Origin of the sequence: Pantoea sp., from assembly GCF_039594315.1 — a bacterium.
In the GTDB taxonomy this organism is placed as follows: domain Bacteria; phylum Pseudomonadota; class Gammaproteobacteria; order Enterobacterales; family Enterobacteriaceae; genus Pantoea.
The window spans coordinates 1-40,532 of the sequence record NZ_JBCNNP010000040.1; the positions used below are offsets into that span (position 1 = coordinate 1).

At 55.7% G+C, this 40,532-nt stretch carries 26 protein-coding genes and 1 pseudogene; 10 read left to right on the forward strand and 17 right to left on the reverse strand.

Features of this window, described 5'->3' with window-relative positions:
* Positions 1–85: pseudogene (gene trxA / locus ABDW13_RS17990) on the reverse strand (thioredoxin); the annotation flags it as partial.
* A 117-nt stretch (positions 86–202) separates the two neighbouring features.
* On the opposite strand from trxA, the gene rhlB reads away from it, so the two are divergent.
* Together rhlB and ppx are read left to right on the forward strand one after the other, a co-directional pair.
* Positions 203–1,498, forward strand: a complete 1,296-nt coding sequence (gene rhlB, locus ABDW13_RS17995) for an ATP-dependent RNA helicase RhlB (RefSeq protein ID WP_343553931.1) — start codon at positions 203–205, stop codon at positions 1,496–1,498.
* A 7-nt stretch (positions 1,499–1,505) separates the two neighbouring features.
* The gene (gene ppx / locus ABDW13_RS18000; RefSeq protein ID WP_343553932.1) at positions 1,506–2,990 is read left to right on the forward strand and encodes an exopolyphosphatase; all 1,485 of its coding nucleotides are present in this window, start codon (positions 1,506–1,508) and stop codon (positions 2,988–2,990) included.
* A gap of 78 nt (positions 2,991–3,068) precedes the next feature.
* Here ppx and rep read toward each other — a convergent pair whose 3' ends face one another.
* Positions 3,069–5,090, reverse strand: coding sequence for a DNA helicase Rep (gene rep, locus ABDW13_RS18005; RefSeq protein WP_343553933.1), 2,022 nt, complete (start codon positions 5,088–5,090; stop codon positions 3,069–3,071).
* Positions 5,091–5,164: 74 nt separating this feature from the next.
* Between rep and ppiC the strand changes: the two genes are divergently transcribed.
* A complete protein-coding gene (ppiC, locus tag ABDW13_RS18010; protein ID WP_008105734.1) occupies positions 5,165–5,446 on the forward strand; it encodes a peptidylprolyl isomerase PpiC in 282 nt (93 codons plus the stop codon).
* Here the strand turns inward: ppiC and ABDW13_RS18015 are convergent, their stop codons facing one another.
* A complete protein-coding gene (locus ABDW13_RS18015) occupies positions 5,447–7,507 on the reverse strand; it encodes an AsmA family protein (RefSeq protein WP_343553934.1) in 2,061 nt (686 codons plus the stop codon).
* Between the two features lie 61 nt (positions 7,508–7,568).
* Entirely contained in the window at positions 7,569–8,342 is a 774-nt protein-coding gene (gene pdeH, locus ABDW13_RS18020) for a cyclic-guanylate-specific phosphodiesterase (RefSeq protein ID WP_343553935.1), read from the reverse strand.
* Between the two features lie 282 nt (positions 8,343–8,624).
* Between pdeH and ABDW13_RS18025 the strand changes: the two genes are divergently transcribed.
* On the forward strand, positions 8,625–9,557 hold the full coding sequence (locus ABDW13_RS18025; protein WP_343553936.1) for a sugar kinase: 933 nt from the start codon (positions 8,625–8,627) through the stop codon (positions 9,555–9,557).
* Between the two features lie 365 nt (positions 9,558–9,922).
* Entirely contained in the window at positions 9,923–10,795 is an 873-nt protein-coding gene (locus tag ABDW13_RS18030; protein ID WP_343553937.1) for an alpha/beta hydrolase, read from the forward strand.
* A gap of 112 nt (positions 10,796–10,907) precedes the next feature.
* On the opposite strand, the gene ABDW13_RS18035 is transcribed toward ABDW13_RS18030, so the two are convergent.
* The 6 genes from ABDW13_RS18035 to bcsE form a co-directional block, all read right to left on the reverse strand.
* Complete coding sequence (locus ABDW13_RS18035) at positions 10,908–12,422, reverse strand: pitrilysin family protein (protein WP_343553938.1); 1,515 nt, start codon at positions 12,420–12,422, stop codon at positions 10,908–10,910.
* 245 nt (positions 12,423–12,667) lie between these two features.
* Entirely contained in the window at positions 12,668–13,948 is a 1,281-nt protein-coding gene (locus tag ABDW13_RS18040; protein WP_343553939.1) for a dicarboxylate/amino acid:cation symporter, read from the reverse strand.
* A 228-nt stretch (positions 13,949–14,176) separates the two neighbouring features.
* Positions 14,177–16,189 carry a biofilm formation regulator HmsP gene (gene hmsP, locus ABDW13_RS18045; RefSeq protein ID WP_343553954.1) on the reverse strand — a complete coding sequence of 671 codons (2,013 nt, stop codon included), beginning with the start codon at positions 16,187–16,189 and terminating at the stop codon, positions 14,177–14,179.
* Between the two features lie 278 nt (positions 16,190–16,467).
* Entirely contained in the window at positions 16,468–18,102 is a 1,635-nt protein-coding gene (gene bcsG / locus ABDW13_RS18050; RefSeq protein ID WP_343553940.1) for a cellulose biosynthesis protein BcsG, read from the reverse strand.
* The gene (gene bcsF, locus ABDW13_RS18055) at positions 18,095–18,283 is read right to left on the reverse strand and encodes a cellulose biosynthesis protein BcsF (RefSeq protein ID WP_343553941.1); all 189 of its coding nucleotides are present in this window, start codon (positions 18,281–18,283) and stop codon (positions 18,095–18,097) included. Before bcsF ends, bcsG begins: the two co-directional genes overlap by 8 nt.
* Complete coding sequence (gene bcsE, locus ABDW13_RS18060; RefSeq protein ID WP_343553942.1) at positions 18,280–19,830, reverse strand: cellulose biosynthesis protein BcsE; 1,551 nt, start codon at positions 19,828–19,830, stop codon at positions 18,280–18,282. The genes bcsF and bcsE overlap by 4 nt, the downstream gene beginning before the upstream one ends.
* Positions 19,831–20,023: 193 nt before the next feature.
* Between bcsE and bcsR the strand changes: the two genes are divergently transcribed.
* Genes bcsR through bcsC form a run of 5 tightly spaced genes read left to right on the forward strand, consistent with a single transcriptional unit; the run spans position 20,024 to position 29,244 of the window.
* Positions 20,024–20,221, forward strand: coding sequence for a cellulose biosynthesis protein BcsR (bcsR, locus tag ABDW13_RS18065; protein WP_343553943.1), 198 nt, complete (start codon positions 20,024–20,026; stop codon positions 20,219–20,221).
* Positions 20,218–20,949 (forward strand): cellulose biosynthesis protein BcsQ, encoded by a 732-nt coding sequence (gene bcsQ / locus ABDW13_RS18070; protein ID WP_343553944.1) that lies wholly within the window; start codon positions 20,218–20,220, stop codon positions 20,947–20,949. Before bcsR ends, bcsQ (ABDW13_RS18070) begins: the two co-directional genes overlap by 4 nt.
* On the forward strand, positions 20,946–23,549 hold the full coding sequence (gene bcsA / locus ABDW13_RS18075; protein WP_343553945.1) for a UDP-forming cellulose synthase catalytic subunit: 2,604 nt from the start codon (positions 20,946–20,948) through the stop codon (positions 23,547–23,549). Before bcsQ (ABDW13_RS18070) ends, bcsA (ABDW13_RS18075) begins: the two co-directional genes overlap by 4 nt.
* 9 nt (positions 23,550–23,558) lie before the next feature.
* Positions 23,559–25,862 carry a cellulose biosynthesis cyclic di-GMP-binding regulatory protein BcsB gene (gene bcsB, locus ABDW13_RS18080; RefSeq protein WP_343553946.1) on the forward strand — a complete coding sequence of 768 codons (2,304 nt, stop codon included), beginning with the start codon at positions 23,559–23,561 and terminating at the stop codon, positions 25,860–25,862.
* Positions 25,855–29,244, forward strand: a complete 3,390-nt coding sequence (bcsC, locus tag ABDW13_RS18085) for a cellulose synthase complex outer membrane protein BcsC (RefSeq protein ID WP_343553947.1) — start codon at positions 25,855–25,857, stop codon at positions 29,242–29,244. Before bcsB (ABDW13_RS18080) ends, bcsC begins: the two co-directional genes overlap by 8 nt.
* A gap of 23 nt (positions 29,245–29,267) precedes the next feature.
* Here the strand turns inward: bcsC and ABDW13_RS18090 are convergent, their stop codons facing one another.
* From ABDW13_RS18090 to bcsQ (ABDW13_RS18120), 7 genes are all read right to left on the reverse strand, one after another.
* The gene (locus ABDW13_RS18090) at positions 29,268–29,561 is read right to left on the reverse strand and encodes a BrnA antitoxin family protein (RefSeq protein ID WP_343553948.1); all 294 of its coding nucleotides are present in this window, start codon (positions 29,559–29,561) and stop codon (positions 29,268–29,270) included.
* Positions 29,562–29,788: 227 nt separating this feature from the next.
* A complete protein-coding gene (locus tag ABDW13_RS18095) occupies positions 29,789–30,793 on the reverse strand; it encodes a glycosyl hydrolase family 8 (protein ID WP_343553949.1) in 1,005 nt (334 codons plus the stop codon).
* 9 nt (positions 30,794–30,802) lie between these two features.
* Entirely contained in the window at positions 30,803–31,249 is a 447-nt protein-coding gene (bcsD, locus tag ABDW13_RS18100; protein WP_343553950.1) for a cellulose biosynthesis protein BcsD, read from the reverse strand.
* Positions 31,249–35,058, reverse strand: a complete 3,810-nt coding sequence (locus ABDW13_RS18105; protein ID WP_343553951.1) for a cellulose synthase subunit BcsC-related outer membrane protein — start codon at positions 35,056–35,058, stop codon at positions 31,249–31,251. Before ABDW13_RS18105 ends, bcsD begins: the two co-directional genes overlap by 1 nt.
* A gap of 11 nt (positions 35,059–35,069) precedes the next feature.
* On the reverse strand, positions 35,070–37,571 hold the full coding sequence (gene bcsB / locus ABDW13_RS18110) for a cellulose biosynthesis cyclic di-GMP-binding regulatory protein BcsB (RefSeq protein ID WP_343553952.1): 2,502 nt from the start codon (positions 37,569–37,571) through the stop codon (positions 35,070–35,072).
* Positions 37,568–39,673 carry a UDP-forming cellulose synthase catalytic subunit gene (bcsA, locus tag ABDW13_RS18115; protein WP_343553953.1) on the reverse strand — a complete coding sequence of 702 codons (2,106 nt, stop codon included), beginning with the start codon at positions 39,671–39,673 and terminating at the stop codon, positions 37,568–37,570. Before bcsA (ABDW13_RS18115) ends, bcsB (ABDW13_RS18110) begins: the two co-directional genes overlap by 4 nt.
* 54 nt (positions 39,674–39,727) lie before the next feature.
* Positions 39,728–40,528 (reverse strand): cellulose biosynthesis protein BcsQ, encoded by an 801-nt coding sequence (gene bcsQ, locus ABDW13_RS18120; RefSeq protein WP_343553955.1) that lies wholly within the window; start codon positions 40,526–40,528, stop codon positions 39,728–39,730.
* Positions 40,529–40,532 lie beyond the last annotated feature (4 nt).

The following is a 40,532-nucleotide window of genomic DNA, read 5'->3' on the forward strand; positions in this document are numbered from 1 at the left end:
AATCTACCAGAGTGACACCGTCTGCTTTCAGTACGTCTGTGTCGAAACTGTCATCGGTCAAGTGAACGATCTTATCGCTGCTCATGTTTAACTCCAAAAGATTGCGCCTGGCGAATTGGCGGAAATGTTACCAACGTAGGATGACTTTATTTCATCGGATACGCTTTCGTAAAGCGCTAGTAAGCTGATATTCTACCACACTATGAGCAAAACACACTTAACTGAACAGAAGTTTTCCGACTTCGCCCTGCACCCTCAGGTGGTTGAAGCCCTTGATACCAAAGGCTTTTCTAACTGCACGCCTATTCAGGCGCTCGCGTTGCCATTTACGCTTTCAGGGCGTGATGTCGCGGGTCAGGCGCAAACCGGTACTGGCAAAACGATGGCGTTCCTGACGTCAACGTTTCATTATCTTCTTTCTCATCCTGCCGCTGAAGGCCGCCAGGTTAATCAGCCACGTGCGCTGATCATGGCGCCGACGCGTGAGCTCGCCGTACAAATTCATGCCGATGCTGAACCGTTAGCAAAAGTGACTGGCTTAAAGCTGGGCCTGGCTTACGGTGGCGACGGCTACGATAAACAGTTGAAAGTGTTGGCAGATGGCGTCGATATCCTGGTGGGCACCACCGGACGTTTGATCGACTATGCCAAGCAGAATCACGTCAATCTGGGCGCGATTCAGGTTGTTGTGCTGGATGAAGCCGATCGCATGTTCGATCTCGGTTTCATTAAAGACATTCGTTGGCTGTTCCGCCGCATGCCGCCGGCCACCCAACGCCTGAGTATGCTGTTCTCTGCCACCTTGTCTTACCGCGTGCGTGAACTGGCGTTTGAGCACATGAATAACGCCGAATACGTGGAAGTCGAACCGGAGCAGAAAACCGGCCACCGTATTAAAGAAGAGCTTTTCTACCCTTCGAATGAAGAGAAAATGCGCTTGCTGCAAACGCTGGTTGAAGAAGAGTGGCCAGATCGCGCCATTATCTTTGCTAATACCAAACATCGCTGTGAAGACATTTGGGGCCATTTGGCTGCCGATGGTCATCGCGTGGGTTTGTTGACTGGCGATGTGGCACAGAAAAAACGTCTGCGCATCCTTGATGATTTCACCAAAGGTGATGTTGATATCCTGGTTGCCACCGACGTCGCCGCGCGTGGTTTGCACATTCCTGCGGTAACGCACGTGTTCAACTACGATCTGCCTGACGATCGCGAAGATTACGTTCACCGTATTGGTCGTACCGGCCGCGCGGGTGCCAGCGGGCACTCCATCAGCCTGGCGTGCGAAGAGTACGCGCTGAACCTGCCAGCGATTGAAGAGTATATCGGTCACGGCATTCCGGTCAGCAAGTACAACAGCGATGCTTTGCTGGAAGAGTTGCCACCACCGAAACGTCTGCAACGCAGTCGCTCAGGAAACGGTCCACGCCGTGGCGGTAACAACAGTAACCGTCGTAGCGGTGCACCTCGCAACAGCAACCGTAAACGTCCGGGTTAAGCACACCATGCTAAGCGCATCGTCACTTTATGCTGCGATTGATCTAGGTTCTAACAGCTTTCATATGTTGGTGGTGCGCGAGGTGTCTGGCAGTATCCAGACCGTCGCGCGGATAAAGCGCAAAGTGCGTCTGGCTGCCGGTCTCGACAAAGCCAATCATCTCTCCGCAGAGGCGATGCAACGCGGCTGGCAGTGCCTGAAATTGTTCTCCGAACAGCTTCAGGATATTCCCCCTGAGCAAATCCGCGTGGTGGCAACCGCCACGCTGCGCATTGCCGAAAACGCGCAGGATTTTCTTACTACTGCTGAACAAATTCTTGGCTGCGCGGTGAATGTCATCAGCGGCGAGGAAGAAGCGCGCCTGATTTATCAAGGTGTGGCGCATACCACCGGCGGTTCCGATCAGCGTTTAGTGGTCGATATCGGCGGCGGCAGCACCGAACTGGTGACCGGCGAAGGTTCACACGCCACCACATTGTTTAGTTTGTCGATGGGTTGCGTCACCTGGCTGGAACGCTATTTCAGCGATCGTCATCTGGCTAAAGAGAATTTCGAGCAGGCCGAATTGGCCGCGCGCGAAATGATCCGTCCCGTCGCCGCGGCATTGCGTGAAAAAGGCTGGCAAATCTGCGTTGGCGCATCCGGCACCGTGCAGGCGTTGCAGGAAATCATGATGGCGCAGGGCATGGATGAGCGCATCACGCTGAGCAAGTTACAGCAGCTTAAACAGCGCGCGATTCAATGCGGCAAGCTGGAAGAGTTGGAAATTGAAGGATTGACGCTGGAGCGCGCGCTGGTTTTCCCTAGCGGCCTGTCGATTCTCATCGCCATCTTCCAGGAACTCAGCATCGAAGGCATGACGCTGGCTGGCGGCGCACTGCGCGAAGGTTTGGTGTACGGCATGCTGCATCTGCCGATTGATCGCGATATCCGCAGTCGCACGTTACAAAACGTGCAGCGCCGTTTTGCCATTGATGTTGAGCAGGCAGGACGCGTGCGCCAGTTGGCGGAGAGTTTCTTCCGTCAGGTGAGCAGCACGTGGAAGCTGGATAATCGATGTCGCGATCTGCTGTTAAGCGCCTGTTCGATTCACGAAATTGGCCTCAGCGTCGATTTCCGTCAGGCTCCGCAACACGCCGCCTACCTGATTCGCCACCTCGATCTTCCAGGCTTCACTCCCGCGCAGAAAAAGATGCTCGCCTGCTTGTTGCAGAATCAAAGCGGCAGCATTGATTTAGCCTTGCTGACGCAGCAAAACGCCGTGCCGCCGCGCATGGCCGAGCGTTTAAGCCGTTTGCTGCGTCTGGCGATTATCTTCTCCAGCCGCCGCCGCGATGACACATTGCCCGCCGTGCGTTTGCAGGCCGATGATGATGCGTTGCATTTGACCTTGCCGAGCGGCTGGCGCGAAGCGCATCCGCTGCGTTCAGAGTTGCTGGAGCAGGAAAGTCATTACCAATCATATGTGCACTGGTTGCTAACCATCTCTTAAGAGCTCATACCCCGCGCCGATCGGCCCCTTCTCCCGCTTGCGGGAGAAGGCTGGGATGAGGGAAAAACCGCACCAATCTTAACCCTTCTTCGCATTCTCCAGCATCGCTCTTAACCCCGCGACCCGCGTCTGGCTAGTTTTAGCCCGCTCTTCCGCGCTCACCACTTTTTTCTCGTGTTCCCATAGCAGGTCATCCTGCGGCAACTCCAGCAGGAAGCGACTCGGCTCTGGGCGCATCAGCTCGCCATATTGGCGGCGCTCGCGGCACAGCGTAAACGTCAGCTCGCGCTGCGCACGCGTGATACCTACGTAGGCTAAACGACGCTCTTCTTCGATATTGTTCTCATCAATGCTGCTCTGATGCGGCAACAAACCCTCTTCCATGCCGACCAAATAGACATACGGGAACTCAAGTCCTTTAGACGCATGCAGCGTCATTAACTGCACCTGATCCAGCTCCTCGTCGCTCTCACCGCGTTCCATCATGTCGCGCAACGTAAAGCGCGTCACCACTTGCGCCAGCGTCATCGGCTCGTTGAGCTCATCACCTTCCAGCATTTCGGTCATCCACTGGAACAGCAAATTGACGTTCTTCATGCGCATTTCAGCGGCTTTTGGGCTGGGCGAGGTTTCGAACAACCAACTCTCATAATCGATGCCGCGAATCAGGTCACGCACCGCATTCACCGGTTCACGCTCGGTTAGCTGGATAATCTCATTCAGCCAATGGGTAAAACGCTGCAAATGCTCTAATCCGCGCCCGCTCAGCGTTTGTTCCAGCCCCATATCAAAGCTGGCGTGATACAGGCTTTTATTACGCAGATTGGCCCATTCACCCAGTTTTTGCAGCGTTGCCGGGCCAATCTCACGACGCGGCGTATTCACAATACGCAGAAATGCGCTGTCATCTTCCTGATTGGTCAACACACGCAGATAAGCCAGTAAATCTTTGATTTCCGGACGCGAGAAGAACGAAGTGCCGCCGGAAATACGATAAGGAATACGGTTCTGCATCAGCTGCTTTTCAAACACGCGTGACTGATGATTGCCGCGATACAGAATCGCGTAATCTTTGTAGGCGGTTTTATTGATGAAGTGATGCGCAATTAACTCGCCAGCCACGCGTTCGGCTTCATGATCTTCGTTGTTGGCGCTCAGCACTTTCAGCTCGCTGCCCTGCCCCAATTCAGAGAACAGGCGCTTTTCAAACACGTGCGGATTGTTGGCAATCAGGATGTTGGCCGATTTGAGGATGCGCTGGGTTGAACGGTAATTCTGCTCCAGCTTCACCACTTCCAGCGCCGGGAAATCCTCTTTCAGCAGCACCAGATTTTGCGGTCGCGCTCCACGCCACGAGTAAATCGACTGATCGTCATCGCCTACCACGGTGAATCGCGCGCGTGCGCCGACAATCAGTTTCACCAGCTCATACTGGCTGGTGTTGGTGTCCTGATATTCATCCACCAACAGATAGCGAATACGCTGCTGCCAGCGTTCACGCACTTCCTGATTGCGTTGCAGCAGCAAGGTGGGCAACGCGATTAAATCGTCGAAATCCAGTACGTTACAGGACTTGAGATGCTGGTCATACAGCTGATAGCAGTGGGCAAAAATCTGGTCACGCTGCGATTGTGCCGCGCCAATCGCCTGTTGCGGATCAACCAGATCGTTCTTCCAGTTGGAGATGGTAGAAATCAGCTGCTGCAACTGGGTTTTATCTTCTTCCAGCCACTGCTGGGTCAGATCTTTGAGTAGCGCCAGCTGATCCTGATCGTCGAACAACGAGAAGCTGGCTTTCATGCCGAGTGCTTTGTATTCGCGTTTGATGATCTCCAACCCCAAGGTGTGGAAGGTAGAAATCATCAGGCCGCGCGCCTCTTTGCGTCCCAGCGTCTGCGCCACGCGCTCCTTCATCTCTCGCGACGCTTTATTGGTAAAGGTCACGGCGGCGATATGGCGCGCCTGATAGCCGCATTCGCGAATCAAGTGGGCGATTTTATTGGTGATGACACGGGTTTTACCGGAGCCAGCACCGGCCAGCACCAGGCAAGGTCCAGTGACAAATTCGACAGCACGTTGTTGGCCGGGGTTTAAACGCATAACAGAAATTCACTCAGTTGAATCAGATGAAGGTAGGTATAATGCGCGACGATTATACACATCGAGACTACATCATGGCGAAAACCGCGGCGGCTTTACATATCCTCGTGAAAGAGGAAGCGCAGGCAAAATCCCTGTTGGCGCAGCTTGAGAAAGGTGCGAACTTCCAGCAACTGGCAAAAAAACACTCAACCTGCCCATCCGGTCGTAACGGCGGTGATTTGGGTGAGTTCCGTAAAGGGCAAATGGTGCCAGCCTTTGATAAGGCGGTCTTCTCCTGTCCGCTGCTCCAACCTTATGGACCGGTGAAAACCGCCTTTGGTTACCACATCATCAAAGTGCTGTGGCGTAACTGATCACTTCTGGTTCTTCATCTGTTGCAGCACGTTGCTGCATTGGTTGGCTTCGTTATCGCTAGGTGACACCAGCGCCAATAATGCAGCAGCCGGTGCCACGACCGCGCCAAGCGCCAACGCAGCTGCGCCACGCGCAATCAGCGGTCCGGCTTTCACACCGGCATCCGGATTTTTGAAGGTGCCGCGCACATACAGCGGCGAACGCAACGTGATGATGCGAATGCCTTTACTCTCCGGATTGATCGACAAATCCATGCGTTCGTTAGCAAAGTTGACGTTGCCGGTCACGTTGATCACTGCATTCTCGGTATCCAGCAAGAACAGCTGCGGCGTCGCCAATCCCTGACGAATATTCAGATCGGTGGCGGCGCAGTTGATTTTCACCTCATCGTCACCGAACAGCTTGCCGACGATATAGTTACCGACATTCAAACCGGCAATTTCCATCAGGCTGCGGCTGATCAAGCCATCGTTCATCAACAATTTCAGTTCGCCATTGCTGGTGCCGAGCAGATCGGCCACAGAATTGCCGGTGCCGCTCAACGTCGCGTCACCATTAAGCTGCCCCAAACTGTTTTGCATCGCCGTGACATTCGGGAACAGCTGACGCAGACGCAATTTCCGCGCATGCAAATCCGCCTTTCCGCGCATCGGCGTGCGATTCCCTTCCAGATGAATGGTGGAATTGATGCTGCCGCCTGCCATGCCGAAGCGCAGCGGATCAAGCAGCAGATCGCCGTTCTTCAATTGCAGATGGGTATACAGATCGCTGAGCGGCAGCTTGCTGCTGTGTTCGATACGTTTGCCGCTGAACTTCACATCGGCATCCATCACGTCCCAGCTTTTGGTATCGAACTTGTCATGCGGCAACACGCGATCGGCCGGTTGCGTTGAGGCATCGCCACGCTGCGCTTTAGCTTGCTGCGTTTTCTCGCTGCCTTTACCCGAATTCACGCCAATCAGCGGCCCCAAATCGGCCATGCGTAACTGATTCGAGGAGAGTTCGCCATTCAGCGTTGGGCGCGGTTTGCCTTGCTGATAGCGCAGCGAGCCATGAATATCGCTATCACCGATGTGGCCGTTGAAGTTTTCATAGCGGAACAGCGGCCCTTTCTCGTCGGTAAAGCGCGCAATCAAATGGCCGTCAGTTTCATACGGCGGCGTATCCGGCAGCAGCACGCCGGTCAAACCATACAGATTTGCCAGCGTATCGCCGGAGAAGCGCAGACGCACATCCAGCCCGCCGAGATTCAGCGGATCTTGCAAAGTGCCATCGATGCGCACACGCGTGCTGCCATTGCGTACATCAACCTGCAACGGGAACGGCGTGGTTTTACTGCGCAGCGATAACATGCCACCAATTTTGCCGTCGCCATCCAGTTTCTGATCGTTGTAAGTGCCGCTCGCTTGCCAGCCAAAAACAAAATCACCCGCGCCTTTTTGCTGATCGTTGCCGCCAGCGACTTGCGCATACGGCACCGGCTTGCCCAGAGGATTAATGGTGACGGTGACATCGGCTTTGTTGATGGCGTCGCGGTAACGCACTTGCCCTTGATCGAATAGGATATTATCGAGACGGAATGACCATGCCGATGGCGCAGCATTGGCGTCGCTGTTCTTGCTACTTGCCAGATCGAAGGTCCAGTTGTTGTTTTTGTCGGCGGTCTGCACCAGGCGCGCATCCGGCTGTTGCATCTTAATCCACGGCAGGTAGATCTGCTGATGCAGCAACGCCAGTGGCGCAATCGTCGCTTCCACACGCTGCAAATGCACCATGGTGACATCAGGAATCGATGGCGGGTTGCCGAGCATCACATCGTCGGCATGGATCTGCGGCCACGGCACCCAACTGCGCCAGCCGGGTTCTTCGCGATTGCGTACCCACGCCACGCCCAGATCGCCGCGTATCGCGAAAGGTCGATTTAATTCCGCTGAAACTTTTTGATTTATCGTTGGTTTCAGACGGTTCCAGTCAAAGGTGGCGATGATCACCACAATCAGCACAACCAATAACAAAAAAATCCCGACCACCCAGCTCAGGATCTTTCGGGTACGTGACATATTGCTTCCTCCTTGCCCTTCCACGTCTCACTAAGGATAGTCGAGACGTCGCTGAACGGGATCAGGGAAGCTCAAGCGCCATACGTTCCAGCTCGCTAAACGGCACCGGGCGCGAGAAGAAATAGCCCTGCGCCGCCATTGCTGGCGAGCTGCGCACCTGTTGCCACTCTTCCTCGGTTTCCACGCCTTCGACGATCACGCCGTTGCAATAACGGTTGATCAGCGCCAGCAGCATCGAAAACATTGAACGCCCTTCATCGCTGGCACGCAGCAGCATAAACAGTTCGCGCGAAAGTTTGATGTAGTCATAACGCAGTTCAGTCAACGCCGAGAAATTCGCCATGCCCGAACCGAAATCATCCAGCCACAATGGGCCGAGTTCCGGCATCTTCGCCACCATCTCTTCCTGCGGCAGCGCGTGGTGTTCGGTCAGTTCGAAACGCACCCACGGCAATTGCGCGATCAACGTGCGAATCGACTTGTGCTGCTCAATCTCCATCAACGTTGGGCCGTCGATATTGACCGATGCCACCAGTTCACGCTGCTGGAAAAACGGTGACCACTTTATCAATAGTTCAAGTTGCTCCTGCACCACACCCAATCGCTGTGCGATAGTCAGTGCATCAAAATACGCTTCGGGCGACAGCCTTTTTTCTGGCGCGGATGGATGAGTTACCGCCGTCAGTAATTCAATGGCCAGCAAGCGGCCTGAGACCTGGTAAATCGGTTGGAAAGTGTAGAATCGTTGGCACTGCTGCCAGAAGAGACGCGTTTCCTGTTGTTGTTCCAGCTCATTTGAAATAGGCAGCCGATGACTCAAATTCTTCATCACCATGGTTTTTTCCTGGTTGGTGGTGAGTGCCTGCAAATAGCATCTCAGCGGCAAGTATCGGCGATCGCATGGATAACTTTATCAATCTAAGCGGGTCCATGAAGAGAGGAGTGTAACAGCGTACTTCGCGCTTAATCGGCAAAACACAAGGCGCTTTGGCCGTTAAATCCGCGTAGCGTAGCGTTTTTGCTGCCTTAAGCTAAATCAAAACATCGTTTTAAAAACCATTGACGACTGCCATACCAGACGCGAGACTAGGGCAAAAATCACCATAGGCTACAGACCATGACGCAGAAGAAAATTGCCATCATTGGCGAATGCATGATTGAGCTATCCGAGAAAGGCGACAACATTAAACGCGGTTTTGGCGGCGATACGCTGAATACCGCGGTGTATCTCGCGCGCCAGTCAGATGAAAACCAGCTGCGCGTTGATTACATCACCGCACTCGGCACCGACAGCTTTAGCGATCAAATGATCGCCGCCTGGCAGCAAGAGCAAGTCCACACCGATCTGATTCAGCGCCTCGATAACAAAATGCCGGGCTTGTACTTCATCGAAACCGATGAACACGGCGAGCGCACCTTCTGGTACTGGCGTAATGACGCGGCGGCGCGTTTCTGGCTGGATAGCGCGCAGGCAGATGAGATTTGTCAGCAGCTGGCGCACTACGATTATCTCTATTTGAGTGGCATCAGCTTGGCGATTCTGCCCGCCGCCAGCCGCGACAAATTGATGGCGTTGCTCAGTGCTTGCCGTAAAAACGGCGGCAAGGTGATTTTCGATAACAACTATCGTCCGCGCTTGTGGGCCGATAAAGCCAGCGCGCAGCAAGCCTATGCAGAAATGCTACGCCACACCGATATGGCGTTTCTTACCCTCGATGACGAAGATTTGCTGTGGGGCGAGCAGCCACTGGAAGCGGTGATCAAGCGCACACGTAATGCCGGTGTAACGGAGATTGCGATTAAGCGCGGCGCGGATTCGTGCCTGGTTGCGGTGGGTGACGACGCGCTGCGTGAAGTGGCGGCCATTAAGCTGGCGAAAGAAAAAGTCATTGATACCACCGCAGCGGGTGACTCGTTCAGCGCCGGTTATCTGGCGGTGCGTTTAGCCGGTGGCAGCGCCGAAGAATCCGCTGCACGCGGACATCTCACCGCCAGCACCGTGATCCAACATCGCGGCGCGATCATCCCGCTGAGCGCGATGCCAAAGTAAGGTTGCCGCTTCGCTGTAGGGTCGCCATTTATGGTGACCCAAATCATTACCAACACTAACAAACCAACCCGCAAAGTTTGCCTTAATTCAGCATTTTCACCTGTGAATTTTAGCTAATCACTCAGCCGATCCACTTCTGTAACAAAACCTGTAACCCAGCTTCAAGCCCGCTTAACAGAATGATTTAAATTCAATATGTTATGGCACGAAAACTGGCTGCCAGGCATAGTCCGAAACTGGCGAAATCCACGGTTTTCGGCTGGACGCCAGCGCCAAAAGAGACCATGTTTTAATCAATAACAGCAGGACGCTGTTACTCCGGCCGCGAAAAAATAACGACAACATGACTCGCTCAGGACTGACTTATGCACACAGAAATTATCAACATCTGGCCACACGGTGATGCGCCCGGCGCGAGCGATTCACGCGCTCAGCCGCAGATCGTCGATCTCGCCAAAGAGTACGAACCTTATGACCGCGCCGCCACCGGCGTGCGTTGCCCGGAAATCGCTATCTGGCATCCCGAAACCTCGAACGGCATCACCTTGCTGGTCGCGCCGGGCGGCGGTTATCAACGCGTATTAATTGATCGCGAAGGCAGCGCGCTCGCCACCTTCTTCACCTCGATGGGCTACACGCTGGCGGTGATGACCTATCGCCTGCCGTACGATGGCCATCATGAAGGCCCAGACGCGCCACTGGCCGATGCGCAACGGGCGATGCGCGTGCTGCGTGAACGTGCGCAGCGCGGTTTGAATGGCAAGTACATTGTGATGATGGGCTTTTCCGCTGGCGGACACGTGGCTGCCAGCCTTGGCACCCGCTTCGGCGAAAAACTCTATCCGGTGCAAGATCAGGCCGACAGCTTCTCGCCGCGCCCGGATGCGATGGTGCTGCTCTATCCGGTGATCAGCATGCGCGAAGGGTTAGCGCATGAAGGATCACGCACCCGCTTGCTCGGCGCGTGGCCGGATCAAAGAATGGTTGATGCCTATTCGCTGGAAACGCGCGTACACGCACAAACGCCGCCGACCTTGCTGATTCACGCTTCGGACGACGAATCGGTTTCGGTGAATAACAGCATGGTGTTCTTCAGCGCGCTGCGCGAGCACAAGGTGCCGGTAGAGATTCACTTCTATCAGAAAGGCGGTCACGGCTTTGGTATTCGCGGCGTGGCAGATTTACCGCTCGCCAGTTGGCCGATGTTGGTAACGGAATGGCTGAGAGCGAAAACTTGAGATAATGCATTTCCAAGCGCACGTTTTTGTAGCGGCGCAAATTACTGCGTTGTGTTGACCTTTTAAAATCAACTGAACGCGATAAATCGCGCCGCTACGGAATGTGCGATCATTACGAAGACGGTGGTGCCGGATCGGTTGGAGCCACGGCATTACCGCTATCGACTTTCGCATCGTCGGGATTCGCTGGCGCGGCAGGTGGATCAGGTAACTTCATCACCTTATCCCAGCCTTCTTGCAGCATTTTCACATTGGTTTCCGCTTCGCCCTGCGGCTGAATCAGCACCATGGTGAGTTCTTGCGACAGTTGCTGGCGCAGTTCCTGATTCAACTGATCGCGCGTTAAGCCGCTGAGGAAAGCCTGGCGCAGTTTCTGATACTGCTCCGGCGCGATATCCACCACCGCATTTTGCTGCGAACGCAGACGCTGGCCCATCAAAATATCTGTATCGGTGCGCGCATAAGTGGCAAACAGCTTGTTGAGTTCCAACAGCTTCTGCGCCATCAACGCATCGAACTCATCTTGCGGCAAGCCTTTATCACGTACCGCCGCCAGCTCTTTCGCCACCTGATTCATATTCTGCGGCAACGAGGCATTCGGGCTATCCATGTTGATCGAGCACTGCGCGCGTTGATACAGCACGCGACAATCAAAACCGACCTGCACGCTTTGCGCTTTGCTGTCCGCCAGCGCACGTTGCACATGCCAGAACAGCGCTTCACGCGCCAAATCACTCTGCCAGTAACGCTGCAAATTCTGCGAATCGCGAATCGGCTGCCATGCCGTGTCCCACACCAGCGACAGGCGATCCTGATTCATCCCGCCATTAACCAGATTTACTGGCTGATGCGGCAACGGTGAAAGCGTTGGCATCGCGGCAGGTGCGACGCGCTTACCTTTCAGCGGCGAGAAGGCTTTGTTGATCTGCTCAGCCATGCTGCGGCTATCAACGTTACCCACCACATACAGCGTCATGCCGTCCGGCGTGTACCACTGCTGATAGAAACTGTTGAGCTGCGCGATATCCACCGGCGCGCGCGGTTGCTCGCCGGGATCGTGCGCCAGCATCGCTGAACCTTTCAGGCGATAGCGCCACCACACATCTTGCGTATTCGGCGGCCAGGTGGCGATCGGATCGTTTGCCGTCAGCGCCGTGGAAACCACTTGCTCATTAATCGTCATTTTCCCGGCAGTTGCCGCCAGCCAGCTCAGTGCTTCTTTCAGCAAATCTGGGCGGTTGTTGGGCAAGCTCAGGTTGTATTGGGTGTAATCGTAGGACGAAATCGCGGGCGGCAGCGGACGTTGCGGGTCCATGGCTTGTTGCCACAGCGCACGTTGCTGATTGGTGTCCAGCGTGGCGTTATGCACCATCGCTAAACGCGGTAATAAGTGGCTATAGCCAGTTTGTTGTGCGCTCTCCACCAGCGAACCGGTGTTAACAATCAGGCGCAGCTCAATACGATCGCTTGGACGCTGTGGTGTGGTAAGCAGTTGCCAACTAAAACCATTGTCCAGTTTGCCTTCTTGCCAGGCGGGATCGGGTTGGAGCGTCTCGGCGTGCACGCCAAAGCCGGATGCTGCCAGTAGCAATCCGCCAACCAAAAGCCGAATTCTGGTGCCCTGCATGTGAACCCCTAATCAAACAGATCAACGCTCGTTAGCGCGGCATGTTCGGCCACATCTGGGGTGACCGGCGCGGCATTTTGCCGCCACGTTTATTTAAGAACAGACTCTTTGACCACAAGAAGGTCAGGATGTCGCGCAACGAGGCAAAAAATCGGGAAAAAAATCAATGGGGTTTATTATGCAAATGCCCGCTGTCAGGGCAAGCGACAGCGGGCATTTCTCAGCAATTTAACGCAAATGGGCGTTTACACGGCAGTTTCTGATGGCTTATTCACCTTTTTCCCGGAAGAAAGCGTCGCGTTCAACTGGTTTTCATCCAGCTGGCCGACCCACTTCGCTACCACGATAGTCGCCACACCGTTACCGACCAGGTTAGTCAGTGCACGCGCTTCGGACATAAAGCGGTCGATACCGAGAATCAGCGCCAGGCCAGCAACCGGCAAATGTCCCACCGCAGACAACGTCGCCGCCAGCACGATAAAGCCACTGCCGGTTACGCCCGCTGCGCCTTTCGAGGAGAGCAGTAACACCACCAGCAAGGTAATTTGGTGGAACACATCCATATGCGCGTTGGTCGCCTGCGCGATAAACACCGCCGCCATGGTGAGGTAAATCGAGGTGCCATCAAGGTTGAACGAATACCCGGTTGGGATCACCAAGCCGACCACCGATTTCTTACAGCCCAGCTTCTCCATCTTATCCAGCATGCGCGGCAGCGCAGATTCAGATGAAGACGTGCCCAGCACAATCAGCAGCTCTTCTTTGATGTAAGCCACAAACTTGAAGATGTTGAAACCGGCAAAGCGGGCGATTAATCCCAGCACCACCACCACGAACAGCACGCAGGTAATGTAGAAGCAGATAATCAACTGACCGAGCTGCACCAGCGATCCGACACCATATTTACCGATGGTAAACGCCATGGCACCAAAGGCACCGATCGGCGCAAGGCGCATGATCATGTTGATCACGCCGAAAATCACTTTGGAGAAGCTTTCGATCACGTTAAACATCACGGTACCGGCGCTACCCAGACGATGCAGGGCGAAGCCGAACAGAATCGCGAACAGCAGCACTTGCAGGATATTGCCGCTGGCGAAGGCACCGATAACGCTATTCGGAATCACATCCAGCAGGAAGGCAACCACGCCTTGTTGTTCCGCTTGCTGTGCATAGACCGCGACCGCTTTGGCATCCAGCGTAGCCGGATCAACGTTCATGCCCGCACCCGGTTGCACTACGTTAACTACCACCAAACCGATAATCAGCGCGATGGTGCTGACCACTTCAAAGTACAGCAGCGCAACCGCGCCAGTACGTCCAACGGCTTTCATGCTCTCCATGCCGGCAATACCGGTCACCACCGTACAGAAAATAACGGGGGCGATGATCATCTTGATCAGCTTAACGAATCCGTCGCCCAGCGGCTTCATTTGCGCGCCTAACTCAGGATAGAAGTGGCCCAACAGGACGCCGATGCCAATGGCAACCAGTACCTGAAAATAGAGGCTTTTTAAGATTTTCATAACAGGTGTCCAGTAAGACGGTTTGCACCGCCATTGTTGTGGAGAACGCATGCGGCAAGCCGCCAGAAGCGTAAAACCTTACCGATGGCGAGGAAAATAACACCCTGTTAACAAGATTAATATCCCCTAACATTCCTTACAAAAGTTACAAAACTCTAACTATGAACTGAAACGCTTCAGCACCGCGCTTCGCTTGAATTTTGCAAGGAAAATCAATAACCAAGGTGATTATTTAGGGAGTTGCGGGGTTCTGAGCCAGCGGTGATTGAAGACCACCAGCGGTAGGGCTTCAGCGTATAAGTAGCCTTGTCCTATAGTAATTCCGCGCGCCAGCAGCCAATCGCGTTGCTCGGCTGTTTCGACGCCTTCGGCAATCACATCGAGATGAATGATGTCGGCAATCGCCGCCACAATGCGCACCATGGTGTCGTCATCCGGCAGCGCGGAAACAAAGCTGCGGTCCATTTTTAACTTATTCACCGGCAGCGCTTTGAACTGATGCAGATAGTTAAGGTTGGAATAGCCCATGCCGAAATCATCAAGCGCCACGGCGACGCCGGTTTGCTGTAATAAACGCAGCAGCGCAATGGCTTGTTCTGCATCGCCAATTTGCGCGGTTTCAGTGATTTCCAGCACGAAGTTGCCTGGCGCGATGCGATGCCGCTCCAGCAAGCCCTGCAAATGACTCACCATGCTGGCATCACGCAGTTGCACCGCTGAAATGTTAACGCTCAATGGGATGTTAATGCCCTGCTTCTGCCAGCCGGCGATAATGCGGCACGCTTCTTCGAACACCCAGCGGCCAATCGCTGAAATCACGCCTATCTCTTCGGCGCTAGCAATAAATTCTTCCGACAAACCGTAACTGCCGTCTGGCATCCGCATACGCAACAGCGCTTCGGCACCGGCTAATTCACCGGTCTCCATGTTGATTTGCGGCTGCAAATAGAGGGCAAACTGCTCGTCCTGTAAACCTTGCAAGATGTCATGTTCTTGGGTTAACCGCTTTTGCGCCCGCTCGGTGAGCGCCGGGTCGAAGAACAGAATCTGGTTTTTGCCTTGATGGCGCGCCGACATCATCGCCGACGTGGCACGGTCCAACTGCTCGCTGGCCGCGATGCTGCTCTCTTCATGCAGCGCCAGGCCAATGCTGGCGTTCGGTCTGAGCTGGAGCTGTTGCAGGTTTACCGGTTGATTGATGCGAATCATCAAGCTGCGCGCCAGGCGCATCGCGCGGAACGGATTGTGCGCGCGCTTCATCAACAAGGCGAAATCGCTGGGTCCGGTTTGCGCTAGCAAGGAGTGATCGTCCACCGTGCTGCGAATCTTCTCGACCAGCGTCAGCATCAACGTATCGCGCTGTTCATCGCTCAGCACGCCGTTGGCTTCCTGCAAAGTCTCAATGCGAATCACCATCAAGCCCCACGGCTGGCGGTTACTTCGATGGCTGATGTGCTGATCCAGCAGCGCAAGAAACAGCGCGCGATTGGGCAAATCGGTGACGGCGAAATGCGTGGTCATGCGGCTCATTTCGTCGTGAATGGATTCCAGCACCTGCTGGTTACGATTGTAGCTACGGATCATCATGCCGATTTCATCATCACGATGATTATGCGGCAGCGGCAGCTTGTGGGTCAGAATCGCCTGCGGCGGCAGTTCCTGCAAATCACGCGAAATATTGCGCAGCGGATGAACGATCAAACGGTTGATGCACCAGCTGATCGCCACGGAAAGAATCAGCGCCAGCAGCAAATAGGTGGTGATCATGGTGGACAAGGTGCTGAGAAGGAACTGATAGACGCGCGAGGAATCCGCTTGCAGCACTAAATAAGCAATCGGCTTCGGCAATCCCGCACGCTCTGCGGAGTAGAGCGGCAAGGTGATTTGTACCGGCAGTTCAAACAGACGCGCCACCCAGCGCGGCACCGGTTTTTCTGGCGCAAAATCGGCATGCAATGCCTGGAACGCGTTCGGCAGTACCACATCGGCGCGCGATAAAATGCCCGCCGGTTTCAGCGTATTGAGGATACGTTCCGCTTGGGGAATATCGCCTTTTATCACCGCATCAGTCAGCGGTTGGCGCACGGTATGCGCCACATTTTCCATTTGTTGGGCGTAGTCAATCCTGCGCTGCTGCACAAAGTGGAACAGCTGGATGACAATAAAGATGCTGATGGTCACCATCGCCACGGCGGAAACCGTCGCCATCTGCTTGATCGTTAGAGAACGACTGACGCGCAACAAAACCTCTCCAGGCTACTTTAGCCGTGTGGTTAGATGAAATTCGCAGCGAGTATATCTCAGGTCATGGGGTTATTTCGCCGGGATAAAGGCGAAAAATGGCCGAGTTAGGTGATTTACAGGAGGATTCGGAAAAATGCAGGTGGAAATAGGCAGTGATTGGTAGCGGCGCGATTTATCGCGTTTTTTTGGTCTTAATGGATGAAGCACTGTGCTTCGTCCACCATTGCGCAATAAATTGCGCCGCTACGGGTACGTGCGGGATTTAAATGAGCACCTTACTGCGGATAAGCCACCCAATCACCGCCGTTCAGGCGGATCCACGGTTTGCCCTGATACATCATCACCACCGCATTATCGTTCTCGGAGACCACCGGCGTTTGCGGCAGATTATCGGTTAATACCGACATATTCACGTTCGGCGCATTGAACACTTGTCCATCCACCACGCGTGAAACAATCTCTGAAATCGCTTGCAGGCTGGTTGGCGTATCGACGCTGAGCGGCTGACCTTGATGCGGCGCTTTCATACCCACAAACTTAATCCCGACTGGCACATGCGTGATATCCGGGCTTGGAATGTCACGCAAGCCCGACATCTGCATTTTATCGCCTTGCAGCGCCGCACCGTGTTCCGGCACCACCAGCACCATCACGCGACGGCCCGATTTCTCCAGATTCGTCAGGAAGGCGTCGAGTTGATCAAACAGCACTTTGGCGCGCGGCTGCCAATCGGCGCTGCGCGTGCTGCCCAATTCGCGTGTCCCGTCATGCAGCGGAATCAGGTTATAGAAAGTGGCGCTGCGCGCATCGCTGCTTTTAGTGCGATCGTCGAGCCAGCGCTGCATTAACTGCGCATCATTGAAGACCGGCGAACCATCAAATGAGGTCACTTCCGGCGCGATACCGGCTTGCGACATCAACGGTGCCTGCAAATTGCCCTCTTCGCGCAGCTCTTTGAGATAGTTACCAAACACGCCGGTGTGATCCATCATCAACTGCTGCTTAAAGCCCAGCTTCGCCAAATTATCAAACAGATAGCAGCGCGCGTCGGTGGCTTTATACAGGTCGCTGTGCGAACTCTGCCCGCAACTGGCGCGCAGTAAACGAATCCCTGCCGGGCCGCTGTAGCCGGTGGCGGAGTTGTAATTGTTAAGCAGGATATCGAAGTGCTGCCACAGCGGATGATTGCGCAGCTGCGCCACGTTCAAATCTGACCACGACAGCGAACAGATGTTGATCACCAGAATATCAAACGGCTGTGAATCCGCAGGCAGCGCATCCGGGAAATGCGTCACGCGCTGGCGCTCGCTGTCGTAGAAGCGGTTAAGCCACGCGGTGAGATTGGCGCTGGTTGGCGGCGCGGATTGATCGAGGCCGTCCGGCGCTTTCGCCGCTGGCGCATTGTCCAGTTTCACGCTTGGCGTGGCCGCGTTGCTCGGCAACAAATTCAGCGCCGGGCCAGCAATGGTCAGCACGTTGAGCCAGATCAGCATCAGTGAAACCAGCACGGTGACACGAATCCACTGCGCGACAAACAGATACAGCACCAGCAACACAAAGCCCGCGCCGATCATTTCCCAGTTGATAAAGCGATTAGCCAGATCGAGCAGATAGCTCGCCGAGAAGCCCGCCAGTTGGCTGCCCTGGCTCATAATTGAACTCAGTCCCGGCAGCCAGGTATCGTGCCAGAACAGCGCAAAACCAATCGGCAGCGAAATCCAGTGGCGCAGGCGGTGCAAACGCAGATTAGGCAGCGGGAACAGCAGCCACGCCAGAAACACCAAATTGCTTAGCGCGTGGAAATTCAAATAGCCGTACCATAGCAGCGCGAATTTAATCAGGAAGTAGAAATTCCAGCCGCCGAGACCGCGCCACCACGAACCGCGCAGCGTTGAAGATGTGTTATCCATGTTTATCCGTTTTTTTCACTTTGCGTTGCCACTGCCCTTCTGATTTCAATGCACGCGTCGGCAGCAAACGCATCAGCGAACTACTGCGACTGCGCGACAATCCGCGACCAAACAGCGATTTCAGAAATAGCAAAACCAATAACAGCAGGATCGCCACCTGCACCCAATCCATCAGTGTCATGGGCGGCTTACTCCATTGAGATTGAGGCTAATCGGTTGCGGCGTCTGCGCACTGCGCACCGTTTCCGCTGCGTGTGCGGGCTGCGGCACTGCGGCGATCGGCTCGGCGCTGACATCGCGCTGGACCACCGGTGTGAGCTGGCGAATTTTATGCGCTTCCGACAGGATCTGATTGTCTTCGAACCACACCATGCGATTGCTGAATAGCTCATCGTGCGGCAACGAAAAAATCGATTTAAGCGCGATATCCAAATCGTTAAATCGGCAGGAAGAGAGGAATAAATAGATGCGATCGTTAATTAACGTCACCAAATCGCCAAAACGACGGGGTTTGCATAATGTCAGAATCTGTTCCGGCTTCAATTGCGGCACGGGACGCAACGCCACCATCAACCCTTTATCGTTTTCCGGCAGCAGCGTATTGCTCATCAACTGCTGCACCGCAGCACAGAACGCATCCAACGGCAAATAACCTTTCTGCTGCAACGGCTGTAGCGCTTGCATCAACGCATTGAGATTGGCCGGCACATGACGAGAGAATTGCTGCCCCTGAATGCCTTCCAGCGTGGTAAGAAAGCGCGACAAACTGGCCGCCGTCGGCACGATGGCGTTGACGCCGCAAGCCAGCAGCAAACGTTCATCACTATAGCGAAGCGTGGTACTAATCTCGCGCACCACAATCTTCAATGCGCTACCTCGCGAACGGCGCAAACTATGGACCATCTTCGCTAGCGAGTTAATGTCCTGATTATGGGCCAGGCTAAAGATCACCGTGGCGGCATTCGCCTGCTGGGCGCGCGAAAATACGCTCTCGTTATCGCTAAACAGTTGCCATTGCACAGAAAGCGGCGGCGCGCCTTCCAACACCCCTTCTTGGGCAAGGAATTGATTTTCATCGTTGAGGCTTAATGGGATATTTTGCTCGCTTTCATTGGCGGCAATAAATTGATCTTCGATACAACTCAAGCGTATCGCGCGATCGGCCAACAATTTATCGGCGGAGTACCACCAATTAATTCGATATTGCCAGCTATCCTGTTGAAAATCTAAATGTGCGACACCATCAAGCTGGCGAAAATAACCTTGCAGATGATTGCGCAAGTGAATTATTGCCGTACCGGAGGCGATCATTAACAAGGTGATTTGTTTATTGATTAACATGCGCCGCATGCGTTTAAGCCAAATTACCAGTTCGTCTGGCGATAATTTTGCCCACAGTTCAGCCTGGCTATAAAACAGCACTAAGCCGCTGTGGCTATCCAACACACGTGCAAAATCGCTTTCTAACTGCTGTAAACTGGCTTTATTCGCTGGCAGCGAAAATAACGGCATACGCGCGGGACCATCCGCCGGATCGGGCGTCATCAGTGCCTGCGGTTTATCCGCAGCGCTAATCAGCGTAGCGGCATTTTGCTGGCTAACTACCTGACGCAACAATATTCTTGCGTCTTCCTGACGCTGACAAGTGATCCAATACAAACCAGGCGTTTGCAGGGAGTTTAATTCCTGCTGCACCTGTTGCAGTCCGAGCGCGTAGTGATTTTTCATATTTGATTCACGTTCTGTACAATCCAGGCTAGTTTAATCTAGACGACTATGATTGGAACTGCTGAAATAAAAAATAGCGACTTAATGCGAATCACATTGATCTGTGCATAGCATTTGCCTTTACTTCAGGCTTAAACTTTACAAAAAATAGAACCACAATTCATCCGTTGTTGTTTTTCGGTGGCAAAAAGTAATGAAAACTGAAAATGCCTTTTCGTTGATCGCATCCACCAGCGATGATCACGATGACATTAATGCGCTGAGTGATGCTTTTTCGTTAAAAGCATTTCACTACATTGATATTGCTCGCGAAGCGCGACTGAATACTATTATGGCGCGCTGGCCTTTACTGCGTGAATTAACTGCGGCGCAGGAGTGGGATCGCCAATGAGCGTCATTGCACTTCAGGGTTTACGCGGCGGCAGTGGCGCGACGTCGCTCTGCGCGGCGTTGGGTTGGGCGCTAAATGCGCTGCAACAATCGGTGTTAGTGATTGATCTTTCATCGGTAAATCAACTCGCCGCCCATTTTAATCTGCCGCTGGATAATGCTTCTGGCTGGGCGCCCGCGCTGCTTGAGCAGCAAGCATGGCAAAACAGTGCGCAACGCTATCAAAACGGACTCGATTTCCTGCCGTTTGGCCAATTATCTTCAACGCAAGTCGCACGCTTTAATGCCGCTGATGCGGATTTTGCCGCGCCGCTGCTGCACGCTTTACCGGCCCTGAAATCACAGTACGATTGGATTATTTTCGATGTCCCAGCGGATCTGTTGCCGTGGCATCGCGCGTTTATGCTGGCGGCCAATCGTCTGCTGCAAGTGCTCACCTTGGATGCCAACTGCCAGTTGCGTCTGCATCATCCACGTTTCCTGCCGCACACCTTGTTCCTGATTAACCAATTCAACGCCAACAGCCAGCTGCAACAAGATCTGCATCAGTTGTGGATTAACTCGCTCAACAATCTGATTCCGCAAGTGATTCATCGCGATGAAGCGCTGGCGGAAGCCTTGATGATGAAGCAGCCGGTTGGCGAATATCGCCCGCATGCGCTGGCGAGTGATGAGATCAACACGCTGGCCAACTGGCTGTTGCTGCACGTGGCGGGAGGCGCAGCGTGAATCCGTTGCGTTGGTTGCTGCTACCGCAAGCGTGGCAGGCGCTCCATAGCCGCGCACAGGTGGCGCGTCAGCATGGCGCGGGCCGCTTAACCACCGCGCTGCATCTGATGTGGTGCGTGTTGGCTTGGTCGCTGCTGCGGCTGGAATCGCCCAGTTGGCAACGCATCTTGCAACAGCGTCAGCGCTACTATCCCAACATTTCGCCACTGCGCCCGCGCGCATTGGATGTGCTGCGTTATGCGCTGCAAAGCCTGTGGCTGATGCTGGTGCTGCCAATGCATAACGAGCGCCAACGCTTTAACGCCTTTGGCCCGCTGTTCCGCTGGCGGCAGCGGCTGTATCAATGGTTAGGATCGATCCCCGCCCGCTTAGGGGAAACCGGTCTGCGCGAACGCTCGGAGCAGAAGCTGCAAGCGCTGCCATCGCGCATGCGCCAGCTGCTGTTTATCGTGGCGGCGATTGTCGCCAGCCTGTTGGCACTGCTGTGTATTTCGCAACCGTTCGGCATTACTACCCAGTTTGTCTTCGTGCTGCTGCTGTGGGGTTTGGCGATGCTGGTGCGGCGCGTGCCGGGTCGTTTATCCACCATCATGTTGATCGTGTTGTCGCTGACCATTTCCTGTCGCTATTTGTGGTGGCGTTATACCGAAACGCTGAACTGGGACGATCCGCTCAGCCTGACGTTTGGCTTGCTATTGATTGGTGCGGAAACCTATTCGTGGACGGTGCTGGTGCTGGGTTATTTCCAGACGCTGTGGCCGCTGAATCGCCAGCCGGTTTCCATGCCGCCGGAGATTACCTCGTGGCCGAGCGTCGATATTTTGGTGCCGACCTACAACGAACCGCTCAGCGTAGTGAAACCGACCATTTATGCGGCGATGGGCATCGACTGGCCGCAGGATAAGCTCAACATCTATATTCTCGATGACGGCACGCGCGACGAGTTTCGCGAATTTGCCGCCAGCGTCGGCATCAATTATGTGGTGCGCCCCACGCACGAACACGCCAAAGCCGGCAACATCAACCATGCGTTGAAAGTCGCCTGCCGCAGCGATTACGTGGCGATTTTTGACTGCGACCATGTGCCAACCCGCTCATTCCTGCAACTCACCATGGGCTGGTTCCTGAAAGATCATCGGTTGGCGATGCTACAAACGCCGCACCACTTCTTCTCGCCCGATCCGTTCGAACGCAACCTGGGGCGCTTCCGCCAAACGCCAAACGAAGGTTCGCTGTTTTATGGCTTAGTGCAGGACGGCAACGATACCTGGGATGCGGCCTTCTTCTGCGGTTCTTGCGCCGTATTGCGTCGCAGCGCGCTGGATGAAATTGGCGGCATCGCGGTTGAAACCGTAACGGAAGATGCGCACACCTCGCTGCGTTTACATCGCCAGGGCTACACCTCGGCGTATATCCGCATTCCGCAGGCGGCGGGTCTGGCAACCGAGAGTTTGTCGGCGCATATCGGCCAACGTATCCGTTGGGCGCGCGGCATGGTGCAAATTTTCCGCCTCGATAACCCGCTGTTCGGCAAAGGCTTAAAGCTGGTACAGCGCTTGTGTTACGCCAACGCCATGCTGCACTTCCTTGCTGGTATTCCGCGTTTGATCTTCCTGCTGGCGCCGCTGGCGTTTCTGCTCTGTCACGCTTACATCATCTACGCGCCCGCGCTGGCGATCGCCATTTACGTGCTGCCGCATATGCTGCACACCAGCTTGACCAACTCGCGTATTCAGGGCCGCTGGCGACATTCGTTCTGGAGCGAAGTGTATGAAACCGTGCTGGCGTGGTACATCGCGCGCCCTACCACGGTGGCGCTGTTCAATCCGCACAAAGGTAAGTTCAACGTTACTGCCAAAGGGGGTTTGGTCACCGAACGCCATCTGGATTGGGTGATCACCAAGCCCTATATGATGCTGGTGCTGCTGAATCTCGCCGGCATCGGCATGGCGTTCTGGCGCATGGCGTATGGCCCGGCGAATGAAATGCTCACCATTTGGGTCAGCCTGGTTTGGGTGCTGTACAACATGATTATCCTTGGCGGCGCGGTGGCCGTTTCGGTGGAAGCACGCCAAATCCGTGAAGCGCACCGCGTGGAGATCGCCATGCCAGCGGCAATTGCGCGCGAGGATGGTCACATGGTGCCGTGCACCTTGCGCGACTATTCCGATGGCGGCGTCGGCGTGGAGCTGCGTGAAGAGAATGCGCTGAAAGAGGATGAAGCGGTGTGGCTGTTGCTGCGTCGCGGTCAGCAAGAGTTCAGCTTCCCGTGCCAGGTGCAGCGTGTGTTTGGCCGCCGCGCCGGTATTCGTCTACATCAACTCTCCACCCGCCAGCACATCGAATTCATTCAATGCACCTTCGCCCGCGCCGATACCTGGGCGCTGTGGCAGGACGGCTTCCCGGAAGATAAACCGGTACAAAGTCTGGCCGATATTATGGTGCTGGGTTTCAAAGGCTATCTGCGTCTGGCCGAGTACGGTCCCGCGCCGCTCCGCCGATTATTCCGAGGGCTCACCGTATTGGTGAGCTGGCTGGCGACATTGCTGCCGCAACGCATTGGCCGCGCGCCCGCAACCATCAAAACCGATTTCACTTAAGTTGATGATATGACCATGACGAGAAAACTGAGTTGGTTCACCGCCCTGCTGCTGGGCTGCGTTTCTACCACCCACGCCGCGCCACAGCCCGATGCGCCGCCTGCGCCGCGCGCCACAGCGCAAACGACGTTGCCGGTGGTGAACGATCTGCTCGATCCGCAAGCGCCGCTGCGTGATAGCCAGCTGGTCTTTAATCAGGTCGCACCGCCGCCGGGCAGCATGACGTTGCGCGGCACCGAGCCGAGCAGCCAGATTGAGTTTGGCGTGCGCAGCGATGAAGTGGTGACGCGCGCGCTGCTCAATCTCAGCTATCGTCCCTCGCCCGCGCTCATTCCTACGCTGTCGCAGCTTAAGGTCTATCTCAACGATGAACTGGTTGGTTTGGTGACGGTCACCGCCGATCAACTCGGCAAAGAGAACCAAACGCAACTTCCAATCGATCCGCGCTTCATCAGTGACTTCAACCGCGTGCGGCTGGAGCTGGTTGGCCATTACGCCAACGTGTGTGAAAACCCGGCGAATAGCACAATTTGGCTGGATATCGGCAAAGACAGCAAACTCGATCTAACCTTGCAAAAACTGCCGCTGAAGAACGATTTGTCGCACTTCCCAGAACCGTTCTTTGATACGCGTGATAGCCGTCCGTTGCAGTTGCCGATGGTGTTCAGCGCGCAACCGGATTTAGTGCAGCAACGCGCGGCGGGCATTTTGGCCTCCTGGTTTGGCAGCAAAGCACAGTGGCGCGGCCAATCTTTTCCGGTGCTGTATAACCAATTGCCGCAAGCGCAGCACGCCATTGTGTTTGCCACCAACGATCATCGCCCAGACTTCCTGAAAGATCTGCCGCCAGTGGATAAACCAACGGTGCAGATGGTCAATCAGCCCGACAATCCGTACGAAAAAATGCTGCTGATTCTGGGTCGTGATGACAACGATCTGCTCACCGCCGTGGAAGGCATTTCGCAAGGCCAGCTGCTGCTGCGTGGCGACAGTTCAACCATTGATAGCGTGAAACTGCTGGCACCGCGTCAGGCTTACGATGCACCAAACTGGGTGCGCACCGATCGCCGCACCACCTTCGCCGAGCTGACGCAGTATCAAAACCAGCTGCAAGGCGACGGTTTGCAGCCCAATCCGATTAGCCTGACGCTGAATCTGCCGCCGGATCTGTTCCTGGTACGCGCGCGCGGTATCGATATGGATCTGCATTATCGTTACACCTCGCCGATTCAGCAGGATGGTTCGCGTCTGGCGGTGCACCTGAACAATCAGTTCATGCAGGATTATCCGCTGACGCCGAAAGATACCGCCGGGCAGCAGCTGATGCGTATTCCGCTGATGCAGGGTTTGCAGGACAGCAATCGCCAGCTGACCATTCCGGCGTTGCGCCTTGGCGTGGTCAATCAGCTGCGTTTCAACTTTGATTATGCCAACACCTTTATTGGCGGCACCGCCGATGGTCGCTGCGAAACCGTCACTGCGGTGGGTCATCACGTGGTGATCGACGACAACTCCAGCATCGATTTCTCCGGTTATCGCCACTACATCGAAATGCCATCGCTGGCGGCGTACGCCAATGCAGGCTTCCCTTACAGCCGCTACGCCGATCTGGCGCAAACGCTGGTGCTGGTGCAGCCGAAGCCGAGCAATAACCAGGTCAGCACTTTGCTGAATGCGCTCGGCAGCATCGGCGCGCAAACCGGTTATCCAGCGCTGCGCGTGCAGATGAGCGATGACTGGAGCAAAGCCAAAGCCAGCGATGCCGATCTGCTGATGATCGGCGACCTGCCAAAAGATCTGCAAGACGACAGCAAGATCAACCTGCTGGCCGATGCGGCACGCAGCTGGATCAACATGCCATCGCGCCCAATTACCGCCGCGAACGTGCCAGTTTCTGCCAGCGATCGCGCCGTCGAAAGCCAAACCACCATCAGTTCGCGCGGGCCGATGGGCGCGATTGTCGGCTTCCAGTCACCGTTTAACGATCAACGTAGCGTGGTGGCGTTAATGGCTGACAGCCCACGCGGCTGGGATCTGCTGAATAATGCGCTGCTCGACAGCGGCAAACGCGCGGCAGTGTTTGGTTCGGCCAGCGTGATTCGTGAATCGGGCGTCACCAGCGTGCGCGTCGGCGACACCTATTTCGTCGGTCATTTGCCATGGTGGGAACGCCTGTGGAACCTGCTGGCAACCCATCCGGTGTGGCTGGCGATTTGCGCCACCCTGGTGGTGATTCTGTTTGCACTGATGGCATGGCGTTTAATGCGCATGGTGAGCCGTCGTCGTTTGGCCGAACTTGATGACGATGAATAAGCTCAAACTCGGATTACTGATTGGCAGCACCTTGGGCGTGTTGGCGGGATCAACCGCCGCGCCCATCGGCCCGCAGGTGGCGCCGGTCGAGTGGCTGCTGATGCAGATCCGCACCGGCGAATCGACCAACAAAATCGACCTGGTACAGCAATCGCTGTATCGGCTGGAAAAAATCGATCCCGATAATCCGCAAGTGCTGGCGGCGCAAATTCGCATGGCGCTGCGTCAGGGCGATCAAGCCAAAGCGCAGCAGCTGCTGGATCAGTTGAAACGCATCGCGCCGAATGATGCCGCGACGCGTGAATCTGAAACCGGTTTGCGGCTAATCAGTGCCGAAGGCCGTCAGCAGTTGCAGCAGGCGCGTTTGCTGGCGACCGCTGGACGTATCGAAGAAGCGAAAACCGCGTGGGATAACCTGTTCCACGGCGTCTTCCCTGATGTGAATACCGAGCTGGAATATTGGCGTTTAGTCGCGCGTCTGCCCGGCCAGCAACTGCGTGCTTACAACCAACTGCAAGCGTTGGAGCAGCGCTATCCGGGCAATATCGGTGTGGAATTGCAGCTGGCGCGCATGGCGTTTGATAACAATCAGCCGGGCGAAGCGCTGACGCAGTTGAAACGTCTGGCCAATCGCAACGGCGGGCGCGATGCCGCATCCGAGTTGTGGCTGCAACAAATCCAGAATCAGCCGGTGAGCGAACGTAGCGTCGCCAGTTTGCAACAATATCTGCAAACCTTTACCGAAGGCGATGCGCAGCAGCGCGGTCAGCAAGAGCTGGCGCGTCAGCAAAAACTGCTCGCCGATCCGGCATATCGTCAACGTATGCGCGGTTTGGCGTTGGTTGAGGCTGGCGGCGGCGCGGGTGCAATTACCGCGCTCAATGCTGCGCTGAAAGCCAATCCCAATGATGCCGAACTGATGGGCGCGATGGGCCAGGCGCAGGCGCGCGCCAATAATCGTGCGGACGCCATTAGCTGGCTGGAAAAAGCCATCAAAGCCGGTCAGGCCAGCACGCAGATCGGCAAGTGGCAATCGCTGCTGCAAACCAACCGCTATTGGCTGGCGATCAACAATGGCGATGCGGCGCTGAAAAAGGGCGATCTGGCGGGCGCAGAACGCCAATATCGCAGCGCACAGGCGCTGGATAATCGCGACAGTTGGGCGCTAATCGGCTTGGGCGATGTGGCACAAGCACGCAAAAACAGCAATTTAGCCCAGCAATATTGGCAGCAGGCGCTACGCCTTGATCGCAGCAACAGCACGGCGCAGCGACGCTTATTACAACTGCATACCGATACGTTATTGGCAGAAGCCGATACGCTGGCGCAGCAAGGCCAATGGCATCAAGCGGCATTGAAATATCGTCAGGCGGCGCAGGAAAATCCCGACGATATCTGGCTGGCTTATCGCCTGGCAGGCGCACTGCGCAGCAGCGGAGAAGCATCACAAGGTGCGCAGGTGATTGAAACCATGCTGCGCCAGCATCCGCAAGATGCGGCGGCGCTGTATGCGGCCGCGCTGTGGCTCTCTTCCGGCGATCAAGATGACAAAGCGCTGGCGACCTTGCATCAGCTGCCCGAGGCGCGCTGGGACAGCAACATGCATGAGCTGGCCGATCGTCTGGAACAAGATAAAGTGTTTGCGCGCGCCGATACGTTACGCGCGCAAGGCAAAGAAAAAGCCGCCATCGCGCTGCTGAAACAGCAACCGGCGTCGATTCGTCGCGATATCCGCCTCGCCGATTGGGCGCTGGAGCGCGGTGATGCCAACAGCGCGCTGGCGAGTTATCAGCATGTATTGAAGCAAGATAGTAAAAACAGCGATGCCGCGTTGGGCCGGATTGAAGCGTTGCTGGCACTGAAGCGCAACGCGGAGGCGCGCCAGGCGCTACAAACCTTGCCGGATAGCGTCGTGCTGCAAAGCGTCAACACCGCGCGTCGCGTGGCGCTGGCGTGGCAAAGCAGCGGCGATAACGTGCGCGCGCAGCAGTTGTTCGATCAGCTGAAAACCCGCGCCGACCAACTTGCGCCTTCGCAGGAGAAAGCGCTGACCTATCGCGATGCCGCACGTTTGGAAACCCAGCTGCAGCAGCCAGAACGGGCGCAGCAGGATTATCGTTTAGCCATGGCCGCCAGCGGCATCAGCCCCGCTGTGCCAGCAGATAACGACAACTACACCGCGTTGACGCGCAATCAAATGCAAGACGACTGGCTGAAACGCAGCATCCGCAGCGACGCCGCCGATCTCTATCGTCAGCAAGACACCACGTTTACGCTGGAGCAGGATTACTCGCGCAACAAAGGCAATGGCGGCACCTCCGATTTCACCGCGCACACCACCATGATGCAGGCGGAAACGCCGTTGGCTGACGGGCGCAGTTTCGTGCGCGTTGATCATGTGCTGGTTTCAGCGGGCACCTTCTCAACCACCAACGGCAGCCACAGCGAGCGCTTTGGTAGCTGCAATGATGATAATTCCGGCGGATGCAGCCGCGATCTCACGCAACGCGATGAAGGCACCGCCGTTGGCGTGGGCTGGCACAACGATCGCTGGTCAGCCGATCTCGGCACCACACCGCTCGGCTTTGAAGTCACCAATTGGGTCGGCGGCGTCAGCTGGAAAACCGATGTCGATGATTTCGGCCTAACCTTCACCGCATCACGCCGACCGATTTCCAGTTCGTTGCTGGCTTTCGCGGGCGCCCGCGATCCGGCAACCAACGGTGGCAAAACCTGGGGCGGCGTGGTCGCCACCGGTGGTTCGCTGGGGTTGAGTTACGATCAGGGCGGTGCGAATGGTGTGTGGGCTGATTTGAGCGCGCACCAACTCAGCGGTGAAAACGTTGCGGATAATAGCCGCGAACGCCTAATGGCCGGTTATTATTACAAGCTGATCAACGAAGATAATCGCCGCGCCACCGTTGGCCTGAATAGCATGCTGTGGCATTACCAGAAAGATTTGAGCGATTACACCTTTGGCCAGGGCGGCTACTACAGTCCGCAGGAATACTTCTCGCTGTCGGTGCCGGTGACGTATCGCCAGCGTACCGAGAATTGGTCGTTTGATCTCGGCGGCTCGGTTTCGTGGTCACAATCGCAAACCGATGGTCAGCAGCGCTATCCGGTTAATCCGGGATACGTGCTGGCATCAAATCCGACTTCAGATAACGGCTCAGGCAACGGTTTTGGTTACACCGTGCAAGCGCTGGTCGAGCGTCGCATCACGCCGCATTGGTCGGTTGGCCTGGCGATGGATATTCAGCAAGCCAAGGATTACACCCCAAGCCACGGATTGATTTTCATGCGTTATTCGATGGCGGGCTGGAACGGCGATATGGATATGCCGCCGCAGCCGTTAACGCCGTATGCGGATTTTAAATAATGGCGGCGTTCAGCCGCCCTGCGCTATTTACTTTGCATTTCACGCAGCATCGCAGCGCGTAAAATGGCATTCAAGCGCGTTTGATATCCTTTCCCCGGCGCTTTCAACCACTCCAACACATCGGCATCAATTCTGACTGAAGCCTGTGTTTTGACCGGCCGATAGAATCGTCCATTGGAAGAGGAGGCCCAAAATTCCTCACCCAAAGGAGCGATATCACTGCAATCAATCTCACCGTCTGGCTTTTGACTAAGCGCTTCCAACTCAGCTTGTTGCGTATCCGTTAATGGCGGTAACGCGCTTCGTTTCATTTGCATAAGGCAGTACACTTTTGTCTGAACATTTTGGCGTGAAAAGTTTCATTCGTGACGGTTAAGCGCTTTGATCGTTAGCAACAAAAAGCTGGAACTTGTGAGATTGAGACAAAACCGTGAGGAATGATGAGTGCTTGAATAAACAAGGTCACCATAAATGGTGACCTTGTAAGTGAAGAGCCGATTTTGTAGGGTCGCCATTTATGGTGACCTGGTTTCCAGCAATTGAATTAACGCTTTTCCTGATACGCCATCCAGGTCAGCAATTGCAGGCTGGCGGAGAAGTAGTTTTGATCGGCGGCCAAACGGTCACTGAGATAACCGGTTTGATTGAGCGTCAAATCGCGAATCGCTAGCAAGCCACCTTCCATATTGTACGGTGCAGGCTGGTTGCCGAGCACATCATACCAGGCGGGTGTGGTCATGCGTGCAGAGCCTTGCCAAACACGCTGGAACGGCACCAGACGCAGGCTTTGCGGATCGTACCACCAGATGTTCAGCGGAATACGAATCGCGTCATAGCTGAAACGGTTGGAATAGCCCACCGCCGGAGCCACTGAACCATCGGCATTCAACGCCACCCAATCCAGCGGCAGGCCGGTTTTACCGAAGTGCATATTTCCCAGCAATTCCATGCCATCGTCGATCAGCTCATTCCACACGCGCAGATGGCTGTGCTCGGCGAACTCGCGCCACGCAGCGAACAGGAAATAAGAGGGATTGAGCACCACGTAGCTGGTTTTATTGAAACCTTGCGCACCCGGCAGCATCACTTTGTGGCCGCCGAAGTTCACCACCGTCAACTTCACCACCGCGCGCTGAATGCGATCTGAAGCTTGCTGATAATCGCCGCCCCACTTCTGCGCCGCACGTTGCAGCGCCCAGGCAATTAATACATCACCATCCGACGCATCGTTTTTATCGGCAATCGGATCGGCCGCGCCCGGCGTATAACGCCAATAGAACAGATCGTTTTGCGGATTGCGCAAATGGGTGCGCGTCCACTGCCACAGCAGATCAAAGGTGGCGCGATCGTTATTCGCCACCGCCAATAGCATGCCGTAGCCCTGACCTTCGGTATGGCTAACATTGTTGTTAGCCGTATCGCTGATGCGACCATCGCTGCCCATAAAGCGGCTTTTGTAAGTGCTCCAGCCATCTGCGGCTGCCTGCGCGCTAAAAAACATCACCATCAAACACAGCATCCATTGACGCCAGAATCGCATCACTCTCATTACAGCTTCCTATTGATATCGATAGTGCAGCGTGCCGCCGTCATTCTTCTCAAGGATTAAAGGCACTGACGCGCTGCCGCCTTGCGCTTGCAGCCATTGCGCATACACGCCCGCTAACACCGCGCTTAACGCCAACTGCCAACGCTCAACATTCACGCTGCTGTCGCCCTGCGGCAGCGCATGATGTTGAAGCAAAATGGCATTTTCCTTGGGCTGTAACTGCACAAAGCCCCAGTTAAAACGCGCCAGCTGCAAATTGATTTCACGCTCCAGATCCTGCACGGTGCGCGCTTCTGGTAAAGGATAGCGGGTTGCCAGCGATGCGCCGACACCGTTGAGGAAGCCTTCTGCTTCCTCGCCTGCGTTGTCCAGCATGCTCTCAATCATCGCGCTAACCAGATCAAACCAACCTGGCTGATGTGGATGGTTAACGCGCGCGGTTACTTGCTCACTCATTAGTAGTCTCCGAACATGTAACGGAAGTACAGATTGGCTGTGCTTTCGTTGTAATCGCCAAAGGTGTCGTAGCCCAGCTGACCGCCAATGCTGACATCTTTGTTAATTTTGTAATCCGCACCGGCATGCAAGTTATAGCCAATGCCATTCTTGCTTTCGCCGCTGTAGAACGCGCTCTTCACGTAGCCCTGATCGGCCAGGCTTTGCAGCTGAGACTGATAGTCCGGATTATTCGGGAAGTAGGCGCTCTTATCCTGGCTGTAGGATTGATAACCCACCGAACCGCCAACATTCACTTTCAGGTCGTCAAACTTGCGGCTGAATTCGATTGGGAACGACACCGACGCATAGTTTTGCGGACTGAAGTAGCCGCCCTGACCGTAGCTGAAGTAGCTGAGGTTTTTCGAGTAATCCATCCACGACAAACTCATGCCAACTTTCAGCTCGCGGTCGTCGAAGTGATAAGGACGCACATACGCACCGGCGGTAGCCTGCACGCTGTTGTTGCTCGCCACGTTTTCACCGATGTAGCTGTACGCGCCGCCGCCGACGTAGAAACCGGCATCGCCGTTGTCGTAGCTCAGCAAGGCGTTACCGCCGTTTTTGGTCACGCGGCCCCAGCGCTTGCCACTGGTTTTATCTTCGACGCCAACATAAGAAAGCAAGCTGTCGGTCATCGCGCGACGTTCACCGGTGAGGATCAGCGTCAGGAAGTCCGTGAGTTTCGGTGACCACTGCACGCCGCCCACCAGCGTACTCAAGTCCTGACCGAGCGGCGTGCTGCCGAGGTCAATCTTGTAGCTGTCGCCCTTCAGCGCCATGTTCAGCTCAACGCCGGTGGCAGATTGCGAATCAGTCGAGGAGTTTGGTACGTCGTCGATTTTAGCCGCGCCCGATGCCACCACTTGCCCCTGCACCAGCGAGTTGGTGCCGAAACGACGCCATGCGTCGCCACCGGCGCTGCCGGCGGTGAGGGACACTGGCGTCATAGTAAAGTCAAAGCGTGACTCGCCAAACGGCACGGTGGAGAAGGTCAACGGCGCTTTGGCTTCAGTCAGTTTACTCAAACCTGATTCGCCATCACGACCGCGCACCTGCATTTGTCCCTGCACCCATGTGCCGGTTTTCTCTTGCAGATCGTCCATCATGGTATCGATTTGATGCAGCGTTTGGCTCTGCTGAATCGCTGGCGTGTTGCTCGCCAGCGTCACGCCGGACGCGCTGCTGGTCGCATCACTGGCGGGTGCCGCTTGCCACGGCATCACCGCGCCATAGCTGGATGGCGAACCGGAAACCGGTGAAGTGCTGCGATTGATGAACGGATTATCCGCAATCGCCAATCCGCCTACGCTTGGCACGCTGCCAGTTTGCGCCCCTTGCAAGCCAATCAACTGGCCGCGCGCGGTGCGCAGATAACTCATCGCCTGGCTGTGTTCACCGTTGGCTTCCGCCACGCGTGCCAGCAGCAGCAAGCGATCCGGCGACTGCTCGTTGCGCAGGCCGCGCGTTAAGGTATTGGCTTTGTTGACGTCGTTCTGCGCCAGCGCCACGTTGATCGCGCCGGTACGCGCATCTTGCGTCGCAGTGTCCTGCGTCATCAGGTAGTCGTACACCACGCCAGCTTCTTTGTTCATCTTGCCGGATTGATACAGACGCGCCATCGCAAACATCAAATCGCGGTTCTGCGGATCGTGTTGCAGCGCGCCAACCAGCTTGTCGTAGGCGGCGGCGTACTGTTTCTGCTCACGCAGGCGATCCACTTCGTTGATCACGTAACCATTGCGAATCCCGGCCAGCTGCGTTGGCGTGCTGCGTGCCTGCAATTCCGGGCTGCTGAGGAAGCTCTGCGCTTCGGTATTCAAACCCGCCTGATTCAGCACCGCGACCTGCGCCGCATAATCACCGGCGTTGCCCTGAATACCGCGCTGCATGTTGCTGCGCACCACCGAAACCGCAGTGGTGAGATCGCCCGCTTTCGCCAGTTTCTGCGCCAGGTTTCCGGCATCAACCGGATTCGACGGCGGCGTAGCCGCCAGCGCGCGCAAAGTGTTGGCTGCCGCTGCATTTGAACCCTGCGCCAGATACTGATCGGCGGTGGTCATTTGCAGATTGAAGTTCACACGTTGCGCCAGCTCACGCATATCGCTGTTTTTGCTGCCGTTAGGAATACGCGACAGCAACAAGCTCGCCTGCTGCCAGGCACCGCTTTCGCTGGCGTTTAACGCACCCGCGTAAAGTTCCGCGGTGCTGGCGCCGGTGCGCATGGTGGGCTGCATGATGTTTGCTGCCATCATGTTATCGCCTTGCGCACGATAGATGCGCGCCAAATCGAGACGCAGCCAACCATCGTTCGGATAGCGTTGAATGCCGCTGTTCAGCGTGGCAATCGCCGCGCTGTTGTTGCCTGCTGCCAGCTCACGCTTGGCCTGAGCACGAATCGGATCGGTGCTGCTGCCGCGCGGTGCCACGCTCTGGCGCACACTGTCTGGCAATGACGCCAGCAAGGTATTGGCTTCGGCGCTACGATTTTGCTGACGCAGTACGTAGAACAAGCCTTCTTTAGCGTTGCGGTTGTTGGCATCGCTTTGCAGGATCGAACGGTAAGTTTGCTCAGCTTGATCCAGCTGATTGTTGCGACGCTGCACATCAGCGCGGAACAGCTTGGCCGATACGCCTTTCTCGCCGTCGGCCTGCGCCAGCGGCTCACTCAGCGCCAACGCTTGCGCGCTGTCGCCATTTTTCAGTGCCTGCTGGGCGGTCGCCAGTTGCGCATAGAAACGGGCATCCGCCGCTTGTTTCTGCCGCGTTTCGCTTTGATCGCCGCCCAACTGCGCAGCGCGCGTCAGATAATCCGCGGCTTCGCTATAACGACCAGCACGCTGCGCCACATAACCCATCCCCGCTAACGCATCAGCATCTTGCGGGTTGGCTTGCAGCACTTTCTCAAAGTTGTTCTGCGCGTTGCTGACATCGCCGCTGTTCAAGGCAGTAAAACCAGCCCCTTTCTCAGCGCCGCCAACGTTTTTACGGTAGTAATCCATCACCGCGTTGTCTTGCGGATGGCGCTGCTGCCAGGTTTGATAAATCGAGGCATCAGATGCTTGCGGGCCAAGCCACAACAGCGCCTGACGCAGCGAGCGGTCGGCTTCTTTGTTGCCATCCGCCAGGCTGCCGAGCAGATCGATACCCTGACGACGCGTCGATTCCTGATAGGTCATTGCTTTGCCCAGCGCCAACTTGGCGCCAGTATCTTGCGGATGATCAGCCGAGAACTGACGCAGCGCTTCTACCGCCTGCGGCAGCAGCGATCGATCGCCCGCCATGGTCAGATAATATTCTGCTGCCACGCTCGGCGGCGGCTCATTGCCGCTAAAGGTGTTGCGCCAGGTTTGCAGCGCCGCCTGAATGTTGCCGCTGCGCGCTTGCTGACGCGCCAGTTGCAGCTGCGCCTGTGGAATAGTTTGCAGCTGACGCGCGTTATCCAGCTCAGTGAGATGCGGATCGTTCGGCGACGCGGCGCTCAAACGCGCACGCCACTGCGCGGCTTCCGCTGTGCTGCCACTTTGCTGCGAATACAACGCCAGCAGATACAGCGCTTGCGTATTGTTCGGCTCCACCATCAACACTTTTTGCAGCGATGATTTGGCCAAATCGTCGTGGGCTTTCTGATGCCAGTAAGCCGCCTGATCGAACAGCGCTTGTAACGCAGGATTGGTACTCTCGGCCGCCAGCAGCGGCTGCGAGAGCGTCAGTGCCCCACCCAGAATCAGGGCATGACGGATACCGGCACTTAACAGATGTTTTTTCATTGTTTTTATCCTTACTTCTTGCCGGACTTGCTATCAACTTTTGGGTTGAGACGACGCCACGCATGACGTTTCAGCATCACCCAGGCGCCACCGCCGACCAGAGCTGAAAGCAGCAATGCCGCCAACGCCATCAGCACTGAGTGCTGGTTGGCATACCACACCACCATCATGTACCACGGCATTTCGCCGCTTGGGAATTGCGGGCCGACGCGGAAGCTGCGGATGCCGTTCTCATCAGTGATGATGGCGGTATCGCCGCGAATACCGGCGTTAATGCGCGCAGAATTCAGGTCTTCATGCAGGCGCAGCAATTGCTGATCGCTGGTCGCCACCGTCATCACCACCAAACGATCCGGGTTCCACGGCGAGCGATAGCTGACAAAACCGCGCCACGCTTCGTTGGACGAGAAGTAACGATCGGCATCCAACTGCTGGCGATACCAATCGCCGGTCAACCAGCCGCGCAGCTTGTCCATGGTGGTGGGGTCTTTCACGCCCAGCGTATTGCCGCTGGTATCAAACGGCGTGTTCTCCAGCATCGACTGGTTGAACTCGTTGTTTTGCGTGGTGCTCACCGCCAGCAGATCGCTCTGCTGCAAACGCGTTAAGTTAGTGCCGCCGTTAGGCAGGCCGAACAGCACCTGGTTCTGCAACAGCGGAACACCAGTGGCGTTCCCGGCGCGTGAAGCCATATCCAGCAGCGTGGAGATTTCCGCATCGCTTGGTTTTTCCGGCAGCAACAAAGTGGTCTGCGAGAAGTCCGCCAGGCGCGAGAACGGGAACGATGCGCCGACGAAGTACGACAGGTTCGGCAGCATGGTGAAGTGGCGCGTGTGGCTCAAATCGATCCACGAATCCTCTTCAATGCGGCTCTTGATGTTGTTGTTCAGCAACACGCCGCACGGTGCATCTGCTTTCGGCTTAATGTTGAAATACAGCGCCAGTTGGTTGTCACCGTAAATCAGGTACGGCTCCAGCTTCAGGGTGTAATGCTCCTGACGCGCGTCGCCGCCCAGACGATGCCAGGCGCTTTCCAGCAACCCGACTTTGTTTACCGTCAGGTTACGCAGGAAAGTGCCGTTGATCATCACGTTGAGGAACGAGTTGTTCTCATCAATCCAGCTTTCTGATGGGAAGCGATAGTGCAGCTCCACCGGAATGGTGTCGCCATCCCACATAAACAAATCGGGCGCAGCGCGGAAGTTGACGCTCAACGCATCGTGCCAAATGCCGGTGGTGGTCAGGCTCTGATCTTTACGCAGCAGCTCGCTCAAACGTACCGGGCGCGTGGTGTTGATCCAGCGCGGCGCATCGTAAGGCTTACGCAGGCCGATCGGCTGCGGCTGCACGTTGAGACTGCTGGCATCGGTCGCCAGCGGTTGGGTGGTTAAACGGTTCGCCGCCTGACGCAGTTGATCGTCATTCGCACCCACCACCAGCAACAATTTGTAGACCGGGTTATTCGGGTTATCGATGACTTGCAATAGCGGGCCATTGGTCGCTGGCAAGGTTACCGTGCCAATCTTGTCACCAGGATGGCCGATCAAGATGCCGTTGTGCTCCGGCAGATCGCCACGGATGACCGGGAAACGAATGCCGCGATAGTCTGATTGAATACCCATCCACGATGCCACCAACGCGGCGGCGCTGACGCTATCTGGCTCGGCGTTAGCCGCAAAACCAAAGGTCACGCTGGCTGGCGTCATGCGCTGTGCGTCGATAAACGGACGCGGGAAGTTGCGCAGGCTGGTGCCGATATTCAGCTGCTGGCCTTCCAGGCTCAGCGTGGTTTTCGGCAGAATCGAGACTTGATACTGCTGTGCGCTCTCTTTCTCACACAGCAACTTATCGGCATCGTTGATCTTGAAGCTGAGGTTGTTGCTGGAAACCACCATCGCGGCCGGAATATCCAGCTGATAGTCGCTGACATCGCTGTCGCTGGAACCGAGTGGCAAGGTGCCCAACGGCTGGCCGTTTAGCATCAGTTGCAGCGAGGTGTTACGCGCCGCCAACGCTGCCGAGACGCGCAACGATAAATTCAGGCGCGCGTTGGTGATCACTTCATCACCTGGCAAGGTGAAGACGATACCGGATTGCAGCTGACCGCCGGTCAAGGTAATGCCTTGGGGCTGGCCCATTTGAGCGACGGAAATCACGCTGCTGACTGGCTGGTTTAATATCGCTGCGCTTGCTGGAGCCGCCACTGGCGCAGGCGCGACAGAAGGCAGCACCATTTCTGGCGCAGGCGCGGCATCGCTGGCTGCTGGCACTGCATCACTTGCCGCAGGCGCTGCGTTTTCAGTGCTCGGTGCGGTTTCCGCTGGCGCGTAAGGTGCGGTGCCTGCGGCTTGCTTCAATTGTTGATCGGCTTCACTTTCAATGCCTTGCGGCGGCGGCACGTTGGAGAGCGCGGAGCTATCCTGCGTCACCGCTGGCGTTTCTGCCCAAGCTGGCGCGAGTACCAGCGCCGCTGCCAGCGAGCTTGCCAGCAGCGTTTGCGTCAAATTCTTCATGCAGCGCTGTCCTCTTTTACCGCAGGCTGATTGGCACGCTTACGCTTCTCACGGCGATCTTTCCAGGTCAGCCAGAACAGCTCAAACACGGTACGAATAATGGTGCCAAGTGAAACCAATGGATTGTCTTGTTTGTATTCCGGCTGAATCCACGCATCAGCACGCGCCAATACCACGCGCACCAACTCACGACGGCGCGACAGCGGCATATCTTCAAAGCGCAGACGAATGCTCTCTTCATCGCCGGAGATTTTGCTCACTGGAATGGTGATGGTGCCGGATTTCAGCAGCAAATCGATCTCTTCGATTTCGTCCTGCTCGTGACGATTATCTGGCGCATCCAACTGCGCGCCACCCATCGACAGATCGCTGGTTTGCGTGCGTGAAGAGATGCCGCTGGCGTAGTGAATCACCGCAGGAATCTGCACCTCGATACGGATGGTTTTACGCACCTGTTTGGTTTCACGCGCCACGGCAATCGCCGCCATCAGGATGATCAGGCTGAACACCGCCCAACCGACGTTGAGGGCGATAACGTAGGGATCCACGCCAAAGTAATCATGCGCTACCGCTCGCACCACGCCCGCCACAATGCCGATGGTCAGCAACACCGCCACAATCACGTGTGGACGCACGATGTGGAAATCGAAGAAGCCTTGATCGAGCAAGCCGCCTTTATCCGTTACGTTAAACTTGCCGCGCTTCGGTGCCAGCATGGTCAACAAGGTTGGGATAACCAAGTGGAAGCACATCACGGTTTCGTAGATTTCGCCCCAGAAGGTGTAACGGAATTTGCCGTTCATCCGCGAGTTGACGTACAGCGACATCACCAGATGCGGCAGTACATAGGCGAAAATCAGCGACGCTGAGGAGTGAATGATGTTCAGGTTGAACAGCAAATACGCCAGCGGCGCAGTCAAAAACGCCACGCGCGGCAAGCCAAACTGGAAGTGCAGCATGGCGTTGAGGTAGCACAAACGTTGCTGCCACTTTAAGCCACGACCAAACAGCGGGTTATCGACGCGGAAGATCTGCGTCATGCCACGCGCCCAGCGGTTACGCTGAACCACGTGCAGGCCCAAACGTTCGGTCGCTAAGCCAGCCGCCAGCGGAATCGCCAGGAAAGCCGAACCCCAACCGAGACGCTGCATTTTCAATGCGGTGTGCGCATCTTCCGTTACGGTTTCCACTGCAAAGCCGCCAATCTCTTCCAGCGCGCTACGGCGAATCACCGCACACGAGCCGCAGAAGAAGGTGGCGTTCCAGTTATCGTTACCTTGCTGCACCGGGCCATAGAACAGTGAACCTTCGTTCGGGATACTGCGCGCGGCGCGCAAGTTACGCTCGAACGGGTCTGGCGAATAGAAATAGTGTGGCGTTTGCAGCAGCGCCAGTTTCGGGTCTTTCAGGAACGGGCCCACGGTGGCTTGCAGGAAAGTACGCGTCGCGACGTGGTCGCAGTCAAAAATACAAATCAGCTCACCTTTAGTGATCTTCATTGCATGGTTGAGGTTACCGGCTTTGGCGTGGTTGTTGTCATCGCGGGTGATATAACCGACGCCAGCGTCAGCGGCAAATACCGCAAATTCGCTGCGCTTGCCGTCATCCAGCAAATAAACTTTTAATTTGTCGCGCGGATAATCAATACACTGCGCTGCCAATACGGTGTCGCGTACCACATCGAGACTTTCGTTGTAGGTTGGCACATAGACGTCAACCGTTGGCCACAGGCTGGTATCATCCGGTAGCGGTTCGATGGTGCGTTTTAATGGCCAGGTGGTTTGCAAGAAACCGAGAATTAAAATCAGCCAGACGTACAGTTCGGCCAGATATAAGCCGATACCGAGAATCGCTTCAACCTCAGAATTAAATTGCAGCGTCTCCGTGGTGCGCCACCAGATATATCGGGTCGACATCAATGCGGAAAGGATAACCATCACAATGGTTATTTTGCGGCTTTTGCTGAAGCCCAGTAAAAACATCATCCCGATGCTGATCAAGCCAAAGATATATTGCTTTTGGCTGTCCATAGGCGTGATGACGATTACCGCAGCGACTGGTGCAAGCACCAGCAGCAGCAGGTAAAACCCGAGTTTACTCATGATTCACCCTGAAGAAGCTGTGTTGTTATTATGTGGCCAGGCTCGGCCTCATTATTAATAGTGGCTGCGAATAGGCGCCTGAACTTCACCGTTGCCCACGGTAATATTCAGGATATTGGCTACGCGTTTTGCCACTAATTCGATATCAAACGCGGCCGCTGAAGCCGGGCTGAAATCATAGACAGATTGTTGCGAGGCATTGGCTTCCGCGACACTTTCATCACGATGCACTACGCCCAATAAATTATCGCCTAAACGTTGCTGCATAAAAGTGGTGACTTCGCGGCTAATATTGCGACGGTTGTCGCTCTGATTAAGCACGAAATAATGACCACGCTTATTATTTAGTGGCTGACCAATCATCTTGTCATTTTCAATATGCGGCAGTAATGAAACTGATGCGGTATCCGCTAACATCACCACTAAATGCATATCGGCAAGAGCTTGCATTGCTTTAAGTGCCGGGCCAGGACCTGGCGGGAAATCGGCAATAATCACCAAGCCGGGATAATTTAATACCGTATCCAGACCACGACGCAGGAAATGCGGGTCTTTCGCCAGATTATCTTCGAAGCGCTCACGCTGCTCTTCCGTCACATCGCCATACGGCATAACAAAGATATTGCCGCCGGTTGTCAGAATTGATTGGCTCCAGTCTGCCTGCTCTTCAGAACGTGCAACAAAGCCGCGACCATCATGCAGCGGTACACCGAAATGCAGGCGCAGTGCGTTCTGCACATCGAAATCGATTGCCAATACCTTGCTGCCAGCGCGAGCCAGACTCCACGCAAGGTTGGCCGCCATGGTGGTTTTCCCTACTCCCCCTTTTGGCGAGCACACACAAACTAACGGCATAGCG

Bases quoted from the DNA above. Each gene is read 5' to 3' on its own strand.
- ABDW13_RS18025 (WP_343553936.1), top strand. From the start codon at position 8,625: ATGACGCAGAAGAAAATTGCCATCATTGGCGAATGCATGATTGAGCTA.
- ppx (WP_343553932.1), top strand. From the start codon at position 1,506: ATGCTAAGCGCATCGTCACTTTATGCTGCGATTGATCTAGGTTCTAAC.
- pdeH (WP_343553935.1), bottom strand. From the start codon at position 8,342: ATGGTGATGAAGAATTTGAGTCATCGGCTGCCTATTTCAAATGAGCTG.
- ABDW13_RS18035 (WP_343553938.1), bottom strand. From the start codon at position 12,422: ATGCAGGGCACCAGAATTCGGCTTTTGGTTGGCGGATTGCTACTGGCA.
- ABDW13_RS18105 (WP_343553951.1), bottom strand. From the start codon at position 35,058: ATGAAAAAACATCTGTTAAGTGCCGGTATCCGTCATGCCCTGATTCTG.
- ABDW13_RS18030 (WP_343553937.1), top strand. From the start codon at position 9,923: ATGCACACAGAAATTATCAACATCTGGCCACACGGTGATGCGCCCGGC.
- ABDW13_RS18040 (WP_343553939.1), bottom strand. From the start codon at position 13,948: ATGAAAATCTTAAAAAGCCTCTATTTTCAGGTACTGGTTGCCATTGGC.
- bcsC (WP_343553947.1), top strand. From the start codon at position 25,855: ATGAATAAGCTCAAACTCGGATTACTGATTGGCAGCACCTTGGGCGTG.
- bcsF (WP_343553941.1), bottom strand. From the start codon at position 18,283: ATGACACTGATGGATTGGGTGCAGGTGGCGATCCTGCTGTTATTGGTT.
- bcsE (WP_343553942.1), bottom strand. From the start codon at position 19,830: ATGAAAAATCACTACGCGCTCGGACTGCAACAGGTGCAGCAGGAATTA.
- bcsB (WP_343553946.1), top strand. From the start codon at position 23,559: ATGACCATGACGAGAAAACTGAGTTGGTTCACCGCCCTGCTGCTGGGC.
- bcsD (WP_343553950.1), bottom strand. From the start codon at position 31,249: ATGAGTGAGCAAGTAACCGCGCGCGTTAACCATCCACATCAGCCAGGT.
- bcsR (WP_343553943.1), top strand. From the start codon at position 20,024: ATGAAAACTGAAAATGCCTTTTCGTTGATCGCATCCACCAGCGATGAT.
- bcsG (WP_343553940.1), bottom strand. From the start codon at position 18,102: ATGGATAACACATCTTCAACGCTGCGCGGTTCGTGGTGGCGCGGTCTC.
- bcsB (WP_343553952.1), bottom strand. From the start codon at position 37,571: ATGAAGAATTTGACGCAAACGCTGCTGGCAAGCTCGCTGGCAGCGGCG.
- rep (WP_343553933.1), bottom strand. From the start codon at position 5,090: ATGCGTTTAAACCCCGGCCAACAACGTGCTGTCGAATTTGTCACTGGA.
- ABDW13_RS18015 (WP_343553934.1), bottom strand. From the start codon at position 7,507: ATGTCACGTACCCGAAAGATCCTGAGCTGGGTGGTCGGGATTTTTTTG.
- bcsQ (WP_343553955.1), bottom strand. From the start codon at position 40,528: ATGCCGTTAGTTTGTGTGTGCTCGCCAAAAGGGGGAGTAGGGAAAACC.
- rhlB (WP_343553931.1), top strand. From the start codon at position 203: ATGAGCAAAACACACTTAACTGAACAGAAGTTTTCCGACTTCGCCCTG.
- ppiC (WP_008105734.1), top strand. From the start codon at position 5,165: ATGGCGAAAACCGCGGCGGCTTTACATATCCTCGTGAAAGAGGAAGCG.
- ABDW13_RS18090 (WP_343553948.1), bottom strand. From the start codon at position 29,561: ATGCAAATGAAACGAAGCGCGTTACCGCCATTAACGGATACGCAACAA.
- bcsA (WP_343553953.1), bottom strand. From the start codon at position 39,673: ATGAGTAAACTCGGGTTTTACCTGCTGCTGCTGGTGCTTGCACCAGTC.
- ABDW13_RS18095 (WP_343553949.1), bottom strand. From the start codon at position 30,793: ATGAGAGTGATGCGATTCTGGCGTCAATGGATGCTGTGTTTGATGGTG.
- bcsQ (WP_343553944.1), top strand. From the start codon at position 20,218: ATGAGCGTCATTGCACTTCAGGGTTTACGCGGCGGCAGTGGCGCGACG.